This is a genomic window from Lentibacter sp. XHP0401, assembly GCF_025751535.1.
Classification (GTDB): Bacteria; Pseudomonadota; Alphaproteobacteria; order Rhodobacterales; family Rhodobacteraceae; genus Lentibacter.
Genome location: NZ_JAOWLC010000007.1, coordinates 55966 through 113636, shown reverse-complemented (window position 1 = coordinate 113636; position 57671 = coordinate 55966). Strand labels below are relative to the sequence as shown.

The 57671-nt window shown below is 58.0% G+C and carries 47 protein-coding genes (1 of these 47 running past the window's edge); 27 read left to right on the top strand and 20 right to left on the bottom strand.

The window, feature by feature from the left end; translation table 11 throughout:
* Nucleotides 1-67 precede the first annotated feature (67 nt).
* Nucleotides 68-1780 (bottom strand): SulP family inorganic anion transporter, encoded by a 1713-nt coding sequence (locus OE750_RS10585; protein WP_412176222.1) that lies wholly within the window; start codon nt 1778-1780, stop codon nt 68-70.
* 115 nt (nt 1781-1895) lie between these two features.
* On the opposite strand from OE750_RS10585, the gene OE750_RS10580 reads away from it, so the two are divergent.
* Together OE750_RS10580 and OE750_RS10575 are read left to right on the top strand one after the other, a co-directional pair.
* Nucleotides 1896-2624: a metallophosphoesterase gene (locus OE750_RS10580; RefSeq protein ID WP_263764152.1), complete on the top strand. Its 729-nt coding sequence runs from the start codon at nt 1896-1898 to the stop codon at nt 2622-2624.
* A gap of 551 nt (nt 2625-3175) precedes the next feature.
* On the top strand, nt 3176-4351 hold the full coding sequence (locus tag OE750_RS10575; protein WP_263764151.1) for an acetyl-CoA C-acyltransferase family protein: 1176 nt from the start codon (nt 3176-3178) through the stop codon (nt 4349-4351).
* Here OE750_RS10575 and pbpC read toward each other — a convergent pair.
* Both pbpC and OE750_RS10565 read right to left on the bottom strand, forming a co-directional pair.
* Nucleotides 4344-6347, bottom strand: a complete 2004-nt coding sequence (pbpC, locus tag OE750_RS10570) for a penicillin-binding protein 1C (protein WP_263764150.1) — start codon at nt 6345-6347, stop codon at nt 4344-4346. The genes OE750_RS10575 and pbpC overlap by 8 nt on opposite strands.
* Before the next feature lie 35 nt (nt 6348-6382).
* Nucleotides 6383-11809 (bottom strand): alpha-2-macroglobulin family protein, encoded by a 5427-nt coding sequence (locus OE750_RS10565; RefSeq protein ID WP_263764149.1) that lies wholly within the window; start codon nt 11807-11809, stop codon nt 6383-6385.
* Between the two features lie 147 nt (nt 11810-11956).
* Between OE750_RS10565 and OE750_RS10560 the strand changes: the two genes are divergently transcribed.
* Nucleotides 11957-14137, top strand: coding sequence for an ATP-binding protein (locus tag OE750_RS10560; protein ID WP_263764148.1), 2181 nt, complete (start codon nt 11957-11959; stop codon nt 14135-14137).
* Here the strand turns inward: OE750_RS10560 and yaaA are convergent.
* The 3 genes from yaaA to OE750_RS10545 all read right to left on the bottom strand — a co-directional run bounded on the left by yaaA (nt 14134) and on the right by OE750_RS10545 (nt 17281).
* Nucleotides 14134-14889, bottom strand: coding sequence for a peroxide stress protein YaaA (gene yaaA, locus OE750_RS10555; protein WP_263764147.1), 756 nt, complete (start codon nt 14887-14889; stop codon nt 14134-14136). The genes OE750_RS10560 and yaaA overlap by 4 nt on opposite strands.
* 3 nt (nt 14890-14892) lie before the next feature.
* Nucleotides 14893-16938 carry a DNA helicase RecQ gene (gene recQ, locus OE750_RS10550; RefSeq protein WP_263764146.1) on the bottom strand — a complete coding sequence of 682 codons (2046 nt, stop codon included), beginning with the start codon at nt 16936-16938 and terminating at the stop codon, nt 14893-14895.
* A gap of 67 nt (nt 16939-17005) precedes the next feature.
* Nucleotides 17006-17281 carry a YggT family protein gene (locus OE750_RS10545; RefSeq protein ID WP_263764145.1) on the bottom strand — a complete coding sequence of 92 codons (276 nt, stop codon included), beginning with the start codon at nt 17279-17281 and terminating at the stop codon, nt 17006-17008.
* Nucleotides 17282-17419: 138 nt separating this feature from the next.
* On the opposite strand from OE750_RS10545, the gene OE750_RS10540 reads away from it, so the two are divergent.
* The 5 genes from OE750_RS10540 (at nt 17420) to arfB (ending at nt 21986) form a co-directional block, all read left to right on the top strand.
* A complete protein-coding gene (locus OE750_RS10540; RefSeq protein WP_263764144.1) occupies nt 17420-18796 on the top strand; it encodes an MFS transporter in 1377 nt (458 codons plus the stop codon).
* Nucleotides 18796-19713 carry a penicillin-insensitive murein endopeptidase gene (gene mepA, locus OE750_RS10535; RefSeq protein WP_263764262.1) on the top strand — a complete coding sequence of 306 codons (918 nt, stop codon included), beginning with the start codon at nt 18796-18798 and terminating at the stop codon, nt 19711-19713. Before OE750_RS10540 ends, mepA begins: the two co-directional genes overlap by 1 nt.
* Nucleotides 19686-20549 carry an esterase-like activity of phytase family protein gene (locus OE750_RS10530; protein ID WP_263764143.1) on the top strand — a complete coding sequence of 288 codons (864 nt, stop codon included), beginning with the start codon at nt 19686-19688 and terminating at the stop codon, nt 20547-20549. The genes mepA and OE750_RS10530 overlap by 28 nt, the downstream gene beginning before the upstream one ends.
* A gap of 80 nt (nt 20550-20629) precedes the next feature.
* Complete coding sequence (locus OE750_RS10525) at nt 20630-21262, top strand: queuosine precursor transporter (RefSeq protein ID WP_263764142.1); 633 nt, start codon at nt 20630-20632, stop codon at nt 21260-21262.
* A gap of 298 nt (nt 21263-21560) precedes the next feature.
* The gene (gene arfB, locus OE750_RS10520) at nt 21561-21986 is read left to right on the top strand and encodes an alternative ribosome rescue aminoacyl-tRNA hydrolase ArfB (protein WP_263764141.1); all 426 of its coding nucleotides are present in this window, start codon (nt 21561-21563) and stop codon (nt 21984-21986) included.
* Between the two features lie 16 nt (nt 21987-22002).
* On the opposite strand, the gene OE750_RS10515 is transcribed toward arfB, so the two are convergent.
* The 4 genes from OE750_RS10515 to pncA form a co-directional block, all read right to left on the bottom strand.
* Entirely contained in the window at nt 22003-22935 is a 933-nt protein-coding gene (locus tag OE750_RS10515) for an SIR2 family protein (RefSeq protein ID WP_263764140.1), read from the bottom strand.
* A 129-nt stretch (nt 22936-23064) separates the two neighbouring features.
* On the bottom strand, nt 23065-24357 hold the full coding sequence (pncB, locus tag OE750_RS10510) for a nicotinate phosphoribosyltransferase (RefSeq protein WP_263764139.1): 1293 nt from the start codon (nt 24355-24357) through the stop codon (nt 23065-23067).
* A 76-nt stretch (nt 24358-24433) separates the two neighbouring features.
* Nucleotides 24434-26656 (bottom strand): ATP-binding protein, encoded by a 2223-nt coding sequence (locus OE750_RS10505; RefSeq protein ID WP_263764138.1) that lies wholly within the window; start codon nt 26654-26656, stop codon nt 24434-24436.
* A 102-nt stretch (nt 26657-26758) separates the two neighbouring features.
* Entirely contained in the window at nt 26759-27358 is a 600-nt protein-coding gene (gene pncA, locus OE750_RS10500; protein WP_263764137.1) for a bifunctional nicotinamidase/pyrazinamidase, read from the bottom strand.
* A gap of 110 nt (nt 27359-27468) precedes the next feature.
* Here pncA and OE750_RS10495 point away from each other — a divergent pair, with 110 nt between their 5' ends.
* The 3 genes from OE750_RS10495 (at nt 27469) to OE750_RS10485 (ending at nt 29517) form a co-directional block, all read left to right on the top strand.
* Complete coding sequence (locus OE750_RS10495; RefSeq protein ID WP_263764136.1) at nt 27469-28395, top strand: rhodanese-related sulfurtransferase; 927 nt, start codon at nt 27469-27471, stop codon at nt 28393-28395.
* 218 nt (nt 28396-28613) lie between these two features.
* Nucleotides 28614-29132, top strand: a complete 519-nt coding sequence (locus OE750_RS10490) for a hypothetical protein (RefSeq protein WP_263764135.1) — start codon at nt 28614-28616, stop codon at nt 29130-29132.
* 121 nt (nt 29133-29253) lie between these two features.
* Complete coding sequence (locus OE750_RS10485; protein ID WP_263764134.1) at nt 29254-29517, top strand: glycine zipper 2TM domain-containing protein; 264 nt, start codon at nt 29254-29256, stop codon at nt 29515-29517.
* Between the two features lie 89 nt (nt 29518-29606).
* On the opposite strand, the gene OE750_RS10480 is transcribed toward OE750_RS10485, so the two are convergent.
* Nucleotides 29607-30716, bottom strand: coding sequence for a polysaccharide biosynthesis/export family protein (locus OE750_RS10480; protein ID WP_263764133.1), 1110 nt, complete (start codon nt 30714-30716; stop codon nt 29607-29609).
* Between the two features lie 102 nt (nt 30717-30818).
* Between OE750_RS10480 and OE750_RS10475 the strand changes: the two genes are divergently transcribed.
* A complete protein-coding gene (locus tag OE750_RS10475; RefSeq protein WP_263764261.1) occupies nt 30819-31601 on the top strand; it encodes an NAD-dependent epimerase/dehydratase family protein in 783 nt (260 codons plus the stop codon).
* A complete protein-coding gene (locus tag OE750_RS10470; RefSeq protein ID WP_318527996.1) occupies nt 31598-32227 on the top strand; it encodes a sugar transferase in 630 nt (209 codons plus the stop codon). The genes OE750_RS10475 and OE750_RS10470 overlap by 4 nt, the downstream gene beginning before the upstream one ends.
* Here OE750_RS10470 and OE750_RS10465 read toward each other — a convergent pair.
* The 3 genes from OE750_RS10465 to OE750_RS10455 form a co-directional block, all read right to left on the bottom strand.
* Nucleotides 32202-32918 (bottom strand): NAD(P)-binding domain-containing protein, encoded by a 717-nt coding sequence (locus tag OE750_RS10465; protein ID WP_263764132.1) that lies wholly within the window; start codon nt 32916-32918, stop codon nt 32202-32204. The two genes, OE750_RS10470 and OE750_RS10465, sit on opposite strands and share 26 nt — an antisense overlap.
* Before the next feature lie 113 nt (nt 32919-33031).
* Nucleotides 33032-33631, bottom strand: a complete 600-nt coding sequence (locus OE750_RS10460; protein ID WP_263764131.1) for a GcrA family cell cycle regulator — start codon at nt 33629-33631, stop codon at nt 33032-33034.
* Between the two features lie 102 nt (nt 33632-33733).
* Nucleotides 33734-34633, bottom strand: coding sequence for a DMT family transporter (locus tag OE750_RS10455; protein ID WP_263764130.1), 900 nt, complete (start codon nt 34631-34633; stop codon nt 33734-33736).
* 242 nt (nt 34634-34875) lie between these two features.
* On the opposite strand from OE750_RS10455, the gene OE750_RS10450 reads away from it, so the two are divergent.
* From OE750_RS10450 to gndA, 3 genes are all read left to right on the top strand, one after another.
* Nucleotides 34876-36072 carry an aspartate aminotransferase family protein gene (locus tag OE750_RS10450; protein ID WP_263764129.1) on the top strand — a complete coding sequence of 399 codons (1197 nt, stop codon included), beginning with the start codon at nt 34876-34878 and terminating at the stop codon, nt 36070-36072.
* Nucleotides 36069-36995 (top strand): ornithine carbamoyltransferase, encoded by a 927-nt coding sequence (argF, locus tag OE750_RS10445; protein ID WP_263764128.1) that lies wholly within the window; start codon nt 36069-36071, stop codon nt 36993-36995. The genes OE750_RS10450 and argF overlap by 4 nt, the downstream gene beginning before the upstream one ends.
* 168 nt (nt 36996-37163) lie before the next feature.
* Nucleotides 37164-38567 (top strand): NADP-dependent phosphogluconate dehydrogenase, encoded by a 1404-nt coding sequence (gene gndA / locus OE750_RS10440; RefSeq protein ID WP_263764127.1) that lies wholly within the window; start codon nt 37164-37166, stop codon nt 38565-38567.
* On the opposite strand, the gene OE750_RS10435 is transcribed toward gndA, so the two are convergent.
* From OE750_RS10435 to hrpB, 3 genes are all read right to left on the bottom strand, one after another.
* On the bottom strand, nt 38564-40051 hold the full coding sequence (locus tag OE750_RS10435; RefSeq protein WP_263764126.1) for an inorganic phosphate transporter: 1488 nt from the start codon (nt 40049-40051) through the stop codon (nt 38564-38566). The two genes, gndA and OE750_RS10435, sit on opposite strands and share 4 nt — an antisense overlap.
* Before the next feature lie 84 nt (nt 40052-40135).
* The gene (locus OE750_RS10430) at nt 40136-40600 is read right to left on the bottom strand and encodes an NUDIX hydrolase (RefSeq protein WP_263764125.1); all 465 of its coding nucleotides are present in this window, start codon (nt 40598-40600) and stop codon (nt 40136-40138) included.
* 95 nt (nt 40601-40695) lie between these two features.
* The gene (hrpB, locus tag OE750_RS10425; protein WP_263764124.1) at nt 40696-43119 is read right to left on the bottom strand and encodes an ATP-dependent helicase HrpB; all 2424 of its coding nucleotides are present in this window, start codon (nt 43117-43119) and stop codon (nt 40696-40698) included.
* A 61-nt stretch (nt 43120-43180) separates the two neighbouring features.
* Here hrpB and meaB point away from each other — a divergent pair, with 61 nt between their 5' ends.
* Both meaB and hisD read left to right on the top strand, forming a co-directional pair.
* Nucleotides 43181-44155 carry a methylmalonyl Co-A mutase-associated GTPase MeaB gene (gene meaB, locus OE750_RS10420; protein WP_263764259.1) on the top strand — a complete coding sequence of 325 codons (975 nt, stop codon included), beginning with the start codon at nt 43181-43183 and terminating at the stop codon, nt 44153-44155.
* 138 nt (nt 44156-44293) lie between these two features.
* Nucleotides 44294-45595 (top strand): histidinol dehydrogenase, encoded by a 1302-nt coding sequence (hisD, locus tag OE750_RS10415; RefSeq protein WP_263764122.1) that lies wholly within the window; start codon nt 44294-44296, stop codon nt 45593-45595.
* Nucleotide 45596: 1 nt separating this feature from the next.
* Here hisD and OE750_RS10410 read toward each other — a convergent pair whose 3' ends face one another.
* Nucleotides 45597-45947 (bottom strand): arginine transporter, encoded by a 351-nt coding sequence (locus OE750_RS10410; protein WP_263764121.1) that lies wholly within the window; start codon nt 45945-45947, stop codon nt 45597-45599.
* Nucleotides 45948-46238: 291 nt separating this feature from the next.
* Here OE750_RS10410 and lepA point away from each other — a divergent pair, with 291 nt between their 5' ends.
* From lepA to OE750_RS10375, 7 genes are all read left to right on the top strand, one after another.
* Entirely contained in the window at nt 46239-48038 is a 1800-nt protein-coding gene (gene lepA, locus OE750_RS10405; RefSeq protein ID WP_263764120.1) for a translation elongation factor 4, read from the top strand.
* Nucleotides 48039-48173: 135 nt separating this feature from the next.
* A complete protein-coding gene (locus tag OE750_RS10400; RefSeq protein ID WP_263764119.1) occupies nt 48174-48785 on the top strand; it encodes a hypothetical protein in 612 nt (203 codons plus the stop codon).
* A gap of 181 nt (nt 48786-48966) precedes the next feature.
* A complete protein-coding gene (locus tag OE750_RS10395) occupies nt 48967-49281 on the top strand; it encodes a TraR/DksA family transcriptional regulator (protein WP_263764118.1) in 315 nt (104 codons plus the stop codon).
* A gap of 85 nt (nt 49282-49366) precedes the next feature.
* The gene (locus tag OE750_RS10390) at nt 49367-49552 is read left to right on the top strand and encodes a CTP synthetase (protein WP_263764117.1); all 186 of its coding nucleotides are present in this window, start codon (nt 49367-49369) and stop codon (nt 49550-49552) included.
* 55 nt (nt 49553-49607) lie between these two features.
* Nucleotides 49608-50117: an alkylphosphonate utilization protein gene (locus OE750_RS10385; RefSeq protein ID WP_263764116.1), complete on the top strand. Its 510-nt coding sequence runs from the start codon at nt 49608-49610 to the stop codon at nt 50115-50117.
* 57 nt (nt 50118-50174) lie between these two features.
* Complete coding sequence (locus tag OE750_RS10380; protein ID WP_263764115.1) at nt 50175-50873, top strand: fumarylacetoacetate hydrolase family protein; 699 nt, start codon at nt 50175-50177, stop codon at nt 50871-50873.
* A gap of 3 nt (nt 50874-50876) precedes the next feature.
* On the top strand, nt 50877-52646 hold the full coding sequence (locus tag OE750_RS10375; RefSeq protein WP_263764114.1) for an AMP-binding protein: 1770 nt from the start codon (nt 50877-50879) through the stop codon (nt 52644-52646).
* A gap of 57 nt (nt 52647-52703) precedes the next feature.
* On the opposite strand, the gene katG is transcribed toward OE750_RS10375, so the two are convergent.
* The gene (gene katG / locus OE750_RS10370) at nt 52704-54869 is read right to left on the bottom strand and encodes a catalase/peroxidase HPI (RefSeq protein WP_263764112.1); all 2166 of its coding nucleotides are present in this window, start codon (nt 54867-54869) and stop codon (nt 52704-52706) included.
* A gap of 130 nt (nt 54870-54999) precedes the next feature.
* Between katG and OE750_RS10365 the strand changes: the two genes are divergently transcribed.
* A complete protein-coding gene (locus OE750_RS10365; RefSeq protein ID WP_263764111.1) occupies nt 55000-55893 on the top strand; it encodes a LysR substrate-binding domain-containing protein in 894 nt (297 codons plus the stop codon).
* Here OE750_RS10365 and OE750_RS10360 read toward each other — a convergent pair.
* Entirely contained in the window at nt 55890-56687 is a 798-nt protein-coding gene (locus OE750_RS10360) for a response regulator transcription factor (RefSeq protein WP_263764110.1), read from the bottom strand. The genes OE750_RS10365 and OE750_RS10360 overlap by 4 nt on opposite strands.
* A 139-nt stretch (nt 56688-56826) precedes the next feature.
* On the opposite strand from OE750_RS10360, the gene OE750_RS10355 reads away from it, so the two are divergent.
* Nucleotides 56827-57671, top strand: the 5' portion of a protein-coding gene (locus OE750_RS10355; protein WP_263764109.1) for an ABC transporter ATP-binding protein. The gene runs 250 nt beyond the window's last position; only the first 845 of its 1095 coding nucleotides appear in the window; it begins with the start codon at nt 56827-56829; the stop codon falls past the right edge of the window.

Below are 57671 nucleotides of genomic sequence, written 5' to 3'. Positions count from 1 at the left end.
GATTTTAGCGAAACGCCCCGCGCAGCAAGTGCGCACAGTGCTCAGTGAGCGAAAATTCGAAACAGGCTTACCCTTTCAAAGCCATCCAGGCATCATACTGCGACAGATACACATGCCCTGTGAGGTCTTCCAGGAAATGGCACCGCTTCAAGCGGTCCATAACCGGCCCCTTAACTTCACTCAGATGCAAGCGGATGCTCATGTCCTTGAGCTTATGGTTCAGCGCCTCCAAGCTTTCGAGTGCCGAGAGGTCGACCTCGTTCACCGCCGAGAACATCAGGATCACGTCACTCAACGGCTCGTCACAGACCACGCGTGCGCTCACATAATCCTCCAGAAAACGGGCGTTGGCAAAGTAGAGGCTTTCGTCGACGCGTAGCGTGACCACATGGGGCAGGGTTTGCACATCATGGCGGTGAATGTTGCGAAAGTGCTGGGTGTTCGGCACAAGGCCCACTTCGGCGACATGCGGGCGCGATGTGGCGTAAAGATGCAGTGCAATCGAGATCAACACACCGGCGGAAACGCCAATTTCAACTCCAAGTCCAAGTGTAAGCAAAATGGTCGCCGCAACGGCGGCGAAATCCACTTTGGAATAGCCCCAGGCACGCTGCAGAATACTGAAATCCACAAGGCTCAGCACAGCGACAATAATCGTTGCGGCCAGCGTTGCTTTGGGGAGGAAAAACAAAAGCGGCGTTAGCAAAAGTGCCGCCAGCAAAATGCCAATGGCGGTAAAGGCCCCCGCTGCGGGCGTTTCGGCCCCCGCATCAAAGTTCACAACCGACCGTGCGAAGCCGCCGGTCACCGGATAGCCGCCCGTCACGGCGGCGGCGATATTGGATGTCCCCAGCCCGATCAACTCCTGATCCGGCACAATCCGCTGGCGCTTCTTTGCCGCCAGGGTCTGCGCCACCGAGACAGATTCCACAAACCCGATCACCGAGATCAAAACAGCCGAGAGAAACAGGTCGTTCCACAGAGACGGGCTGAACGAGGGCATCGTCAAAGGCGGCAATCCTTGCGGAACCGCTCCGACAATTTTCACGCCCATGTCTTGAAGCCCCAATGCCCAGACAGCCAATGTTGTCACCGCAACAGCCGCCACAGGCCCGGCCTTGGCGCCAAGCTCGGCCAGCCGTGGCTTCAACCCGAGGCGCAGCAAAAGCGGCTTAAGCCCCTTGCGCACCCAAAACAAAAATGCGGTCGCACTCACGCCAATCACCAGCGTCGCAAAGCTCATATCTCCCAGATGCGAGATCAATGACCCAAGGATTTGCGGCAGCGTATGCCCTTCGGCCTCAATCCCGAAAATATGTTTGAGCTGGCTTGTTGCAATCAGTAAACCAGAGGCTGTGATAAATCCGGCAATCACTGGGTGGCTCAGGAAGTTCGCCAGAAAGCCCAGCCGCAAAACACCCATGACCGTCAGCAACACGCCCGAGATAAACGCCAACGTCCCCGCCGCGAGCGCCACAGAGGCTGCATCTGTCAAGCCGAGGTTGCCGATCGCTGCTGCTGTCATAAGTGAAACAACCGCCACAGGCCCCACAGCCAGCGCCCGCGATGTGCCAAAGATCGCATAGGCGACCAGTGGCAGGATTGAAGCATAAAGCCCCATCTCTGCCGGCAAACCTGCAAGCAAGGCATAAGCCAAAGACTGAGGGATCAGCATGATCGTCACAATCACAGCCGCCACAGAGTCGCTCACAAAAGCGTCGCGGTTGTAGTCTTTCGACCAAGTCAAAATAGGCAGATAGCGCAGCAGCGCTTTGGGCATCGGTGTCATGTTCGCGTCCTTTTCTTACCTCATATATATTCCGTAATCGGAATATGTAAAGGTGAATTCTTCCCGCACCATTGCCATTGGCCGCGCAGAGGCATAGCTAAACCATATGACTGAAACGATTTACGCCATAGGCGACATTCATGGCCAATACGAGCTTCTGCTCGACGCCCTCACGCTGATCGAGCTTGACGGCGGCAAAGACGCGCGCGTCATCTCGCTGGGTGATCTTGTGGATCGCGGCCCCGACAGCCGCGCGGTTATCGAAACATTGATGAACGGCATGGCGCAGGGCCGCAACTGGTCTGTGGTTATGGGCAATCACGACCGCCTGTTCGAGCAGTTCCTGCGCACGGGGGTCGCGAGCCACCCCAAAATGCGCCCCAGCTATACGTGGTTCAGCAAGCCGCTGGGCGGGCTTGAGACATTGGCCTCCTACGGCGTTGATCTTGCGCTGCCCGAGGCCAAGCTGCACGCCGCCGCGCTTGAGGCCGTGCCCGAAGAGCACCGCGCCTTTCTGGAGGGGCTGCCGCTCTTTGCCGAGGCGGGCGACTGTCTCTTCGTGCACGCAGGCATTCAGCCGGGGCTGCCGCTGGGATGGCAAACAGAAGATGATCTCATCTGGATCCGCGACGCCTTCCTCAACCATCAAGATCCGTTTGATAAGCTGGTTATTCACGGCCACACCGCCGTCGAGGCCCCCGAGCACATGGGCAACCGCGTCAACATCGACAGCGGCGCAGGTTTCGGGCGCGCTTTAACAGCCGTGGCGATAGAAGGCCGCGAAGTGTTCGTGCTGGAAGAAGACGGGCGAAGGCCGCTCACTCCTGCCGGATAATCCCCGTAGTCGCCGCTGCGCCTACAGCGGTGACGATCCAGAAGACCCATCGCAGCGACCAAGCATGCCAGCCCCATGGCCCCCGTGTGGTTGAGGGTGTCCATGCCTCTTTCTGACTAAGCGAGATAATCGGAACAACAATAAGTCACCTTGCCGTTCTCTTCGGCCTTCACCCAATCGGCCCAAGTGCGGATGTTGCGGTTTTCGCCAATCTTGCTCGTCATAAAATCTCTCGTCTCAATACGCTTTGAACTATGGCGGCTCCCGATCAAAGCTCAACAAGAGGTTGGTTTGACGGACGGTCGTGTAACGGACGAGGCGGGCTGGAACCTGCCCTAAACCTGTCCATACTGTTGTATGCACTGATGTATATACAGCCTGCCCCACAGCGTTTTCGGGCGGAGTTTGGCGGGCGTGGCAAAGGTTAATGTGGTGAAAAATCATGAAAATAAAGGCTTTGGCGCATCCGAAATGACGCTCCGTTCGCCTTTTCATTGCCGTGCCGCTCGGCATATAGTGCGGCAAGTCTTCAAACATCCTAGGGGAAAATCATGAGCGATATCGTTATATTAGACGGCGCACGCACCGCCATCGGAACCTTCGGCGGAGCGCTTGCGGGAACGACCCCGGCCGAGCTTGGCGCAACTGTGACGAAGGCCGCACTTGAGCGCTCGGGTGTCGACGGCGGGCAGATCGGCCATGCAGTTTATGGCCATGTCATCAACACCGAGCCCCGCGACATGTATGTGAGCCGAATCGCCGCCATGGACGCGGGTATCCCCGAAACCACCCCCGCTATGAACGTGAACCGCCTCTGCGGATCTGGCGCGCAAGCCATTGTTTCTGCTGTGCAATCCCTGATGCTTGAGGACGCTGACTTTGCGGTCGCAGGCGGGATCGAATGCATGAGCCGCTCGCCCTATATCGTCCCCGCACAGCGTTGGGGTCAGAAAATGGGCGATATCAAGGCCTTAGACATGATGCTCGGCGCTCTGAGCTGCCCGTTTGGCACAGGCCACATGGGGGTCACCGCCGAGAATGTTGCCGCCGAATATGGCATCACCCGCGAGGCGCAAGACGCCTTCGCGATGGAAAGCCAGACCCGCGCGGCCAAAGCAATCGAGGAAGGCTATTTCACCAGCCAGATCGTGCCCATCGAGGTTAAGGTCAAGCGCGATATGGTTCCCTTCGAGGTTGATGAACATCCGAAAGCAAGCACGCTGGAAGCCCTCGCAGGCTTGCGCACAGTGTTCCAGAAAGACGGCACAGTCACGGCGGGCAATGCCTCTGGTATCAACGACGGCGCGGCTGCTCTTGTGCTGGCGCGCAGTGACGCTGCCGAGAAAGCGGGCCTCAAGCCGCGCGCCCGTGTTCTGGGCTATGCCCATGCCGGTGTGCGGCCCGAGGTGATGGGGATTGGCCCCGTGCCCGCGGTGCAAAACCTGCTCGCGCGCACGGGCCTCAGCATCGCCGATTTTGATGTGATCGAAAGCAACGAAGCCTTTGCGGCACAGGCGTTAGCGGTCAATAACGAGCTTGGCCTCGACGCCGCCAAGGTAAACCCGAACGGCGGTGCGATTGCCCTTGGTCACCCTGTCGGCGCGACAGGTGCGATTATTACGCTCAAGGCGCTTTACGAGCTTGAGCGCATTGGCGGCAACCGTGCTTTGATCACCATGTGCATCGGTGGCGGGCAGGGCATTGCCCTTGCGATTGAGGCTATCTGATTTCGATCGCGGAGGTGACTGACCGCCCCGCCGCATCAATTACGCTGAGCTCGAAAAACCCTTGGGTCATTGGCCCGAGGGAGACTTCTGCGCTGCGCAAGCCGAGTTTCTTCACCTCACCATTTGCAAAAACGGCGTAGGGCGGTGTGCCGCCGCGCAGTTTGAGCATGAGGGGCATATCAGGGCTGACAGCAAGCCGCGCGCCTGCGGGCGGAAAGACGATATCGGGCTTGTTCGCCTCGGCCCGCTTCAGTGCGTCACGCGCCTCGAACCTTTGGAGAGGTTGTGGTAGTTGCGGATTGCTGACAATCAGCGTTTCGGGCGGGGGTGGCCCTAGGGGGGCGACCTGTGGCGCGACATATTGAAAGACCTGCGCCAGTAGCGGTGCTGCGGTTGTTCGGGCAAAGGCTTTCTGCATTGGCGTGCCATCGGCACGGCCCACCCAGACACCTACAACATAGCGCCCGTCATAGCCCACGGCCCAGTTATCACGGTAGCCATAGGACGTGCCTGTCTTAAAGGCGATGCCGTGGCTGAGACGGGCATTTCCCAGCGGGGCAGAGGAGAGGATTTCACCGATTTGCCAAGCCGCTGCGGGTGAGGTGAAACGCTGGGGTTCACTCGTTCCACTACCATATTCACTCAGCTTCACGGCCTTCCCGCCCTGCGCAAACCCCGCATAGAGCGTGACCAGATCATGTAGCGAAAGCCCCATCCCGCCGAGCGCCACGGCCAGCCCTGCTTTGCCGCCTAATAGCTCGGGTCTGGCGCCTGATTGGCGCAAACGTTGCATGAAGCGCTCGGGGCCGACACGTTCCAGAAGTGTGATAACCGGGATGTTGAGCGAAAGCTGCAAAGCTTCGCGCAGCTTTAATTCACCTCTGAACTGGCCGTCAAAGTTGCTTGGACTGTAGTTGCCAAAACGCACAGGTGCGTCATTGATCAGCGTTTCGGGGTGCGCCAAGCCAAGGTCAAACGCCATCGCGTAGACCAGCGGTTTGAGGGCTGACCCGGGTGAGCGGATTGCACGGGTCATATCCACATAGGCTTTGCGTGCGGTATCTGCGGTGCTGGCGGCGGAGCCGATAGAGGCGAGGGTTTCGCCGGTTGTATGGTCGGCCACGATGAGCGCGATGGTGGCGTTTGGCTCTAGAGCCGCCAGCTTTGAGGCGGCGAGACTTTCGAGCCGCGCTTGTAGGCCAGCGTCTAGCGTGAGCGTTATTTGGTCCGTGGTTGTGTGCTCTAGCTTCGCGCGGGCGCTGCTGTGAAACGCAAGCGCAGGGAAGGGCTTGAGGGCGGAGGAGACGGGCTGCCGCAGTGCTGCATTTGCGGCTTCTTGTGAGAACACGCCGGCTTCATGAAGCCTCGCAAGTGCTGCATCACGAGCACCTTGGGCCACTTTGGCAGCCCGGTCGGGGCGGCGGTTCTCGGGCGCTTGGGGCAGAGTGACGAGTAGGGCAACTTGAGCAGGTGTCAGGCGTTTGGGCTCTTTGCCAAAGTAAGCATAGCTGGCTGCGCGCACCCCTTCGATATTGCCACCAAAAGGCGCGTGGGTGAGATAAAGTGAAAGGATTTCATCTTTGCCAAGCTTGCGCTCCAGCGCCAGTGCAAGCTGCATTTGCCTGAGCTTGCCCGCCCAACTGCCTGTGCGTCCGTTCTCCAAAAGCCGCGCAACTTGCATGGTGAGGGTCGAGCCGCCTGAAACAATCCGCCAGTTCCAGAGCGCTTGCCATGTGGCGCGGGTGAGTGCGAGGCCATCGACGCCAGCGTGTCTAAAGAAGCGTTTGTCTTCGTAGGCCAGCAGGGCTTTGAGGTAGGTCGGGTCTACATCGGCAGTGCGTGTGGCAAGCCGCCAGCGTCCGTCTTCTACGGGGAAGGCGCGGAGAAGCTCACCGCCACGGGCGCGCACTTCGACAGAGCTTTCGTGCAACAGCGGCGGCAGCTCGGCGCGCGCAACCCAACGGTTAAGCCTGTCATGCGCGGCAGCAAAAAGCACCGCCGCGCAGGTGAGGCCGAGGGCGGTATGGCGGATCAGTCGGCCGATACCGTCACCTCGCCTGCGCCCGTGTTGGCGCGGTAGATCGGGCGATACATGTCTTCCACCGTGGCGGGGGCATGATGATAGCGGCCCGGTGTCACGGCCCGGACGATATAGGCCAGCTCAACGTATTGGCCTTCACTCGCATTCACCGCCGCAAGGAAACGCTCGGAGCGGAACTCGGTGCTTTCCGCATGTGAAGGTTTCATCCAGCCAAGTGCGCCGATATCACCGCTTTGCAAGAGGTTAGGATTGTCTATCTCAAAGCCTGCTGGCAGCGGATCATTGATCATGAGTCGCGCGGCAGCCTTCTCGAACGGGATGACTTTGAGGTGGGTTACAAGCCGATCACCTGCCTTGACATTGAGATCGGTGAAAGGCGTGCCATCAAGCGTGAAATAGGTCCGCTCGATGGCGTAGCCATAGCCCCCTGCCTCGGGCGCAACGCTTGGCACACCGAAAGTTGTGAGGGTTATGTCTGTCTCCTCATTGCCTGTGTTGGTAAGGGTTTGGCCTGCAGTAAGTTGCACATCATTCATGTGCAAAACGGGCAGATCAAGCTCCGCGCCGTTGAGCGCCATGCTGGGCGCTGTGCCGAGAAGCTTGTCGACTGCGAGCAATGTCCAGACCATCTCTTGTGTCGAGCGGCGGTTTGCACCTCCTGCGATTTCATTAGCGAGGGCCGCGAGGTTGACTGCCTTGCTGCCTGCCTCCTGGCCAAGGGCAATCACGGCGGCGGTGTCGCGGCGGTGCGTGCCGTAATCGTCGCGCCATGTGTATTTCTGATCGCCCGCTGTTTTGGCCAGTTCTCCAACGGCGCTGGTGAACATCGCATCTGCGCGCAGCTGATCGCCGTGATAGGCCAGCGCCGCGCCAAGTTGGGCTTTGCCGATGGGCGTGTCAAAGGCGGCGGCTTTTACATCGGCGTAATAGCGCAGGTCAGAAACCGAGGTTTGCCCCTCGCGTGCCAGCACGTAGAGCGCATAGGCGAGTCCGCCGCCACCTTCGTCAAAGTCGGGGTAGCTGTTCACACGGTTGGTCAGGTTACCCAAAGCGTTCTTGAACGCCAGATCCGGCACATCTATTCCTTCCGCACGCGCACGGCTGAGAAAATCGGTGACATAGGCATCGAGCCAGAGATCGCCCGAGCTCGGATACCACATGCCGAAGCTGCCAGAGGATGACTGCCGCGTGAGAATACGCGCGACTGCCTTTTCGACCCGTTCGGACACGTTGCCACGGCTGGTCAGGCCCAGCCCTTCGGTGACGGAAGAGAAGTAGAGTAGGGGCATCGCAGCAGAGGTGAGCTGCTCGGTGCAGCCATATGGGTAGCGGTCAAGCTCTGAGAGAAGACTCGCGACATCAAACTTCGCAATCGGCCCTGCCGAAACAAGCGCACGAGCGCTTTGGCCTCGATAGGCTTCAGTGAGGTTGGCGTCCAGCGCAAGGCTTTGTCCCGCGCCAAGCGTAAGGCGGCGGGTTGTGGAAACCTCAGGGTCAAGCCTGCGCACGGGAAGGGTGAGAGACTTGGCCAGAGTGTCGCCAGGGGGTGTTGTGAGGGTGATTGTGATCTCGTGATCGCCCTCATCTGTTGCGGTCATTGGCACAAGGAAAGCCACGCGTTCGCCTTCGCCAAGGGTGAAGCTCTCAGGCAGGTTTGTTTTGTCAAAACGTGCACCGTTTGAGGCGAGCTCGAGGCTCACTTCACCTGTCGGCCCGTCAGCATGGGTGATTTCAAGACGGAGCTGGCTGCTGTCGTCTGGTGAAAGGTGGTTGGGGAGGCTTGCGCTCAGCACAACAGGATCGCGGATGATCACATCTTTGCTGGCCGCGCCAACGCCCGTGGGCGACCAGACAACCGCCATAAGCCTGAGCGTGCCGTTGAACTCGGGCACATCAAAAGTCACATCGGCTGTTCCGTCAGCGCCGATGGTGACGGGGCCTTGGAAGAAGGTCACAAGCTCGTCTGTAGGCGGCGGACCTTCAAGGCCCGCACTTGCGCCAGCGTCGCCGCCGGAGCGGAGGCGCCCGAGGTTGCCCTTGGAAGCATCAATCAATCGCCCGTAAATATCGCGCAGTTCAACGCCGAGTTTGCGTTTGCCAAAGTAGTGCTCTTTGGGTGCTGGGGGCTCAAACCCTGTCAGGTTTAGGATACCCGCGTCGACGGCGGCGAGGGTCATATAGGCTGTTTCGCCAGCTTTGATATTGCCAGCTTTGATGCTCACATTCAGCGGCTGGCGGGGTTTGGTTTGCTCAAGTGAAAGCAGCTCGACGCTTAGCGCTTTGTCGGCAGGATCAACGCTTGCATAGGCAAGGCCGATAGCGCGTGTGGGCAGGAAGCTTTCGCCCGTGTTCATCGGGCTGATGTGCGTGACGGTTACGTAAGCGCCTGCGCCCCAAGCCTCGGTGACTTGCAGGGGGATAAGGTTTTCACCCTCCGCGAGTTCAACCATTTCTGTCGAGATCAGGCTGTCTGACATCACCTGAACCATCGCCGTGCCGGCGCTGCGCGGGAGTACGCGAAGCTGCGCCTCGTTGCCGATTGTGTAGCTTTCGGCGTTGAGTGAAAGTTCCAGCGTGTCGGGCGTGCTGACTGCACCTGCATCGCCATACCAGCCAGCATCAAACTCTTCGGAAGCGGCAACATATGTGTCTCCTTCAAGCTCGATAACAAGCTCGTAGCCGCCCCATTCAACGGGGGCTGTTACGCTGCCTTTGCCACCGTCCAATGCAACCTGACCTGTGGCAACCTTGGAGCGTGTGATAATCGGCTCCCAGTTCCAGTTGCCGTTTTGCTCATACCATTGGTAGCGGCGGTTCAGGCGGTTCAGGGTCCAGCGTGCATTGCCTGTCATCAGGCTGCGGTCAGAGGCGAGCACGACGATATCATAGCCCGCTTCTGTACCTTCTGAGACAACTCCGTCAAAGAGTGGCTTCAAGCCAATGAGCGGCGTTGCGCTGTGCACAGGGCGTGTTGCGTTGCGCTCGACAGGGCGGCCGGAACCTTCGGAAATTTGCACAGAAATGCTGGCTTCAAGAGGTAGGCCTGCGGCCTCGGCTTCGGGCAGGTTCAGGGGCAGATTTGCCATGCCTGCGGCATCTGTTTTTACAGAGGGTAGCGTATCGGAGACGGACCGGAAGCCCGCATTATGCGGCCCGAAGCGAAAGCCCGGATAAGCCTTGATCGTGCGGTTGGCCGAAAGACGGATGCGCCCTTCAACCGAGAGATCGGCGGCAGGTGCACCAAAGAGATAACGCGCTTCAATCGTTGCTTCTGTCGGCTGCGCAAAGCTGAGTTCTGTCGCCGCGATGCCGATGTCAAAGTCGATCCGCTCGGGCAAGAAATCCTCGACAAGGAAGGTTGTGCTGGTGAGTGCGTCACCATCGGCCTCGCTACGCATTTCGAGAGTCCAGCTTCCGCGCGGTGCGGTTGTGGCGATGGGCATTGAAAAGACATGCCCGCCTGCTTGGCCATCGGTTGACAGCTGGCGGCTGTATTCGACGCCATCAGGGCGCAAGAGAACGGCCGTAATCGGCAGGCCTTCGAGCGCTTTGGCCTTGGTATCGCGCACCAGAGTTGTGGCGAAAACGGTTTCGCCCGCGCGGTAAGCGCCTCTGTCTGTTGTGAGGAAAAGATCAAGAGCTTTGGGCGCATTGCGGCCTGAAACGCCTCTGTCGGAAAGGTCGAAAGCGGGGTCTGTGAGCGATAGGAAAGCCATGTCTTCCTCGCCGCTATGCGCCAGGACCATTGCAGGGGCTGCGCCGCTTTTACCTGCTATAAGTTCGGAGGGGAAATGCGCCGCGCCTGTCGCGTCGGTCACAGCCTCCGCCAATACGCGGTTGGCGCGCGAGACAAGCTGCACCTTTGCGCCGCTCATCGGCTTGGCCGTTTGCAAGCTTTTGGTGAAGATGTTAAGGCCGTCATTGCCTGATGCCGTGCTGAGGCCTATGTCGGAGAGCACAAACCACTGCTGCGCGACTGAGCCGTATCTGTCGGTTTCGTCTTTCACGGCAGCGCTGAGCACATAGATGCCTGCTGGCTGACCTATGATTGCTTCACCAATGGGCAAGCGGGTTGTCACGTCCTGATTGAGCGCGCCGTCTGTAAGGCCCGTACCACTCCAGATTTCCTCACCAATTTCGCCGCCGAGCTGCTCTTCCTGATAGCGGTAAAGCGGTTGTGCAAAGAGCCCGTCCTGCATGGCGCGCAAAAGGTTGCGATCACTCACGCGGCGCAGGGTCAGGTCAAGCTCGGTTGCATTGACAGTCTCAACGGGCAGGCTCGCCTCGCCACCCAGCGGCAGCACATATCCACGCCCCGGGAAGCTCGCGCTTGGTGAGCGGTCGCGCACATAAAAGTTCTGCTTTGTGTCCTTGATTAGCCCCTCACCGCTGTCGGCGGGCAGGCCCGCGCGGAACGTGATGTTGTAGCGCGCCCCAAACTCGACGCCCGAAACACAGAGCTTCCGGCCTTCGGCTTGCACTGCAAATCGCGGATCGGGAAGCGCAAGATAGCGCGCGAAGTCAGCTTCGGATTTGGAAAGCTCTTCGTTGAACTCGGCGCAAATGCGGGGGCTGGCTGTTTTATTATCGACTTCGGTGTTGATGATGCGGAAACCGTATTTCGCGCGCGCATTGGCGAGCAAATCGGTGATCTCGGGTGCATTGGAAAGGGATTGTGCCAGCTTGAGCGCGGGGATCATATCGCTGCCGCGGCCAATCTGTTCCAGTGTTTTGGCCATGGTCAGAAGTGCTGCACTGCGTGTCCCGGCCGACTCTGCGCGCAAATGGGCGTTGATCGCTGCCATAAATGCATCGTTTGTGTAGCGCCGTTTGTCGCTCTGTTTGGCCGGCTCGTAGAGATCGAGCATACGGGCATACTCGGCCCAGTCTTCCGCGGCATCGGTGCGTGCCGTCGCTGCTCCCATCCAGCGCCACGCAGACAGTAGATCGCCCGCTGCCTCGCGATCATAGGCCGCTTCGCGCATGGCGTCCGCGCTCCATTGCGCGCTCGGGTGTTTGGCGGGCAATTTTTCTGCATAGTTTTTGGCGTTGGAAAGATCATAGCGCTGGAGAAAACCAAGTTCGTCTGAACGCGTCTCGGCCCGGGCGATTTGAGCAGACTCAAAGCTGCGCATTTCAACCGATTTGGCCCCCTCGAACGGGATATGCTCGCGCACGCTTGATTTGGGGAAGCAGGCGTTGGATTTGGTGTTGTAGGTATATCCGATGCAGGCCTTAAGCGCGATACAGGCACGCTGGCAGGAGGGTTCATCGGTGTCAAAAAGCTGCTGAAGATCATTGCCTGCAAAATCAGTATCGGCAAAGACGGTCATGTGCCTGTCGGGTAAATTGCTTTGTGCCGCTGCGAATGTTGCCGAAAACAGAGTGATAATGAGTGCTGTGATTAAATTCTGCATGAAACCCTCCATGAGTCGCTCCCATGGTGGCATGGGGCACCCGATTTGCGCAATGTTTTGCGCGATAATTGTGGCGGTATTAAACTAATCTTCACCATGTTTGTGCGAGTTTTGGCTGGCAATACATGCGGCATGGCGGAGGACAGAATGAGCCTGGCAAACAAGCTCACGCAAGAAAGGCGCGCACGCCTTGCGGCAGAACGCTTGCTTGAGCAAAAACAGGCCGAGCTTTTTGCCGCAAATCAGAAGCTTGGCGCGCATGCCAAGAAGCTCTCTGCCGAGATTGTCGAAACCCGTGCCGAAGTGCAAAACGTGCGCGATGAAAACCAGCGCGTTAAATCAGACCTGTCTATCGCGCACAAAAAGATCGAGATCGCCGAGCGCAGGCTCTGGCTCTCGATTGAATCGATTAATGACGGCTTTGCTTTTTTCAATGCTGACAGCCAGATGATTATTGCCAACAAAGCCTATCTCTGGGCCTTTGACGGCCTTGAAGATGTGGCGCCCGGCGTGAGCTACATCACCTTGCTGCAGCTGCTCACCGATGAAGGTATCGTTGATCTTGAAGGGCAGGCGCCTGCCGCGTGGCGGGCGCGGATGCTTGAGCGCTGGCAAAGCACGGACCCCGAGCCAGAGACAATCCGCCTTTGGAACGGTGAATTTGTGAAGCTGATTGACCAGCGGGGCCATGGCGGCGATGTGGTGAGCCTTGCACTCAATATTACCGAAACGGTCCACTACCAACGCGAGCTGAGAAAAGCGCGTGACAGCGCCGAGAGTGCTGCGCGTGCCAAGTCGGCTTTCCTCGCGAACATGAGCCATGAAATCCGCACGCCTATGAACGGGGTTGTCGGAATGGCCGAGCTGTTGATGGAGACGGAGCTTGACGAAGAACAGGAACTCTTCGCCAAAACCATCAAGAATTCGGGTGAAGCGCTATTGGTGATCATTAATGATGTGCTTGATTTCTCCAAGCTTGATGCCGACAAAATGGTGCTTCAGCATGCGCCCTTTGATTTTGACAACGCGATCCACGAAGTTGTCATGCTGTTGCAGCCGGCATTGCAAGGCAAGGACATCCAGATCATCGTGGATTATGATCTCTTCTTGCCGACACAGTTTATCGGAGATGTCGGGCGGCTCCGTCAGGTGCTGACCAACCTTATCGGCAATGCTGTGAAGTTCACCAGCGAGGGCCATGTGCTTGTCCGTGTTGTGGGTGTTTATGATGCTGTGGCGCGCAAGACCCGTCTGCACGTGACGGTGGAAGATACGGGTATCGGCATTCCCGAGGACAAGCTCGCCCATGTTTTTGGCGAGTTCAATCAGGTCGATGATGCACAGAGTCGTGCGTATGAAGGCACGGGGCTTGGTCTTGCCATCAGCAAAAAACTCATTGGCATGATGGGCGGTGAAATCTGGGTGGATTCCGAGATGGGCGTTGGTGCGAGCTTCGGCTTCAAGGTGGAGCTGACGACGGAGGGACAACCCGAGGCAAACACGTTTAGCGCTGTTGGCGGCAAGGTGTTGTTGCTTGAGCCGTCCGATGCGCTGGCCGAGCTGACTGAAAAACAGCTGACCAAGCTTGGTTTTGAAGTGCGGCGCTATGCGACCGTGCCAGAGGCGCTTGGCGCATTGAAGCCAGAGGTGTCTGTTGTCATGGCCGATAGCGAGTTTGTCGGATATGATCTTTTGCCTGCTTTGGCAGATGCCGGCTTTGCGGGGCGTGTGATAATCCTCAGTGCGCAACTGGGTGGGTATCAGCCGCAAGGCGATAGCGTGCTTGATGTGCATCAGGTGCAAAAGCCTGTCACCCGTCGTGCGCTATTGGATAAGTTCACTAAGCAGGTTACTCAGCCGGAAGTGCAGGAAGCCGTTGCCGAGCCCAATCACGCGGCTTTGGAAGAGCCTATGTTGCGCAAGATGCGTGTGCTCGCTGCCGAGGACAACAAGACCAATCAGCTCGTGTTTCGCAAAATGGTGAAAGCGCTCGACATCGAGCTGACTTTTGCAGCCAATGGGCGGGAGGCGGTGGAGCTTTACCAATCCCTTGAACCAGACCTTGTGTTTATGGACATTTCAATGCCCGAGATGGACGGCAAGGACGCAACCCGCGCGATCAGGGCTTTAGAGGCTGAAAGCGGTGCACATACACCCATCATCGCGCTGACGGCGCATGCCATGGGCAGTGACAAGGAAGAGATAATGGCCGCTGGTATGGACCAGTTTCTCACCAAGCCTTTGCGCAAAGCCGAAATTTATGCGGCAATAGGCGGGCATCAACCTGATGATACCGTGCCGGTGATTGCAGATGAAGCGGCGGCCTAACCCGCACGCAGAAAGGCGGGCTTGTCTGGTTCCGAGAGGTCAGGCGCGTAGGCATAGCCGCCTGTATCAAACTCTTTCAGGCTGTCCGCATCTTCCAGGCGGTGCTGAATGATATAACGCGCCATCGCGCCACGCGCTTTCTTGGCATAAAAACTGACAATCTTTGGCCCCTGCGGTTTGTCTTCATAAAACATCGGGGTAACGACGCGCAGTTTCAGAGCCTTTGTATCGACTGCGCCGAAATATTCCTGACTGGCACAGTTCACCAGAATTTCCGCACCGGTTTCTGCGGCTTCGGAGTTGATCTGCTCGGCGATCGCGCTGCCCCAGAATTCATAGAGGTTCTTTCCCTTTGGCGTCTTGATGCGCGAGCCCATCTCCAGGCGGTAAGGCTTGATCGCGTCAAGCGGGCGTAAAAGGCCGTAAAGCCCCGACAGGATGCGCAGGTGATCAGTCGCCCAAAGCATTTCCTCTTCCTCAAGGCTCGATGCCTCAAGGCCGGAATAGGTATCGCCGTTGAACATGAGCGCCGCGGGTGTCGGCTTCATTTCTGCCCAATTCTGGAAGCGGTCATAGTTGAGCTTGGCGAGGCTGTCGCTCAGGTGCATGAGCTTGGCGAGGTCACCGGCTGTCAGCTTGGCGGCTTCTTTGGCCAATTCTTCGGCGCGTTGCGCAAAAACAGGTTCGCTTACGGGCAGTTCCGTGCTGGACTCTTCGTTCAGTTTTTTCGCAGGAGATATCACCACCAACATGTATCAAGCACTCCCATGCATCAGTTCCATAAATGTGTTTCCAAACCGCTCGGTTCGTTTGTCGCCGATCAGCCGTTCGAGTGCATTTAAGGACTGTGGTTTAGTCTGCGCAACCTTTGCGAGCTGGGAATTTGTCAGACTGAGCGGTTTTTGTGTGCCACACGCGCCGCGTTGCAGTTGAAGCTGGGCTTCTGCAAGCTGGTCAAACAGGCTGCCAGCAGGCTTGCCGGCAAGCTTGCGGCGCATCGGGTGCGTTTTAGGCGCATCTTCTGCCAGAACAGAGAGAAATTCGCGCCCGTATTTTTCAAGTTTCTTTTGCCCGACACCGGCGATCATTGCGAATTCGTCCAGCGTTTGGGGGCGGCGCTTGACCATTTCAACAAGCGTGCGGTCGTTGAAAACAATATAGGCGGGTAATGCCGCAGCCTCTGCGAGTGCGCGGCGTTTGGCCTTGAGGGCAGAAAAGAGTGGCGCGTCTTCCTCGGATACGAGCATCTTGATTTTCGGCCCCGTGTTGGCTGCTGCCTTTGTGATAAGATCCTTGCGCAGCGTCAGTGTTTCCTCCCCCTTGAGGAGAGGATGAGCCTTGCGGGTGACCTTGAGTGCTCCATGTGCGCGCGCATCGGGGCGTATGAGATCGTGGCCCATAAGTTGCCGTAAAATGGCCTGCCATTGCACAGGGCTGTAGGCTTTGCCCACGCCGAATGTGGGCAGGGCATCATGACCGAACTGGGCTACCTTGTCGGTCATCTTCCCGAGCAGAATATCGATGATCTGACCCGCGCCAAAGCGCTCTTCGCTGCGCAGGATGGCCGAAAGCGCCATGCGGGCGGCTTCGGTTGCGTCAAATGTTTCTGGTGGTTTGTCGCAAAGATCGCAGTTGCCGCAAGGCTCGGAAGCCTCGTCAAAATAAGCCAGCAGTAGCTGACGGCGGCAGCTTGTTGCTTCGGCAAGGCCAAGAAGTGCGTTGAGGCGGCCATGGTCGGCCTCCTGCCTGTCGGCGGGGGCGAGGCTTTCATCAATTTGCGCGCGGCGCAGGCGGATGTCTTCGGGGCCGTAAAGCGTGAGCGTTTCCGCGCGCGCGCCATCGCGGCCTGCGCGGCCGATTTCCTGATAGTAGCCTTCGACCGATTTGGGCAGGTCCGCGTGGGCGACCCAGCGGATGTCGGGCTTGTCCACGCCCATCCCAAAGGCGATTGTGGCCACGACGATCAGTTCGTCTTCGGTGTTGAAGCGGTGCTCGACACAGCGGCGTTCGTCCGGGTCCATCGCGCCATGATAGTGGCAGGCGTTGTGGCCTTCATCACGCAGGGCAGAGGCCAGCGCTTCGGTTTTGGCTCGGGTGGCGCAATACACAATCCCGCATTGTCCACGGCGTGCAGCAACATAGGCAAGGATTTGTTGGCGCGGCTTGTTTTTGGGTTCGAAAGCGAGGCTGATATTGGGCCTGTCAAACCCGCGCAGAAAGCTGCGGGGCGGTGTGCCGCCAAACAGGCGCGTGGTGATTTCTTCTTGGGTTTCTTTGTCGGCAGTCGCAGTGAAGGCTGCCAACGGCACCCCCAAGTAGCGCTGCAATTCGCCGATGCGCAGATAATCGGGGCGAAAGTCATGGCCCCACTGGCTGACGCAATGGGCCTCGTCGACGGCGATCCGTGCGACATTTGCATCGCGCAGAATGCTGCGTGTGACCGTTGATGAAAGCCGCTCTGGCGCGAGATAAAGCAAGCTTAATTTACCGGCCCGCGCGGCGCGTGTCACGGCATCGTTTTCTTCTTCGCTGGCAGCAGAGGTGAGCGCGCCGGCGGCGACCCCTGCGTTTTGCAAGGCCGCAACCTGATCGCGCATGAGGGCAATGAGCGGTGAGATGACAAGGGTGAGGCCCTCGCCCATGAGTGCGGGCAGTTGATAGCACAGCGATTTGCCGCCGCCTGTGGGCATGATGGCAAGAACATTTTCACCCGCAGCAACGGCGCGCACGATCTCTTCCTGCCCGGGGCGGAAAGCATCAAAGCCGAAAACGGACTTTAGAAGCGCATTTGCCGAAGCCATTTACCTGTTATCTCTTGCTGCTCTTTGCCCCTGTTTCCCATACGGGCGCAGGGCTGGCAAGGCGTGCTCAGTAAAGGCTGGGCAGGAAATAGTCACGCAGAGCGATGATGATGATAAACACCACAAGCGGAGCAAGATCGAGCGGGTGTGTGTTGGGCAAAATATTGCGAACAGGCCGGAAGACCGGCTCAAACAGCCGGTTCAGTCCTTGCCATATTTGTGCGACAAGAGGTTGCCCCAAATTAAGCACTTGAAAGTTGATCAGCCAACTCATGATCACATGAACCAGCAGCAGCGTGAACGCCACGTTTAGAATGAGTTGAAGCGTTTGAATAAGTGCCATGTAGCGCGCCTTTCCGGATATGCCCCTGTTACCTAGGGGGGCGACTCGAAAAGGGCAAGGCTTGGGCCAAATTGCTCACAATTTCTTGCGTCAGCGCGGCTTTCCATGTCTAGTCACCTCAAAAGGGTTGGGGGCAGCATGACAACTGGTAAAGTGATTTCAGCGCGCAAGCGTATTTGGGGTTGGTATTTCTTTGATTGGGCCAGTCAGCCCTATCATACCCTGTTGGTGACGTTCATCTTCGGCCCGTTTTTTGCCAGTGTGGCTGCGCAGCACTTTTTGGGCACAGGGATGAGCGAACAAGCCGCAGATGCACAGGCGCAGAGCATGTGGTCTTTCGGACTTGGGATCATCGGGTTGTTCATCGGGCTCGGCGCGCCATTTCTTGGTGCATTGGCCGATAGCTCGGGACGGCGCGTGCCTTGGGTTTTTGCCTTCTCGGTTCTTTATGTCATCGGGGCTTTCGGACTTTGGTATATGCTGCCTGATGGCTCCAATCTCTGGTGGGGATTGGTTGCATTCGGCATCGGTTTTATAGGCGCCGAATGGGCGCTGATTTTTATCAATTCACAGCTTCCCTCGCTGGTCAGCGACAAAGGCACAGGCGAGATTTCCGGCTCTGGCTTCGCGTTTGGTTACATTGGCGGGCTTGTTGCTCTGGCGATTATGCTCTTGCTCTTTGTTGAGCAATCCAACGGCAAAACGCTTATCGGCTTGGACCCAGCTTTCGGATTTGATGCCGAGGCGCGCGAAGGAACGCGGTTTGTTGGGCCGCTCACCGCCATTTGGTTTGCAGTGTTCATGATCCCTTATTTTCTCTGGGTGCGGGATGCTCCAGTTGCGGGAAAGTCGCGTGCAAGTGTGTCTGCTGCGCTGGCATCTCTCGGGCGCTCGCTGCGCGGGTTGAAGCACAATACCTCGCTGGCGGCTTATCTCGGCTCTTCGATGTTTTACCGCGATGCCCTGAACGGGCTTTACAGCTTTGGTGGGGTTTATGCCGCGCTTGTTCTCAACTGGGAGGTCACGCAGATTGGCGTATTCGGGATTATCGGGGCTCTTTCGGCTGCACTGTTCAGCTGGCTTGGCGGAAAATTTGACCGCCGTTTTGGGCCGAAACCTGTAATTATCACGGCGATCTGGCTTTTGATTGGAGTTTGCGTCATCATCGTGTCGATGTCACGTGAGATGTTTTTTGGCCTGCCTTTGGCCGAGGGGTCAAACATGCCTGACATCATTTTCCTGATCTGCGGGGTCTTTATCGGAGGGCTTGGCGGTACGCTTCAGGCGGCCTCGCGGACCTTGATGGTACGGCATGCCAAACCAGAAGCGCCAACGGAAAGTTTTGGCCTCTACGGCCTTACGGGCCGGGCTACAGCTTTTCTCGCGCCAACCCTAATCGGACTGGCAACAATGCTAAGCGGAAGTGCGCGCCTGGGGGTATCGCCCGTGATTGGGCTCTTTCTTATTGGTCTGATTTTGTTACGATGGGTCAAGCCCGAAGGAGACAGAAGTTGATCGTAAAAAAGGTATTTTTTGTATGTGCCCTCGCCGCCTTGGCGGCATGTGGAGACGGAAAGTCTGAAGAAACCGTAAGCACAAAAAGTGCGGCGGTTGTTCCTGCGAGCATGCAGGGGAAGCTCGCCAAACAACTCTTTGGTGCCATGCCGGGCGCATCGAGCCAATCTTCGGCGGCCTATGGCAGCTATGCCAAAGGCTGCCTGGCGGGCGGTGTGCAGTTGGCCGAAACGGGGCCGACATGGCAGGCGATGCGTCTCTCACGCAACCGCAATTGGGGGCACCCCGAGCTCGTCGATTTTGTGCAAAACCTCTCGCGCTTTGCCGCAACCCAACCTGGTTGGGAGGGGCTTTATGTGGGTGATATGAGCCAGCCGCGTGGCGGGCCAATGCTTTCTGGCCACCGCAGCCACCAGATCGGGCTTGATGCTGACATTTGGATGCTTGCACCCAAGCGGTTGAATCTGAGCGCAAAGGAGCGCGAAAACCTCTCCTCAATTTCGCTGCGCCGATCCAATGGAGCTTATACAAACGACAACTACACGCGCCAGCACATGGAGATTATGAAGGCCGCCGCAAAAGACCCGCGCGTTTCGCGTATCTTTGTGTTTCCGGGGGCGAAAGTGCGCATGTGCAACGAGGAGAAGGGCGATAAAAGCTGGCTTCGCAAAGTGCGGCCATGGTGGGGACATCACTATCATTTCCATGTGCGCCTGAACTGCCCGCAAGGCACGCGCGGCTGCGTTAACCAAGCGGCTCCGCCCGCAGGAGACGGTTGTGGTGATGCGCAAACCTGGGTGAACAATATCCTTAATCCGCCGCCCCCAGACCCCAATGCCAAGCCTGCTGCACCGCGTCGCGAATATACTCTCGCTGATTTGCCCAATCAATGCGTTGGCGTTTTGCAGTCGCGCTAGGCGCGATATTTACCGCAGTTGGCGGTTGGTATTGGCAATCGGGAAGTTCTAACGGAGTAGATTTTGTTAGAGCAACTGCGGCTTTTGAAGCATTTGATGATGAGAATTTCGGCGGGCTTTCGGGGTATGATACCGATGGTCAGGCGCGTTATTTGCTCACTGACCGCGGGTATCTCTATACCGCAAGCGACGGGGTGATTTCGGGTGTGGTTTTGCGGGGTCAAAACGGCAAGCCTCTGGCCCCCAAATATCGCGATTCCGAAGGGCTCGCGGTGCTGGGAAACGGTGCGGTGGCCATTTCTTTTGAGGGTAAGCATCGCGTCGCTTTGTATGACAGTTTGTCCGGCGTAATGCTGGACGACGTGCCGCCATTGGCGGAAAGCTTTGCACGCCTCGGAAGCAACTCTGGCCTTGAGGCGCTGGCCGTAGGCCCTACGGGCGAGTTGGTGGCTATTTCCGAGCGCTCGGGAGCCAGTACGCGGCCATATCCTGTGTTTGTTTTTGAGGGAGCAGCTTGGCGGAGAACCAGCATTCCCCGCCATGGAGCCTTTCTGCCTGTGGGGGCGGATTTCGGGCCAGACGGGAGGCTATATGTGCTGGAGCGCGACTATCTTCTGAGCGGGTTCCGCTCGCGGATCAGGCGATTTGACTGGCGGGGAGGTGAGCCTGTGGGTGAGGAAATATTGCTGCAAACGCGGTTCGGGAGGCACGGGAACCTGGAGGGGATTGCGGTGTTTGAGGAAGGGGGCGAGCGCTTTATCGAGATGGTCAGTGACAATAATTTCCTGCCGATCCAAGCCAGCGAAATTGTTCGATACCGCCTAAAAACCCCTTGAAATAAAGGGCTTTGGGGGGTAGGTGCGGGGTGTCTGGTTTCAGGCCAAGTCTCCGCAACCTTGTGAAAACGGAATAACACATGACCCGCACTTATCTTCCTGGCGTTCTCGCCATGGCTGCCATCGTAGTGGCCTCCAATATTCTTGTTCAGTTTCTCTTCGGGCAATGGCTCACTTGGGGGGCGTTTACCTATCCTCTGGCGTTCCTTGTGACCGATGTGACCAACCGCATCTACGGCCCTGTAATTGCTCGTAAAATCGTGCTTGCGGGCTTTGTTGTGGGCGTCATTTGCTCGTTCATCGGCACGCAGATCATGGGCGAGTTCGGCCCGCTGGTGACACTGCGGATTGCCCTTGGTTCGGGCCTTGCTTTCCTTGTGGCGCAGCTGCTTGATGTCGCAGCGTTCGATGCGTTAAGGGCTGGAAAATGGTGGCGCGCGCCGCTTGTTTCGACGTTTTTGGGCGCGAGTGTCGACAGCGCGATTTTCTTTACAATCGCTTTCTCGGGCGCTCTCGGCTTTATCGAACCGTCAAATGATGTATCCTGGGCGGGAGAGATTTTGCCGCTTCTGGGCGTGGGCCCGCAAGCGCCGCTCTGGGTTTCGCTCGCTGTTGCCGACTGGTGCGTAAAAATCGGGCTTGCGCTGCTTGCACTTGTGCCATTTCGCATCATCGTGGGGCGCGTTACAAAAAATACACAACATTTTGTTTGACATATGCGCTCTCTGTGCCAGTCTGAAGCTATCTTAAATAGCTGAAAGGAGGTGCTCTAGTGTCTAATGGGAAACCGGAGAATGGTCTTGGGACAGTTCGGGAGACGCGAATTTAGGGCAGCCCCTAGTTTCGAATAACCACGAATTGGTGCGCCCTAACCAGCCCACCTCCTAAAATCTCGGGGGCCGTTTGACAGGATCGAACGGCCCTTTAACTTGTCGACTCAAATCCCGAAAACAGGGGGGGTGATATGCGTGCACAACCCGTGCACAAAGCGTGCACCGCCAAAATGAAAAAATGCCGTTAACCATTTCAGATGACATTCAGATCGAAGACTGGGAGATTTCCGAGGTTTTTGTGCGTTCCAGCGGCCCCGGCGGACAAAATGTAAATAAAGTTTCGACGGCTGTCGAACTGCGGTTCGAGGCCGAACGCTCGCCCAACCTGCCCGCGCCCGTGAAGACGCGGCTGAGGAAGCTCGCGGGCCGACGCTGGACAAAAGAGGGCGCGCTTGTGCTTCAGGTGGAAGACACCCGCTCGCAGGCAAGGAACCGCGAGATTGCGCGGGAGCGATTGATTGAGCTGATACGGGCCGCGCTTGTGAAACCCAAACGACGGATCGCGACGAAGCCGACCTATGGGAGCAAGCAACGGCGGATCAAGGCGAAGAAAGTGCGCGGCGATGTGAAGGCGCTGCGGGGGAAGGTGACGGGAGAGGAGTGAGGGCTGCTATACGAAACTACCAATTTCTAAAAGATAGTATGTCGTCCATTGGAATAACTTCGGCGTTCGCTCCCAATCGTGTGCTCCAGTAATTCGCACGGTCCTCGTCGTGACGGCGTTCAATAACTTTTAGGGGAGTTTCCTTGCGGTGCTCTTTAACCAGCTTGTTCAAGTGTTCATCGGCGCCAGAGTAGCCAAAAACAATGATCTCTTCCGCTTCTTCAAGCGCAAGCGGGAGTTTATCCCAGTACATCCGTAAAACGGGCGAGCTAGCAATAACTGTAGGCTTCATTTGGCCATGAGTTAAAACAATATGACTTCGACTATCTCCCCCATTTATCTCTAATTCGTGTCTGGTTAATTTCCTAGCTTGGCCATTGTTTCCATCTACGAAAAGAGGAGAGCCATGGAGGTGCATATAGAACGCTTTGTTGGCGATGTTGTGTCGGAGAAGGTTTTCCTTGTCGAAGCCAAGCCCATTTGTATAGCCATCAAGTAGTACACCGTTAAACCCACTGCAAAGGCGTTTAGTTACGCCATCAACTACGACGCCGTCGTTAAAGGGCCCATACAACAAAGTGTCGTAGTTGAGAGTGGCTATGTGACTCTTTGTTTCCCAGACAAATTCCACAAAGCTTTCGATAAAGTCGCGCCACCTTTCACAGTTAGTGACCGCTTCTGGAACAGTATGGAAGTACTTAGCGATTTCATAAGTATATCTCTGCAGGGCCCGCGGGTAACCCATAGCGTCCTCAGTCAGCCAATGCTCCAAACTTTCGTCGTTTACGGCATGTTGTAGTATCTCACAGGCCATTAGCGCTAGCTGCGCACCAAGAAGTTCATCCTCTGTATTGGGTCCATTGGCTTCTTCTACCCCTTCCATCGAAGAGGCAATTAGCTTTTTTTCAGCAATAGTCAGTGTCTCTTCGTTATTCCACGTCGCAGACATTGCGTTCGAGAGTTGAAAAAAATCGTTGTCTAGAGAGCGGCCTAAGCCATTTCCAAAAATTACAAGCTTTCGCAATATTATACCACCTCAGAAAAACACCTTAGGTTGTAAATAATATTGAAAGCAGAGTTAAACCACAACCTCCATCACATCCTGCTCTCCAACCCCGAATACCCGTTTATACCGTTCAATCTCTGCAGCTGGCCCCATGGCTTTGCGGGGGTTGTCGGACAACTTAACCGTGGGGGAGCCGTTGGCCGAGACGGCTTTGCAGACCATGCTGAACGGCGCGAGGGCGTCGCCTTTGGTGAGGCCTCGGAAGTCGTTTGTCATCAGGGTGCCCCAGCCGAAGGACGGGCGGACGCGGCCTGAGAACTGGTTGTGGAGTTCGATGATTTTCTCGACGTCCAGACCATCGGAGAAGATGACCAGTTTTTGGGTCGGGTCTTCGCCGCGGGATTTCCACCAGTTGATGGCGGTTTCGGCGGCTGTTGCCGGGTCACCGCTATCGATCCGGATGCCTGTCCATCCAGCGAGCCAGTCGGGGGCGTTGTCAAGGAAGCCTTGGGTTCCGTAGGTGTCGGGCAGGATGATGCGCAGGTTGCCGTCGTGTTCCTCGTGCCAGTCGGACAGCACATCGTAGGGGGCCTGGCGCAGCTCTTCATCGGATTGCGCCAAGGCGGAGTAGACCATGGGCAGCTCGTGGGCGTTTGTGCCTATCGCCTCGATATCGCGGCGCATGGCGATGTGGACATTGGATGTGCCGACGAATGTGTCTTCGCCGAGGCCTTCGAGCATGGCTTGCACGCACCAGTCCTGCCAGAGGTAGGAGTGGCGGCGGCGGGTGCCGAAATCGGCCAGTTTGAGGCCGGGGGCCGTGCGCAGGCGCTCGATCTTTTCCCAGAGTTTGGTGGTGGCGCGGGCGTAGAGGACTTGCAGCTCGAATTTGCCCATTTCGGCGAGGACGGCACGGGAGCGCAGTTCCATCAGCACGGCGAGCGCGGGGATTTCCCAGAGCATGACTTCGGGCCATTTGCCCTCGAAGGTGAGTTCGTATTGGTCGCCCACGCGGGTGAGTTCGTAGGGCGGGAGGCGCAGGTTTTCGAACCATTCCATGAAGTCGGGGCGGAACATCTGGCGTTTGCCGTAGAAGGTGTTGCCGCGAAGGTAAGTGCTTTCGCCGCGGGTGAGGGAGAGGGAGCGGATATGGTCGAGTTGTTCGCGCAACTCGCCTTCGTCGATGAGCTTTGCGAGGGGGACATCTTTTGCGCGGTTGATGAGCGAGAAGCGCACTGTCGCGTCGGGTTTGTTGCGGAAGACCGACTGGCACATGAGCAGTTTGTAAAAGTCGTTGTCGATCAGCGAGCGGACGATCGGGTCGATCTTCCATTTGTGATTCCAGACGCGTGTGGCGATGTCCATGGGCAAGCCCCCTTGCAAAAAAGTTGCGGCCACAATGCGGCGCGGGGCGCGGGGGTTCAAGCCCTGAAAGATGTGCTCAGATCTGGTTGAGCCAGCCCATGAGCTCGGCGCGTTTGAGGGGTTTGGAGAGGAAGCCGTCCATTCCTGCGGAGAGGCAGGCGGCCTTGTCGGAGGCGTAGACATTGGCTGTGAGCGCGACGATTGTCGGCTGGGTGATGGATGTGTCGGCGCGGATTTTGCGGGTGGCGCTTAGGCCGTCCATCCCGGGCATGGACATATCCATGAAGATCACGCGGGGGGCGTGACGGCGGGCGAGGCGGACGGCCTCGTGGCCGTTGCCGGCGAAGAGCACGTTCATTTCGGTGTCTTTGAGATAGGATTTCATCAGGAGCTGGTTGGTCATGTTGTCTTCGGCGACGAGGGCTTTCACGCCCGGCAGCTTGACGGCTTTGACGGCATCCGTTTTGGGGCTTTTTGAAGGAGATTGCGCGGCATCTGCAAGAGCATGATCGAGCATGAGAGTTATGGTGAAAGTCGACCCCTCGCCGAGGCGGGAGCGGATTGTGATATCGCCGTTCATTTCATGGGCGAGGATGCGCGAGATGGTGAGGCCTAAGCCTGTGCCGCCGTATTGGCGGGTGATCTCGCCGTCGGCCTGACTGAACTGATCGAAGATTTGGTCGATCCTGTCGGCGGGGATTCCGATGCCTGTGTCGGTGACTGCGAGGGTGACGGTGTGACCTGCGGCTGTTGTGGTGCAGGAAAGATCAATCGTCACGCCACCCGCACGGGTGAATTTGATGGCGTTGCCGACAATGTTGATGATGATCTGGCGGATGCGCCCGTCATCGCCGTGCAGGAGGGCCGGCAGCGGCGTGTGGCAGTTGAGATCAACGAAAATTTCCTTCTCAAGCGCTTTGGGGCGCAGGATGGAAAGAGCACTCTCGACGCAGCCGAGCAGATCGAAATCAACCGGGCAAATGATGGATTTGCCTGCATCGAGTTTGGAGAAATCGAGGATGTCATTGATGATCCGCATGAGCGCTTCGGCAGAATAGCGGATTGTCTCGACATAGCTGCGCTGTTCTTTGGACAGGCCCGCATCGCGCAACAGATCGGCCATGCCGATGATGCCGTTCATGGGCGTGCGGATTTCATGACTCATGGTGGCCAGAAACTGTGCCTTGGTGCGTTCGCCCTCTTCGGCTGAGCGCTTCGCTGCTGCGAGCTCTTTGGCGTGTTTCTTTCTGGCCGAAACATCGCGCTCGATCGCGATAAACATTTCGACAGAGCCGTCAGCAGCGAGCACGGGAACCTGATTTGTATCGACCCAGATCGTGGAGCCGTCTTTACAGGTATTAAGAATTTCGGTGCGCAGGGGTTTTCCTGCCTTGATTGCCGAGATGATGGCATTGTTTGTTGCTGCATCGGTTGCGGGGCCGTTGAGCAAAGCGGCCGGAAAGGCGCCTATGGCCTCGCGAGCGCTATAGCCTGTGAGCCGCGTGAAAGCGTTGTTGACCCAAAGGATACGGCCTGAAGAGTCGGAGACAAAGACACTGTCGTTGGCGTGCTGGGCGACAAGCGCGAGGCGGCGCACTTCGCTTTCCTGTTCATGCAACACCTTGTTGGCCAAGGCGAGCTTGCGGCTTTGCTCAAGCAGGCGGCGCGCGCTTTTGGTTTTGTGGGCAAAGCCGCGGCGTGAATATTGCAGGAACGTGTAGATGAGGAAGAGGATCATGAAAAAGGCGAAAAAGCTGTAAAGCTGGGCTTCGTGGCTGATGTGACGCTGCCAGACAACATAGGCAAGTATGCCGATACCGCTGGCGAACAGCGTTGCTAACCTGACAATGGTTGCGGCGGGGTGGAAGCTGAGCAGATAGCTAGCATTAACGCCCGCGCCAGCGATGAAAGCCATCGTGAAAGCGAGAGTTGCCGATGGGCTGCCAAGGGCCGTTGGCAAGATGATAAGTGCCAGTGATGTGAGGGACTGGATAAGTGCTGTGAGGGTTGTGAGCCAGTAGAGCTGTTTGTGAGGCACGCCTTTTGCAAGCTTGCGTGGCACTGTCGAGAGGAAAGCACAATCAACCAGATCACCGAAGACCAATGTGCCGAGAGCAAGCAACCCTGCTTGCGGATGCCCTGTAAGGAACAAGACCGCCGCGCCGCCAAGGGCGAAGACCTGGCGGAACCAGAAGTAGGCGGGCCTTTGACGCGCGTAGCGCTCAAGCAGGCCTTCGGGGCTGTGCCGCGCTTCAAACTCCGTTAACATTTGTTCAAACTCGAGATCGTCTGCCGGCATTGCCGCTTGCACCCTTGCTCACCCGTATGAGGCAAGAGCTAGTCTTTTACGTTTAAAGAACAGGTAACGGCGCCGCCTATTTGCACAGAATTTTAGGCGTATTCAGGCTATTGTGACGCCAGCCTCAAGCATTCCGGCTTTGGCGGCTTTGAGCGAGCCGTCAAGATCAATCGCGCGGCAGAGGCTTTCGCGCAGTTCGACTTTGTAGCCAAGGCGGGCGGCATCAAGAGCGGAATAAGCAACGCAGAAGTCTGTTGCGAGGCCTGTGAGCACGAGGTTTTTAACGCCGCGCTCTTGCAGGTATCCGTGCAAGCCTGTGGCTGTTGTCTGATCGTTTTCAAAGAAGGCCGAATAGCTATCTATCTCTGTGCGGAAGCCTTTGCGCACGATCATTTGAGCCGCGTCTGTGCGAAGATCAGGGTGAAAGGCGGCTCCTTTGGACCCCATGACGCAGTGATCGGGCCAGAGAACCTGCGGGCCGTAGGGCATTTCGACGAGCTCATAGGGTGATTTGCCTGCGTGAGAAGATGCGAAAGAGGAGTGGCCTGCCGTGTGCCAGTCTTGCGTGAGAACGATGCAGTTGTGTTCATCCATCAGTGCGTTGATGCCTTCGATGATTTCATCGCCACCCTGAACGGCGAGTGCGCCGTTCGGGCAGAAATCGTTCTGCATATCAATGACGAGGAGGGCTGTATCGGCCATGGGGCGACTCCTTTGCAAAAAATGCTCTGCGACAATGGGTAGGGGTGCGTCGGGGCGAACTCAAGTGTAAAAGCTTTTTCGAAACCGCGATTCCCAACTAGGCCGAGACCATGTTTATACTTGCTGCACTCTATCATTTTACTCCGTTTGAAGACCCCGCCGCGATGCAGGGGCCGCTGCAAGACGTTTGCCGCAAGAACGGTATTTCGGGCTCGCTTCTGATTGCGCGAGAGGGGATTAACGGGACGATTGCGGGCCACCGCGCGGGGCTTGACACGGTGCTGGCCTATATCCGTGCACTGCCCGGATGTGCCACGCTGGAGTGGAAAGAAAGCACGGCGGCGCACCAGCCGTTTGCGCGGATGAAGGTGAAGCTCAAGAAAGAGATTGTCACCATGGGGCAGCCCGATGTGGACCCGCGCGCACATGTGGGCAACTATGTGGAGCCCGAGGACTGGAACGATTTGATTTTGGCCGAGGATGTGGCCGTGATTGACACGCGCAACGACTATGAGGTTGCGATTGGCACGTTTGAGGGCGCGGTTGACCCTGAGACAGCAAGCTTCCGCGAGTTTCCTGCCTGGTGGGAAGCAAACAAAGAGCGCTTTCACAACAAGCGGATTGCGATGTTTTGCACGGGCGGTATCCGCTGTGAGAAATCAACGAACTATCTGCTCGGGCAGGGGATCGAGGATGTGTATCACCTGAAGGGCGGCATTCTGAAGTATCTTGAGAAGGTGCCTGAGGCAGAGAGCACGTGGAACGGGGAGTGCTTTGTTTTTGACGGGCGCGTCTCTGTCGGCCATGGCTTGCGCGAGGGGCCACACGAGCTTTGCCATGCCTGCCGCCGCCCTGTTTTGCCTGAAGACAAACTGCGCCCCGAGTGGGAGCAGGGGGTGTCTTGCCACCAGTGCATTGGCGAGACGACGGAGGAGGATAAGGGCCGCTTTCGCGAGCGTCAGAAGCAGATACGGCTGGCAGCGGAACGTGGCGTGCAGCACATCAAGGTTGATGTGCCGATCGAACCTGCGGGATGACGCCTGTTTTGGCGATGTCTGAAGCGGCAGTGCCGAACGGAACGCGGGCCGGGTAGCGGCTGCTCCTGATTGGCAGGTTTTCCCCGTGCGACGGAGCTTCAATTCAAATCATCGGAACCAATTCTCGGCGGCTGAGTTTCTATTCTGTAACTGCTGCATTCATTCATGAGCGCTTTGCTGCCTCAGGGATTCGGCAGAATAGAAACGAGGAGAACGAGATGAATATCCTTAAATCAACCGTTTGCGCTTTTGCCTTGTCGGCTGTCGCGACCATGGGTTTTGCTGAAATGCCCAAAGTTTCGGACGTTGAAGTGAAGGCCAATCTGGCCGCCATCGCGGAATCGGATGCGCTGACCTACTGGCCGGATATCAACGAAGACCTACGGGCCGCTATTGCCAGCAGGGTGGAAGCGAGTGAAGACGACGATGCCTACCGGGTCGACGTGTCTTTGGATGAAGTGAAGCTGGACGGCCTTTATGTTTTGCCGAACAACGGCGAATTCAACCAGATGGAAGGTGTTGTGCAGGTCTATGGTATGAAGCCGGGTGGAGCGAGTGAAAGCACGGGTGAGACAGGCGAGCTTCTAACGAGCTATCCTGTCAAGCTTGAGGCGTTCAGTGAAGAAGCGCCCGCACGAGAAGGTGTTGTCCGTATTCCGCCGAGTGAGGGCGATTTCTACAACGCCCTGATCAACGCTTTTGCCGACCAAGTCGTTGAAAACCTGAACAACATGTAACGACTGCGGATGGGCCAAACGGCGCTCATTTGGAGTGGCTGGCACTTATCAGCTATTACCCTCGGACGATAATGTGCCAGCCTGTATTCACGATTATCCACCACCAGAAGGGGATTCGAAAATGTACAAACTATTTCTGACCATACCGCTTGTTGCTGCTCTTGGGGCTTGTGAAACAACCGACCAGAGCACAGCCGCAGGCGCTTTGACCGGAGCTGTGATCGGCACGGCTGTGTCGAGTTCTGATGACAGGGCCAAAGGGGCTATCATCGGCGGTGTTGCCGGTGCGGTTGCCGGAAACATGATCGGCAGGGCCAACACGCCCGGCGACTGTGTTTACCAATACCCTAACGGCCAACGCTATGTTGCTGCTTGCCCGTCTTGATCGGGTCCGGCTTGATCTGAGAACATAATTATGAATGTAAAACACCGCAGCTTGTTCGCTGCGGTGTTTTACATTTGGAAAGGTGTTGCCTAGTCGCTCACAGATGTGGCCAGACCAAAGGCCGAACCGATCAGGCCGAAGAGCGCGCGGACGGCGTTGACGGCGGATTCTGTGGCGAGGATTGTGTCACCGGGCTGGATCTGGAAGTTGCGTGCGGCGAAGAGGCCATCGGCATTGCGCAGATCAAAGGTGAAGACAACATAGGGCAGGTCGGGAGTAGCCGGGCTAGTGCTGGTCTGCTTGGCGGAATACTCGCGCAGCACCAGAACAGCCTTGAGGTTGGCGCGGGAATCCGAGAGACCACCGAGCATCGACAAGGCTTCGATCGCGGTGATGTTTTCCTTATCGAAATAGACGATCTCTTCGGTGCCCGTTGCGCCGAGAGCGGTGAAGTAACGGTCGTCCTCGCGGACCATAACCTTATCACCGCCATGCATGACGATATTATGCGACTGCTCGGTGAAGAGCTTGTCGGCGCGGATATTGTACATTTTGGAGCCGCGAATAAGGCGCACAAGCGGGTTCCGTAGTGAACTGTCGATGCCGCCACCCTGCGAGATCAGGCTGAGGATTGAATAATTGCGGTTTGGCAGCGGGTAGGTGCCCGGTGAGGGAACGCCTGTGACAAGGTCCACAGAGTTTTGCGTTCCGGCGGTGAGCATGAGCTGCACCTGTGCGGAAGGCGAAATTTCGGTGAGGAGAGTCTGGATATTACGGCGGGCGTCGTTGGGTGTCATACCGCTGACAACGACTTCGTCGAGGTAGGGCACAAAGATCGCACCAGAGGGGGAAACGGTGAGGCCGCGCATCTCGGTTGACTTTTGGCCCGGACCCGCGAGCAGCGAGTTTTCGTTGTTGTCCCAGATGATAAGGTCGACGATGTCGCCCGCGTTGATTGTGTTGCTGTTCGGGCCCCTTGTCTTGGTGGGCCAGTGGTAATGCGTGCTTTTGCTGGTGCCTGGCCATTGGGCCAGATTTGGAAGCTGGGCGCGTGTGACTTCAACCACTTGAAAGCTGGGCGTGTCTGTCTTTTTTTCATGCACGACTTCCTGCATCAGGGCAGCGCCGCGTGGCAACGAGCAAGCGGCGAGAGACAAAGCAAGAATGGCCGCAAGGCAGCAGCGAATAAATAGGCGCACGAGTATCCCCCCAGAGACAAATTTAGGTGCTCGGGTCTGTTTACACGCTATATGGAGTGCTAGAAAGGCCTAATAACCAAAGGAGGGTATTTTTTGAAGACTGTGCTGATCCTTGGAAAAAATGGCAAGCTTGGCAGTGCTTTACAGCGGTTTTGGAGTGCGTGTCCGGCTGATGGGCTGGAGTGTATCTGGCTTGGACGGGAGGATTTGGACAGGCCTGTTCCCGAGGCGGCGGCCGTTGTTGCGCTTTGGGGGGTGACACATGGCGATTCGGACGCATTGGCGCGCAATGTGGCTTTGGCCGAGGCGGCGCGTGTATTGGCAAAGGCGGCCGGAGCGGCGCGTGTTCTGCATCTGTCGAGCGCGGCTGTGTATGGCGCGGGTGAAGGTGTTTTGAATGAGACTGCGCCGATGCAACCAATGGGGGCATACGGGCAAGCGAAGGCAGATATGGAAGCGCGGATTGCGCTGTTCGGGGATAGGCCACGCAACTGTGTTTTGCGGCTGGCCAATGTGGCGGGGTGCGACAGTATTTTCCGCACCCTTGCGGAGGGGCGAGTGCCCGAGATTGACCGTTTTGATGACGGGCAGGGACCGCTCCGAAGCTATATCGGTGTGCCCGAGTTTGCACGGGTTCTGGAGGCATTGTTGACGCTGCCTTTGGCCGATTTGCCCGCTGTGCTGAATGTGGCGCAGCCGAGTGTGGCTGCCATGAACGAGATTTGCGAGGCTGCAGGTACGACTGTGCGCTGGATCCCGCAGCGGGCGGGGGCTGTGCAGAAGGTGGAACTGGACGTGAGTGCTTTGAGCGGGATCGTGGCGCTGCCGGAAGTCAGCGCTGTGGCGCTTGTTGAAAGCTGGCGGCGGTTCGGGGGCTGGGCATGAGCGTGAGCAAGCGGGGGATGGACCTTGTTCTGGCGCTGCTGCTGGCGTTTTTCTTGTGGCCTCTGGCGCTGGTGATTGCTGCGCTGATCAAGCTGGGTGACGGGGGCGGCGTGTTCTATGTGGCCGAGCGGATGCGCGGTGTGAATGAGCCGTTCCAGCTTTGGAAGTTTCGCACCATGAGCGCGGCTGTGGCAAACGAAGGCGTTTCGGGGGGGGACAAGGCGGGGCGGATTACGGGTATAGGGCGGTTTTTGCGGCGCACGCGGCTGGATGAATTGCCCCAACTCTGGAACATATTGCGCGGGGATATCAGCTTTGTCGGCCCGCGCCCGCCGCTGCGGCGCTATGTCGAGATGTTTCCGGCGCTTTACGGCGAGGTGCTGAAGGCGCGGCCCGGGGTGACGGGGCTGGCAACGCTGGCGTTTCACCGCCGTGAGGAGGCTCTTTTGGCCGGATGCGGGACGCCTGAGGAAACAGAGGCCGTTTATGTGCGCCGTTGTGTGCCCGTGAAGGCGCGGATTGACATGATTTATGCCCGGGAGCGGAGTTTGTGTTACGATTTGCAGCTGATGGTTGCGACTGTGTTCAGGCGCGTTCCACTCAGAGCGCGGAAAGCCCGCGACTGAGGGCGGTGAAGCTGCCTGCCTCGCTCATATGGCTGTGCAGGCGGGCATTGTAGCCGCCTGTCGTGCCGAGAGATTGCAACAAGGGCGTGAGCTGGCTTGCCGAGAGATTGGACGCGATGAGGCTGCGTAGAAAATCTTGAGTTTTGGTGGCATCAGCGCCTTGGGTTGCGGCCCAATCGGACGCTGTGAGCAACATTTGCACCACGGGAGAGAGCACAGCTTGGGCGGCGAGTATGGCATTGAACTCGGCCTCGCTTTCCATCGCAAAGACATCATGCGCGGCGAAGATTTCGGTGACGAGATCAGAGTGCGGGAAGGCTACGAGCGGCGAGCGGGTATGCTCTATGGCGGGGAAGGGGAGCACGAGGCTGACCGCTTGAGCGGGCGCGACGAGCGCCTGAACGTCGGTAAGCGGCAGGTCGGCGATGAAAGAAATGATGCGCTGACCTTTGCGGAATGGGAGTGCGGGGAGCGCTTCGCGTGCGGTATCGGGCATGAGGCCGAGGAAGAGCACATCGGCGACGGCTGTGACACCTGCGTTATCGGCCACAGAGACGTTTGAATAGGCTGCATTGAGGGCTGTGGCGTTACTGGCGGAACGTTCTGACACTGCGATTTTGTGGCCCAAAGGGGCGAGGGCGTGGACCACGGCTGTTGCAATGGTTCCTGTGCCGATAAATCCGAGGTTCATGAGGCTCTCCTTTGAAGCTTTTGTGCCTGTGGCGGGGGGCGTGCGGAAATGCAAAAGCCCGCGCAGGTTAAGGGCGCGGGCTTTGGATGCTTACAGAAAGAACAATGAGCGGATCAGCGTTTGCGATCGCGGCGCGAAGACATGGGCTGGAAGGCCACGCCAACATGTGCTTCGCAATAGGGTTTGCCTGACTGTGTGGGCAGGCCGCAGAACCAGAAATCATCGGTGGCAGGGTCGCCCACGGGCCATTTGCAGGTGCGCTCGGTGAGCTCCATGAGGGTGAGGCGCTTGGCCTTCTTCTCGACTTCGCTGACTTTTGCGAGCGCTTCGGCGCTGATCTCGTTGTTGGAGGGTTGCGGTGGAAGCGGCTGCCCTGCAGGAATGATCGCGCGGCGCGCGGCGCTTTTGGGAATGGGCTTGGGTTCGACTTCGGGCTCGCTGCTGGCCTCGACCGGCGCAGTTTCGGCTACTTTGGGCTTTTTCGCAGCGGGCGCGGCCTTGGGCTTTGACGGCTTTTTCGGCGCGGCTGTGCTTGGTTTTGCATCGGTTTTGGCCGCGCCGGTTGTGGTGCGGTTGGACAGGCCGAGGCGATGAACCTTGCCGATCACCGCGTTGCGGGTGACGCCGCCAAGCTCTTTGGCGATCTGGCTGGCTGACTGGCCTTCGCCCCACATCTTTTTCAATACTTCTACGCGGTCGTCTGTCCAGGACATGCGGTTTCCTTGAGGTTGGGAGGGGCTTGCGCACGCGTGCGGGCCAAAAATCTGATCAGTTCCCTATTCTAAGCATCGTGAGCGCGGATACAAGGTGCAGAATCACTCCGGAGATGATGCTGCGGGTTTGAGTTGGCTTTCGCGCCACGCAAGGAGGCCTGCGCCAGACAGAATAACCAATGCGCCGAGGGCCGTGACGGCATCGGGCCATGCGTTGAACAGGGCTGCATCATAGGCGGCTGCGAAGATGAGCGTAGTGAAGGCAAAGGGCGCGATATAGCTTGCTTCGGCCCGTGCCATGGCGCTGACGTAGAAGAATTGCGCGCAGGCCATGGCCGAGCCGACCCCCGCGAGGACGAGCCATTGCGCCGCCGTTGGCATATGCCAGACCGGAAGCACCGCGAGGCTGGCTATGGCGAGGCCCATTGTATTGTTGACGAAGAGGATTTGCATGGGCTGCTCGGCGCTGGCGAGGCGTTTGATGAAAATAACTTCAAGCCCCATGAATATGGCTGCGGCAAGGGCGAAGAGCGCGCCGAATTCGAAGCTGGCAGGCGAAGGGCGCAGGAGGATAAGCGCGCCGCAAAATGCGATGGCGGCGGCGCTCCAGCGAATGGGGCCGACTTTTTCACCGAGCAGGGGAATGGCGAAAACCATGGCGAAAACAGGGTTGAGAAAGCTGATCGCTGTGGCATCGGCCATTGGGATAAAGGCGATGGCGGTGAACATCAGCGTGATGCCGCTCCAGCCGACAAAGGAGCGCGCGGCATGGAGCTTTAGGTTTGGCTGCACGATGCGCTGGCGGGTGGCAAGGACCAGGGAGGAAATGAGCAGAAAGGCAAAGACAAAGCGGCCATGGCTGATTTGTAGGGGGTGTAGGGGCGGGCCGAAACGCGGATCGGAGGCAAGTTTTGCCATCAGCGTGGAGGACGCAATGAAGAACGTCGCGGTGAGCATGAGGATGACGGCGCGGCGCGCGTTGGGGAGGGCGAGAGCTTTCATGATGCCAAGCGATAGAGAACTGTGGCACGGGGGCAAGCTGTTTTTGCTTTCCTTGGGTGCGGAGCGCTGCTAACGATACGGCATGTGCAACGCTGTGATCTCTTTCTTCTCACGACGCCGACGAGCTTAAGCTCGGCGATAGCACGGCTATGGGCGCGGCCTTGAGGCGCTCTTTTCTCACATAATGTTGACTATGCCCGCCTGCTTCGGCACTTATCGGGCTTCTTATAAAGGACAGGACTATGACCTCTTCCGCGATCCCTTCTATTTTGCCAACCTATAACCGTGCGCCTTTGAGCTTTGTTAAGGGCGAGGGGAGCTGGCTCACGGAAGCGGACGGGCGACGCTTTCTGGACCTTGGGGCGGGCATTGCTGTGAATGCACTGGGCCATGCGAACCCTCAGCTGGTTGAGGCTCTCACCGAGCAGGCGGGCAAGATCTGGCACCTCTCCAATCTCTACGAAATTCCGCAACAGCAAGCCTTGGCGGACAAGCTGGTGGAAGAGACCTTTGCGGACACGGTTTTCTTTACCAATTCGGGCACGGAAGCTTGCGAGCTGGCTGTGAAAATGGTGCGGAAGTATTGGTACGAGAAGGGCCAGCCCGAGCGCGTTGAAATCATCACGTTTAGCGGCTCGTTTCACGGGCGTTCCTCGGCAGCTATGGCCGCGGCGGGCAGCGAGAAAATGACCAAGGGTTTTGGCCCTTTGCTGGGCGGATTTACCCACCTTGAGTGGGGCGATATTGACGCGCTGCGTGAGGCGGTGAGCGACAGCACTGCCGCTGTGATGCTTGAGCCTGTTCAGGGTGAAGGTGGCATCCGGGTTTTGCCAGATGCCGACCTTAGGGCCATTCGCGAGATTTGCGATGACGTCGGCGCGCTGCTTGTTCTGGACGAAGTTCAGTGCGGTGTTGGCCGGACGGGCAAGCTTTTTGCGCATGAATGGGCGGGAATTACGCCTGACATTATGATGGTGGCCAAGGGTATTGGCGGGGGCTTTCCGCTTGGGTGTGTTCTGGCCAAGGCCGAGGCTGCGAGCGGTATGGTGGCGGGCACGCATGGCAGCACCTACGGGGGCAACCCTTTGGGCTGTGCCGTCGGGCTCAGGGTGATGGAGATTGTTTCTGATCCTGACTTTCTGGCAAGTGTGAATGCCCGTGCAGGCGGGATGCGGCAGAAGCTCGAAGGGCTGGTTGCAGCGCATCCCGATGTGTTTGAAGAGGTGCGCGGAACGGGACTTATTCTTGGGCTCAAGTGCAAGGTCGCGCCAGCAGACTTTGTGAAAGCGGGCTATGACGCAGGTGTGCTTTCTGTGCCTGCGGCGGATAATGTTGTGCGGATTTTGCCGGCGCTCACCATTTCGGAAGAGGACATTGCAGAGGCGGTTGACCGCTTGGACACGGCAGCAGGCGCCATCAGCGAAGGACTGAAATCATGAACCATTTTCTCGATATTCATAAGACGAGCAAGGATGACTTGCGCGGGATGATTGACCAGGCAGCGGCTATGAAAGTGGCGCGTGCAGGGCGGCCCAAGGGCGAGCTTGACGACGAGCGCCCTCTGGAAGGCCATATGGTTGCGCTGATCTTTGAAAAGCCGAGCACGCGGACGCGGGTGAGTTTTGATGTGGGTGTGCGCCAGATGGGCGGGCAGACCATGCTTCTGACGGGCAGCGAGATGCAGCTTGGACACGGCGAGACGATTGCCGACACTGCCAAGGTTTTGAGCCGTTATGTCGACCTGATCATGATCCGCACGTTTGACGAAAGCGTGCTTCTGGAGATGGCGGAACATGCCACTGTGCCGGTGATCAACGGGCTGACGGACCGCACTCATCCCTGCCAGATCATGGCGGATGTGCTGACCTATGAGGAGCATCGCGGCTCTATAAAGGGCAAGAAGGTTGTTTGGTGTGGCGACGGAAACAATGTCTGCGCGAGCTTTTTACACGCGGCGGGGCAGTTTGGTTTCGACATGGTTTTTGCAGGTCCGAGCCAGCTTGACCCCGAGGACGAGTTTATCGGGCTTGCGCGCAAAGCGGGTGTGAGCGTGAGCATCGAACGGGACGCGAAAAAGGCCGTTGAAGGAGCCGATCTTGTGGTGACGGACACTTGGGTGAGTATGCATGACGGGCAGAGCACAAAAGAGCGGCGGCACAATATGCTGCGGCCCTATCAGGTGAACGAGGAGCTGATGCGCGCGGCCAAGCCGGATGCACTGTTTATGCATTGCCTGCCTGCGCACCGCGAGGACGAGGCAACGAGCGCTGTGATGGACGGACCCAATTCGGTTATCTTTGACGAGGCCGAGAACCGTTTGCACGCGCAGAAGGCTGTCGTGCGCTGGTGTTTGGGCGTCTGATCTGAAGGAGCGCCTGACGGCGCGCAGGCTTGTTAGATTGCCGGGGGACTGGTCCCCCGGACCCCCTAGGATATTTTCGGCAATAAGAAAGGGTAGAGGGCATTTGACTACTCTGCTTGCGCTTGGGTCCGGGTGTTCTACTGTGTTTGCGCAAACGGGAGAGCTGACATGGTGCGCGCAGATATCGGGATTTACGGGCTTGGCACGATGGGAAGCGCATTGGCGCTGAACCTGGCCGAAAAGGGCTTTGATGTTGCGGTAACAAACCGCGATGCAGACGAGATTTTTGATATTATGCGCGAAGCTGATGCGCTTGCAGGGAAGCTGCATGGGCATGAGGCGCTGGCGGATTTTATCGTTGGGCTGAAGACGCCCCGGGTGATTTTGTTTATGATCCCGTCGGGCACGCCTATGGATGCGATGATCGAAATGGTGGCGCCTTTGCTTCAAGCCGGTGACACGATCATTGACGGGGGCAATGCCAACTTTCACGACACGCGGCGGCGGGCGGCGGCTTTGGCCGAGGTCGATCTGCATTTTGTCGGCATGGGTGTTTCGGGCGGCGAGAAGGGGGCACGGCACGGGCCTTCCATGATGGTGGGAGGCACTGCGCATTCGTGGGAGCAGCTTGAGCCTATGTTGCGGGCGATTGCGGCGCGCTATGAGGGCGACCCTTGTGTGGCGCATCTGGGGCCTGACGGGGCCGGACATTTTGTTAAAACCGTGCACAACGGGATTGAATATGCCGATATGCAGATGATTGCGGAAGCCTATGCGATCATGCGCTTTGGGCTGGGAATGCGGGCAGGCGATATCGGTGCGCAGTTTGAGGCTTGGAACAAGGGGCCGTTGCGTTCGTATCTTATGGAAATCACCGGGGAAATCCTGAGCTACGAGGACGGTGATGTGTTATTTGTGGACCTCATTCGCGATACGGCGGGGCAGAAAGGCACAGGGCGCTGGACTGTGATTGAGGCGCTTCAGATGGGGCAGAGCGCGAGCATGATTGAAGCAGCGGTTGCTGCGCGGAGCTGGTCATCGGAGAAGGATTTGCGAGAGCGGTTGGCGGCGCAATATGGCGCGCAGCGCGAGGCCGTTTCCGTGAGCCTTGAGCAGGTTGAACAGGCGCTGATGGCGGGGCGGATACTGGGATATGCTCAGGGATTTCGCATTTTGCAGCAGGCGGCAGAGGCGTATGACTGGCCGTTGGATTTTGCGAGAATTGCGCAGATATGGCGCGCGGGGTGTATTATCCGCTCGGCGCTGTTGGACGATATAGCTGAAGCTTATACCGCGCATAGCGGCGTGAGGCAGTTGCTTGAAGCGCCGAAGATTGCGGGTAAGTTGAAAGGCGCGATGCCTGGTTTGCGCGCGGTTGCGGGGGCGGCTCTCAGTGGCGGGCACGCGGCACCAGCTTTGACGGGTGCTGTCGGGTTTTATGACAGTATGCGGCAGGGCAGTGGCACGGCAAATATCATTCAGGCGCAGCGGGATTTCTTTGGTCAGCACGGCTTTGAGCGACTTGACCAAGAGGGTAGGCATCATGGGCCTTGGTGGGAGAGTGAGGCTTAACTCACAACTGCGCTCAGGATGTAGAAGATCAGCCCCGACATGACCGCTGCAGCGGGAACTGTGATGACCCATGCCGCGATGATTGTCATGAAGTGCGAACGGCGCACCAGTTTACGGCGGCGGCGCTCTTCGGGGGCGATGCGAAGCTCTTCCGGGAGGGCTTGGGAACTTGTGCGCATACGGTGGGCCGCGTCCCATTCGCGGTAAAAGCCAACACCGAAGACTGCACCCACAGCGATGTGCGTGGAAGACACAGGCAGGCCGAGCCAGCTTGCCACGATGACGGTGATGGCTGCCGACAGCGAGACGCAATAGGCGCGCATCGGGTTGAGCTTGGTGATCTGGCTTCCGACCATGCGGATAAGTTTCGGACCGAAGAGGAAGAGGCCGAAGCTGATGCCGAAGGCGCCGATGATCATGACCCACATCGGGATGGCGACTTTGTCGGCGAAGCTGCCGAACTCGGCGGCGTGGACGATGGCGGCGAGGGGGCCGACGGCATTGGCGACATCGTTGGCGCCATGAGCAAAGCTGAGGAGGGCTGCCGATATCACCAGCGGGATACCGAACAGGGTTTTGAGCGATTTGTTGCGGTTCTCGAGGCCCTCGGCCTGACGGCGGATGAGCGGAATTGTTGTGACCCAGGCGATAACGCCGAGGACGAGCCCGATGAGCAGGGCCATGGGCAAAGTGATATCCATCACATGTTTGAGGCCCTTGAGCGAGAGATAGGAGGCAAAAGCACCTGCCATGATGCCCACGAGAATTGGAACCCAAACGCGGGCGGCGGCGATTTTGTCATCCTGATAGATGACCCGTGACTTGATGAGCGCGAGAAAGGCGGCGGCGATGGCTCCGCCGAGTACAGGGGAGATGACCCAGCTGGCAGCGATTGCGCTCATGGTAGGCCAGTTGACGGCGGCAAAGCCTGCGGCGGCGATGCCTGCACCCATAACACCACCGACGACTGAGTGGGTTGTAGAGACGGGCGCGCCGATCCATGTGGCGAGATTGACCCAGAGCGCGGCCGAGATGAGCGCGGCCATCATGGCCCAGATGAACACATCGCTGGAAGCCATGGTGGAAGGGGCAATGATGCCTTTGGAGATGGTTGAAACCACATCGCCGCCCGCGAGCAGCGCGCCTGCGCTTTCAAACACCACGGCGATGGCGATGGCGCCGCCAAGGGTGAGGGCGTTGGCGCCGACGGCGGGGCCCATATTGTTGGCGACGTCGTTTGCGCCGATGTTGAGCGCCATATACGCACCGAAGACAGCCGCGAGGATAACCACGTAGTTTTGCGGCTCGAAGCCGAAGAAGATTGCTGCGGAGAGACCTGCGAGCACCATGAAGGCCAGCGCAATGCCCGGCCCGACCATGGGACGGGAGACATATTGGGTTGCGTTTTCGAGGTAGGACAGGCGGTGCAGGTCGCGGTCGAGTGTTTCGAGGTGATCTGCGTCGTGCTTGTTGAAATCTGTCATCATGCCCCCCTTGGCGTCGCCTGCTCGGTTAGCCAAGGTTGGGGGGTAATTCAATCAATTTGTCATAAAACTGATGTAAAACCGTTACAAAGCGAGGAGCATATCTTGAAGTTGTGGCTCTCGCACCATGTTTGCCGCTTCCGCAGGGCTGACCCATTTGCGGGTGCGCTGGGAGGCTTCGGGGTATTCATCGCGCATTTCGGTGACTTGCACGGGGAAGACCAGTGTTTCAACGGCGACGGGCAGGCCACCTTTCAGCTCTTTGTCGTAGTTGTAGAGGCCCAGAGCTTTGCCTGTGACCTTGCCTTTGCGCACGCCAGCCTCTTCCCAAGCTTCCTGCAAGGCGGCTTCGGGGGCGTTTTTGCCATCAATCGGCCAACCTTTGGGGATGATCCAGCGGCCAGTGTCACGCGAGGTGACGAGGAGGATTTCCTTGTCATCGCTGTTTTCAAGCGGTTTGTAGCATAGGGCGGCAACTTGCAGCCGCTTCGGGCGGCGCAGGAAGGGGCTTAGGATCTCTTCCCAAGCTTTTTTGAAAGGCTGGTTCATAGGTTTACTGACTATCTGCCACATTTTTTTATATATTATTAAAGTATATATAGTGGTTTTCTTTGTGATTGCAAAGGACTGGCGCGAAAGAACGCTTATGAGCGGCGCTTTGTGCGTAAAGTCGGATCGGCTTTGCGCGGGTCTTCCGGCCAGGGGTGGCGGGGATAGCGGCCGCGCATGTCTTTGCGGACGTCGGAGTAGGATGTGTCCCAGAAGGCGGGGATATCCATTGTGGTTTGCACGGGGCGCTGGGCGGGCGAGAGGAGCGTGACGCGCAAGGGCTTGCCTGCGACAGTCGGGTGCGTTTTCTGGCCGAACATTTCCTGGATACGCAGCGAGATTTCGGGGTCTTCGCCAGAATAATCAATCGGAATCTGGCGGCCCAGAGGTGTGGTGAAATGCGCGGGGGCGTGCTGTGCGAGAAGCTGCGTTTGCTCATAGGTGAGCAGGGCTTGCAGCGGCGCGTGGATATCAAATGCCTTCCATTGTGTATCGGTTTTGATGCCTGTGATGTAGGGGGCAAGCCATGTTTCAAGTGTGCCGAGAAGGGCATCATCGGACATGTCGGGCATGTCATGGCCAGCTTGAGACATGAGCGCAACACGGGCGCGCAGGCGCTCGGCGGCAGGGGAGGGCTTGAGGCCAAGCTCGCGGACGCCCTCGCACATAGCGGTAGAGATGGCCTCTTCGGGGGCATCATTCCATTTACGGGATTGCAGGGCGATCTGGCCGAAGCGCTCTTCCTCGGCCGCCAGCACGCGGCGCTCGCGGCGGGACCAGTGGCAGGATGTTTGCCACGTGATGTCATCCGCGAAGACCTCGCGCAGCTCGGATTCAGATATTTGCAGCGCGGCACGGATACGGGCTTCGCGTGGGTGGCCATCGGTATCGGTGACAACGAGGAGGCGGGCGCTTGCCAGCGGGTCTTCATCGGAAATGTATGTGCCTTTGCCGCCCGAGGTGAGGAAGCGGGGCGCGTCACCTGCCCGACGAAGTGCTATGCGGTCGGGATATGCCTGCGCGGCCATTTGGGCGGGGGTGAGCCGGCTTGCGGTATCAGGCGCGGTGCGGGCGAGGCGCTTGGCCTCTTGGCGCACTTGGGCGAGGGCGGCGTGATTGATTTGGTGCGGAACGGCGTGCGGGTTTTCCAGCGCTTTGAGACGAAGGGAAAGGTCGGCTGGGGCGGCTTTGAGGATGTCGCGCTCGCTTAGGAGCGCAGCAATATTGGCGGCATTTTTACCTGCGAGTGCGAGCATATGGCCAAGCCGTGGGTGCACGGGCAGGGCAGCAAGCACACGCCCATGGGGGGTGATGCGATGCTCTTGATCAAGCGCGCCGAGAGCGAGCAGGAGGCTGCGGGCCTCGGCCAATGTGCCTTCGGGCGGAGCGGTGAGCAGGGGAAGGTCGGCGCTGCCCCAGAGGGCAAGTTCCAGCGCGAAAGGGGCCAGATCGGCGACTTCTATTTCGGCGGGAGCGAAGGCGGGCAGCGCGCCTTCCTCGCCGCGTGTCCAGAGGCGATAGCAGGTTCCTTTCGCCACACGGCCTGCGCGGCCTTGGCGCTGTGTGGCCTCGGCGCGGGAGACCTTTTCCGTGACCAGCCGCGAGAGGCCCGAGCCTGCATCATAGCGCGCGCGGCGGGCGAGGCCGGCATCGAGAACCACACGGACATCCTCAATCGTGAGGGATGTTTCGGCGATGGAAGTTGCCAGCACGATTTTGCGGCCCGACTTGGCCGGGCGGATGGCGGCTTGTTGATCTTTGAAGGGGAGCGCGCCGAAGAGCATGTGCACTGCGGTGCCTTCGGGCACACCCTTTTCCAGGAGGGCGGCGGCGCGACGGATTTCGCCTTCGCCGGGGAGGAAGGCGAGCACCCCCCCCTCCGTCTCGGGCAGCACTGCAAGAATTTGCGCGGCCATGGCCTCGGCAATGCGCGCGCCTTTGGAGAGGGGCTTCTCAAGCCAGCGGGTTTCAACGGGAAAGCTGCGGCCTTCGGATGTGACCACGGGTGCTGCGCCCATGAGCTCGGCCACGGGGGCGGCATCAAGCGTGGCGGACATGACGAGTAGTTTGAGATCGTCGCGCAGGGCATCGGAAATTTCGAGGCAGAGGGCGAGGCCCAGATCGGCGTTGAGGGAGCGCTCGTGGAACTCATCAAAGATCACCATGCCGATGCCTGACAACTCGGGATCGGACTGCAACATGCGGGTGAGGATGCCTTCTGTCACCACTTCGACGCGGGTTTGCTTACTTGTTTTGCTTTCACCACGGATGCGGTAGCCGACGGTTTGGCCGACATTCTCGCCCAGCGTGCCGGCCATATATTCGGCGGCGGAGCGCGCGGCGAGGCGGCGGGGCTCGAGCATGAGGATGCGGCCTGTAACGTTGCCGGATTGCAGGAGCGCGAGAGGCACAACTGTTGTTTTGCCTGCTCCCGGGGGGGCTTGGAGCACGGCACGTGTGCCGCTGTTGAACGCGGCGAGCAGGGCGGGGAGCGCCTCGTGGATGGGCAGTGTTTGCATGAGCCTATGGAGCATGGCGCGGGCTGGACAATCAAGCGGCAAAGAGGGCATATCTTGCACCATGGATATTGAGGCGATCGCAGAAAAGATTATCGGCGGAGATAGGCGGGCTTTGGCGCGGGCGATTACGCTTGTGGAGAGTGGCCGCGAAGACCACCGAGAGCAGGCGCGTGACTTATTGGAGCGGCTGAAAGGGGCGGGGCGGCAGGCCTTGCGCATCGGGCTGTCGGGCACGCCCGGTGTGGGCAAGTCGACGTTTATCGAGAGTTTTGGCCTCATGCTTGTGAAGGCGGGGCTGCGTGTGGCTGTGCTGGCGGTTGATCCGAGTTCGGCGCGCTCGGGCGGCTCTATTCTGGGCGATAAGACGCGGATGGAGCATCTGAGCCGTGAGCGGAACGCCTTTATCCGCCCCTCTCCGAGCCAGACGCAGCTTGGTGGTGTGGCACGGCGCACACGGGAAGCTGTGGCGCTCTGCGAGGCGGCGGGATTTGATGTGGTTTTGATCGAAACTGTGGGTGTGGGCCAGTCGGAGACAGTTGTTGCCGAGATGTCGGATTTGTTTGTGCTTCTGCTTGCTCCGGCGGGGGGCGACGAGCTTCAAGGGGTGAAGCGGGGCATTATGGAAATGGCCGATCTGATACTTGTGAATAAGGCGGATGGCGACCTCAAGGCCGCGGCAACGCGGACCTGTGCGGATTATTCGGGGGCTTTGCGGCTCTTGCGCAAGCGGGCGCAAGACCCTGAGGGTTACCCCAAGGCGATGACTGTTTCGGCGGTTGAGGAGCACGGGCTGGCAGAGGCTTGGGCTGCGATGCAGGAGCTTTCCGGCTGGCGGCAGGCGAACGGGCATTTTGACGCCACCCGCGCGCGACAGGCGCGGCACTGGTTTGCGGAAGATGTGCGCCAAGGGCTTCTGGCGCGGTTACAGACGGGTGACATGCGCGCAGTTATGGATGCGCTGGCTGCACAGGTTGAGACGGGAGAGATCACGCCCTCCGCTGCCGCTGCCGAGGCGTTGGAAAAGTTGGGCGGTTAACCCCGGGTTTTCAGAAAGCATGAACACGGGTTTTTGCGGTACGAAAAAAGGCGGCGGCTTTGGCTGCTTGCGCCGTGTGACACTTGATTTGTGAGGTCGGGACGAGCTGAAATGTCGCTCTGTGACAGGAGCGAAGCTATGACCATCCGTTATCTCAAATCATCCAACAAAGCTGCCGGGGCCGAGGCCGGAGCTGATGTGGCCGATACGGTTTCGGTGATGCTGGCGCGGATCAAGGCCGGTGGCGAGGGTGCTGCGCGCGACTATGCCCAGCGGCTTGATGGCTGGGACGGTGACGTTGTTGTGAGTGAAGGGGCCGTTGCAGAGGCGGTGCGCTCGGTTCCGCAGGGCCTGAAGGATGATATAGCTTGGGCGCATGAGAATATCTGCCGTTTTGCCGAGGCGCAGCTTGCGACTGTGAGTGAAATGGAAGTGGAACTGCGGCCAGGGCTTTTTGCGGGGCAGAAGCTTATTCCTTTGAGAGCAGCCGGGGCTTATGTGCCCGGTGGGCGCTATGCGCATATTGCCAGTGCTTTGATGACGATCACCACAGCGAAGGTTGCGGGTGTGGCGCATATCACGGCCTGTTCGCCGCCCAAGCCTACGCAAGGGATACACCCCGCGATTTTGTATGCGATGCAGCTTGCAGGTGCGGACCGTATCCTTGCTATGGGTGGTGTGCAGGGCATTGCCGCTATGGCGGGCGGGCTGTTTGGCGCCGTGCCTGCCGATATTTTGATCGGGCCGGGAAACGCTTATGTGGCCGAGGCCAAGCGGCAGATGTTCGGACCTGTCGGGATTGATATGTTTGCGGGGCCGACTGACAGTATGGTGATCGCGGATGCAAGCGCTGATGCTTATACGGTGGCTTGGGATCTTGTTTCGCAGGCAGAGCATGGAGACAATTCGCCAGTGTGGCTTGTGACAGACTGCGAGGCTTTGGCGCGGGATGTTATGAGGCTCGTGCCTGAGTTGATTGCAGAGTTGCCGCCTGTAAACAGCGCGGCGGCAAGTGCGGCCTGGCGTGATTTGGGCGAGGTGATTTTGTGCGGATCGCGCGGCGAAATGGCCGGGGTTTCAAACCGCTATGGGCCAGAGCATTTGCATGTGCAGGCCGCTGATCTGGACTGGTGGGCGGGGGCGCTGACCTGCTATGGCTCGCTGTTTTTGGGGGCAGAGACGACTGTGAGCTTTGGTGACAAGGCGGCAGGGCCGAACCACACGCTGCCCACCTCGGGGGCTGCACGCTACACGGGGGGGCTGTCTGTCCATAAGTTTTTGAAAACCGTGACGTGGCAACGTGTGGACGGCGAAGCGTTGCCCGAGCTGGCGCGGGTGACAGCGCGTATTTCGCGCCACGAAGGCATGGAAGGACACGCCCGGGCGGCAGAGCTGAGGCTTGACGGCTTGGTGCCAAAGAAGCGGCTGGCGGTGGGGTAGCCTAGCCGCAGATTTGTTCGGAGGTGTCCGCATATTCGCGGTATTTTTTCCAGAAACGCTCATTGTTTGGATTGTCGGACTGGCGGATGTCCTGCGCTTTTTGCGGATCACGATAGAATGACGCTGCGAGGGACTGGTCACGGCTTGAAAGGCTCATGTTGGCTACCGCTTGAATGCAGCCGCAAAGTTGTGAAGAGCGGGCCTTGCGATCGGAGGCCATGCACGCGCGGGAAATGGGGCCGGACGCTGTGCTCGGGGCTGAGACGCGGGCATAGCGGTCGGCGGATTTGTAGCCACCGCCGCCACAGGCAACGAGGAAGACAAGGGAGGCCAGGGCGAAAAATTTGGTCATGGTTACTGCTCTCATTTGGGCTATGCTGCCCGTTTTGCCCTGTTATGGCCGAAGTTGCGCCGATTTTCAATGACAAGCGCGTGAGGTCTTGCGCTTTGGTTGTGGCTTTCGCGGGGCGCTCCGCTGGAGAGGGCTGGTTTGTGGGTGTGCTGTCGGATTTGGATATTTTTGGAAAGAGGAAGGGGGTTTATCAGGGAAAGCAAACGAAGAGAGGATTTTGCTGCCAAACAGGCGCACAAGCCTTGGTAACTTAGCTTGACGGGGCTTGAATTCCACATCATATCCCAATCCATGACAGACCTAGCTCACATACGCAATTTCTCGATCGTGGCGCATATTGACCACGGGAAATCCACGCTTGCCGACCGGCTTATTCAGGAGACGAATACAGTCGCTGCTCGGGATATGAAGGAGCAGATGCTGGATGCGATGGACATCGAGCGCGAGCGTGGGATTACCATTAAGGCCAACACCGTGCGTATTGAGTATACGGCGCAGAACGGTGAGGAATATGTTCTCAATCTGATCGACACGCCCGGCCACGTGGACTTTGCCTATGAAGTCTCGCGCTCGATGCGGGCGGTTGAGGGCTCTTTGCTTGTTGTTGACTCCACCCAAGGTGTTGAGGCGCAGACGCTGGCCAACGTGTATCAGGCGATTGATGCGGACCACGAGATTGTGCCTGTGCTCAACAAGATCGACCTGCCCGCGAGCGAATGTGACCGTGTGGCCGAGCAGATCGAAGATGTGATCGGGATTGACGCTTCCGGCGCTATTCAGGTTTCGGCGAAGACGGGCGTTGGCATCAAGGAGACGCTTGAGGCTGTGGTGCATCGTTTGCCCGCGCCCAAGGGCGACCGTGCGGCGCCGCTCAAGGCCATGTTGGTGGACAGTTGGTATGACAGTTACCTTGGCGTGATTGTTCTGGTGCGGATCATGGACGGGGTGCTCAAAAAGGGCGATACCATCACCATGATGCAGAACGGCTCCAAGCATCATGTGGACCGCATCGGCGTGTTCCGCCCGGCGATGCAGCCTGTGGACGAGCTTGGACCGGGGGAAATCGGCTTTCTCACCGCGAGCATCAAGCAGGTGCGCGACACCAAGGTGGGCGACACGATTACCCATGACAAGCGGCCAACCGAAAAGGCGCTGCCGGGCTTCAAGCCGTCTGTGCCTGTTGTTTTCTGTGGCTTGTTCCCTGTGGACAGTGCCGAATTTGAAGACCTGCGCGACGCGATCGAGAAGCTGGCTCTGAATGATGCGAGCTTCAGCTACGAGATGGAAACATCTGCCGCGCTGGGCTTTGGCTTTCGCTGTGGCTTCCTCGGGCTGTTGCACCTTGAGGTGATCCGCGACCGTATCGAGCGCGAGTATGACATCGAGCTGATCACCACCGCGCCGAGCGTTATTTACCATGTTTACATGAAAGACGGCAGCATGGCCGAGCTGCACAACCCTGCTGACATGCCCGACCTGTCTGTGGTGGACCACTTGGAAGAGCCGCGCATCAAGGCGACCATTCTGGTGCCTGATGAATACTTGGGTGACGTGCTGAAACTTTGCCAGGACCGCCGTGGTATCCAGATGGACCTGACCTATGCGGGCAGCCGTGCCATGGTTGTGTATGACCTGCCGCTCAACGAGGTTGTGTTTGATTTTTACGACCGCTTGAAGAGCGTGACCAAGGGCTATGCCTCGTTTGACTATCAGATGATGGGCTACCGTCAGGACCACTTGGTGAAGATGTCTATTCTGGTGAACGACGAGCCTGTGGACGCCTTGAGCACCATGGTGCACCGCGACCGCGCCGATATGCGCGGGCGGGCTATGGTGGAGAAGCTCAAAGACCTGATCCCGCGGCACATGTTCAAAATCCCGATTCAGGCGGCGATTGGGGGCAAGGTGATTGCCCGCGAAACGCTGTCGGCGATGCGCAAGGACGTGACGGCCAAGTGCTACGGCGGGGACGCCTCACGCAAGCGCAAGCTGCTCGACAAGCAGAAAGCCGGTAAGAAGAAAATGCGCCAGTTCGGGAAAGTGGATATCCCGCAAGAAGCGTTTATTTCGGCGCTGAAGATGGACAGCTAAGCTTTTTGTTTTGAGTGACGGTGGGAGGCAGCGTATAGCCATGCGGTGCGCGTGACCGCTCGGCGCTGGTGGAGCGCAGTGGGTTTGGTGTTGAAGACGGATGGCCAACTAGTCTGAAAAAGGTTCAAGGGTAGTATGTTGAAAAGGGCAAAATTATTCATTGTTAGAGGGGGGGTGCTTCTTCTTCTTGGCATCACGACCTATTGTGTGCTGCCAATCATTTGGGACGTGTTCTCAGAAGCAACTGACACAGTGAAAGCTGCAGCGATTGCTGCGTTTGTTGGTGTGTTTACGTTGCTTGTTGGGCGAATTTTTGAACAAGAGCGCGAACGAAAATCTAGAATTAACATAGAGAAAATTAAAGTCTATGAGCGGTTCTTTGATTTCTACTTTTCTGCAATGGGTAACTCAGTTGTAATTGATAAGCCGAACGAACCTAGATGGATGGCTAAAGAAATTTACACTTTCCAAAAAGAACTGGTTTTATGGGGGTCTGACGCTGTTATAGATGCCTACGCAAGATTTCGGCGCATTCTCAATGATTTTTCTGCAACAACTATTGAGGATGAAGAACTGGCAGTAAAACTGGCACCGGCCATTGCGGCAGCAGCCTTAGTGTTAAAGCGAATGAGGCAGGATATCGGTTATAGTTTCACTTCTTTTTCTGCCGAGGATTTGGGCCTATTCCAGTTGAAGCAAGATGATCCGCACTACGATAAGTTGATGGAAGAACTTGGTAAACTTTAACCGCTAAATGCCAAATCTCTGATTTGGCAGCGCCCGAACCGCCCCCACGGGGCGGGCGCTTCGCTTCCTGCCCCTCGGTTCGGGTGCGCTGCTCTGCAAACTCTCCTCCTTGACCCAAATCAAAGCGCGTGGCTTCATTCTGGCACACCCTGTTTGCTGAAACCCGATGGGAGGCCTTCTGATGGACATTGAACAAGCAAAACAAACTCTTCTGGCGCGGCGGGCGGAGCTTACGGCCCATTTGGAAGAGGTTGAGGATGCGCTTGACGAGCCGCCCTCGAAAGACTGGGAAGACCGTTCTGCCGAGCGGCAGGGCGACGAGGTGCTTGAAGCTCTCGGCGCGCAGGAGTTGGCCGAGGTGCGCCGGATTGATGCGGCTCTGGACCGTGTGAAAGCCGGCACATATGGCGAGTGCCAGAAATGCGGTGGCGAGATTGCCGAGGCGCGGCTTGCGCTTTTGCCTGCGACGCCGCTCTGTGCCGCTTGCGCCAAGTAGCGCGGATATCTGACCCAGATCAAAGACCGCGCGTCGGGCTGCGCCTAGAGTCACGTTAATTGCTATGCCACGGAAAGGGACAGCTATGCTTCGTATCGCGCTAATATTTCATTTGTTCATCGGCACAACGCTTGCTGGCGTTGCAATGGTTGCGGCCCTGACAATGGGCTATGATACGCTCCAGCCTGTTCTGCTTTCGGCGCTTCTGGGCTTTGTCGTGTCAATTCCGGTGACATGGTATGTGGCCAAAGCGGTTTATGAGAACAGCTGAAGACATTGCCCGCGAGAGCCTGTAAGGCGGGGCAAACCAACTTAAGGATTGCCCCATGACTTGCCCGCTATGCTCTGCCGATGTTGATTTGATTGCCGTTGATGTCGAGGGCGGGCCGCATGGCGCGCAGGCGATGGTCTGTGCTGTTTGTGCCGAGCAGATCGCCGGCGAGCCGGAGGCCAACCACTGGCGCGGGCTGGCTTCGGCGATGTGGAGCGAGGAGCCTGCGGTGCAAGTGATTGCTGCGCGGATGCTCAAGCGGCTGAGTGCCGAGGGCTGGGCGCAGGATTTGGCAGAGCAGCTTTACCTTGATGAAGAGACGCAGGCCTGGGCGGATAATGTCGCTGCCGAGAGCGCGCACAAGGACTCCAACGGTGTGTCGCTTTCGCAGGGTGATACTGTCGTTCTGATCAAGGATTTGCCCGTTAAAGGCGGGGGGTTCACCGCCAAGCGCGGCACGGCCGTGCGCGGTATCAGCCTTGTGGCTGACAACCCCGAGCACATCGAAGGCCGCGTTGAGGGCCAGCGCATTGTTATTCTCACGCAGTATGTAAAGAAGAAGTAAGCGGCTTTTCCCTCGGTGCGACCTTCGTTAAAGCTGGGTCAGAAGAGGGAGAATGCCATGAGCGACTACATATTTGATGCGCCAGAGGTCTTTGCGCTTGAGGTGCAGGGCGAGGCCAGGCTTTATCCTGTGCGGCGGATATTTTGTGTGGGGCGCAACTATGTTGCCCATGCCGCCGAGATGGGCGGTGAAGTTGACCGCGAGGCGCCTTGGTATTTCACGAAGCAGGTGGCCCATGCGGTGAAAAGCGGGGCGGTGTTGCCTTACCCGCCCGGAACAGAGAATTATCATCACGAAATGGAACTTGCTTTTGTGCTGGGCGGACCTGTGTTTCGCGCCAGTGAAGCCGAAGCGCAGGCGGCAATCTACGCTTACGGTTCAGCGCTTGATATGACGCGGCGCGACCGCCAGCAAGACGGGAAAGACAACCGCAGGCCATGGTCGCTCGGCAAGGATGTGGAGGGCTCTGCTGTGCTCGGCCCGCTTACGAAAGCTTCGGAGTTTGATGCGTTGGCTGACCGGCGCATTCATCTTGAGGTGAATGGCGCGGTGAAGCAGGATGCGAGTCTTGGCGATATGGTTTGGAGCTGTGCCGAGATCGTTTCTCATCTTTCGCAGTATTATCATCTGGGCGCGGGAGACATCATTCTGACGGGCACGCCTGCGGGCGTTGGGCCAGTTGTGGCCGGTGACAAGATCAGCGGCAAGATTGACGGGCTTGAGGGTGTGATGTTTGAGCTGACGGCCGCGGAATAGGCTGTGACGCGTTATTTGCCTCATCGGGTGCGTGTTGGCCGCGACGTGGACGGGACATTGCATTTACGCTCCGGGCATCCGCTTGGGCCTGTGGCCGAAAAGACGGGTATTTGGCTGCATCATTGGGCCGAGGCCGCACCTGAACGGGTGTTCCTTGCCGAGCGACAAGGTGCGGGGTGGTATACACTGGGCTACGCTGAGGTTCTGGACAAAGTTCAGGGGATTGCGAGCGCGCTTTTGCAACGTGGACTAACGGCCGATACGCCCATTCTTGTTTTGTCGGGTAATTCTGTGCGCCATGGGTTGTTGGCGCTGGCGGCGCAGTATGTCGGTGTGCCGCTTGTGCCGTTGACGGAACAATATGCACTGATCCCCGAGGCGCGTGGGCGGGTTTCCGAGGTTGCGCGGGATGTAAAACCGGCCCTTGTTTATGCGGAAGACCTTGAGCGTTTTGGCGCGGCCCTTGAGCTTGTGAAGGCCGAGCGGGTGAGCGCCGCTGATCTTGACTTGATGTGTGCGACACCTGTGAGCGGTGCGCTTGAGGTGGCTTATGGACAAGTCGGACCCAAAACGCTGGCGAAGATATTGATGACCAGCGGATCGAACTCACGACCCAAGGGCGTTTTGACCACGCAGGAGATGATGTGTGTGAACCAAGCGCAGCTGCGTGGGGCGCTGCCGTTTTTGGGTGATGCGCCACCGTGCATTGTGGATTGGCTGCCGTGGAGCCATGTGTTTGGTGGCTCGCATAACTTTAACCTGATGTTGGCCAATGGCGGGAGCCTTTACATCGACGATGGTAAGCCAGTTCAGGGGCGTTTTGAGCGCACTTTGGAAAACCTTGCAATGGTGCAGCCGAGCCTGATGTTTAACGTACCTGTGGGCTATGGGATGCTGCTTGCGGCTCTGGAAAAAGACAGCGCGCTGGCGGCGCATGTTTTTGGCCGGCTGGATATGCTGTTCTATGCGGGCGCTGTCTTGCCACAGGATATTTGGCAGGGGCTTGAACGGGTGGCACGTGCAGCAGGTTCAACGCCGTTGATGACAACCTCCTGGGGTATGACCGAGACTGCGCCATGTTGTATTTTACCGCATGAGCCGGGCGGTCAGGCGGGCGGGCTGGGTGTGCCCGTGAGCGGTGTTGATGTGAAGCTGTGCCCGCTTGAAGAAGGACGCTATGAGCTGCGCGTGAAGGGACCGAGTATTTTTAAGGGCTATCACGGTGCGCCCGAAAAAACGGCTGAAGCTTTTGACGGGGAGGGCTATTTGCGCACGGAAGACGCGGTTTCGTTTGTCGACCCAGAAGATGCCAACAAGGGGCTGCGCTTTGAGGGGCGGCTTTCGGAAGAGTTCAAGCTTTCGAGCGGAACATGGGTGCGTGTGGCCGAGCTGCGCGAGGCATTGCTGGACTGGTTGCAACCTCTGGCGCTCGACCTTGTGATTGTGGGGGAGGGGCAGGAGCAGATCGGGGTGATGCTTGTGCCTGACCGTGAGGTGTTTGTCGCGAACGGGATGAGCCTTGACGAAGCGGGGGATATGATGATTTGCGCCCGTGCTTTGGCGGCTCTGAGGGAACGGCTGACGGATTGGAATGCGGCACATTCGGGGGCGAGCCGCAGGGTTGGCGCTGCGCTGTTTCTGGCCGAGCCACCGCAGCTTGGCGCGGGTGAAGTGACGGCCAAGGGCAATCTGAACAGCCGTAAGATCACGGGGCGGCGCATGGAGCTTGTTGGCAGGCTTTGTGAGGGTGGCGCAGGTGTTCTGATGCTGTGAGGAACGAAAAAGGCGCAGCCCGAAAGCTGCGCCTTTTCCTCTGGTTTGCGGTGAAGCTTATGCCAGATCGAAGCGATCGGCGTTCATCATTTTTGTCCATGCGGCAACGAAATCGGACACGAATTTCTCCGCGTTGTCATCTTGGGCATAAACTTCGGCATAGGCACGCAAGATCGAGTTCGATCCGAAGACCAGATCAACGCGTGTTGCTGTCCATTTGACGGCCCCCGAGGCCCGATCGCGCAGCTCGTAGAGGCCGCTATCAACCGGATTCCAGGTGTTGCTCATATCCGTCAGATTGACGAAGAAGTCAGTGGTCAGGGCACCTTCCTTGTCGGTGAAGACGCCGTGTTTGGTGCCTCCGTAGTTGGTTCCCATGACGCGCATACCGCCGATCAGCACGGTCATTTCGGGTGCTGTGAGACCCATCAGTTGCGTGCGGTCGAGCAGCATTTCTTCGGGAGAGACCACATAGTCTTCCTTCTGCCAGTTGCGATAACCGTCGGCCAGTGGCTCCAGATAATCAAAGCTGTCAGCGTCGGTCATCTCGTCGGTGGCATCGCCACGACCCGGAGCAAACGGAACTTCAATGTCAAAGCCTGCGGCCTTGGCAGCTTGCTCGACACCAAGGTTGCCTGCCAGCACGATGACATCGGCAAGGCTTGCGCCGGTGTCGGCTGCGATGCCTTCGAGCACACCGAGCACACGGGCAAGGCGGGCAGGCTCGTTGCCCTTCCAGTCTTTTTGTGGAGCCAGACGGATGCGTGCACCGTTTGCGCCGCCGCGCATATCAGAGCCGCGGAAGGTGCGGGCGCTGTCCCATGCGGTGCTCACCATTTCTGAAAGGGTCAGATCGCTTGCAGCGATCTTGGCTTTGACGGCGGAGACATCATAGTCTGTAGACCCAGCGGGGACAGGATCTTGCCAGACCAGATCTTCCTGTGGGACTTCGGGGCCGAAGTAGTTTGATTTCGGGCCCAGGTCGCGGTGGGTCAGTTTGAACCATGCACGGGCGAAGGCTGCGTCAAATTCCTTGGGGTTGTTGTAGAACCGCTCGGAGATTGCGCGATACTTCGGGTCCATTTTCATGGCCATGTCGGCATCTGTCATGATGGGGTTGTAGCGGATTGACGGGTCTTCTACGTCAACGGGCTTGTCTTCCTCTTTCATGTTGACGGGTTCCCACTGCCAAGCGCCAGCCGGACTTTTCTTGAGTTCCCAGTCATGGTTGAGCAGCAGCTCGAAATAGCCGTTGTCCCATTGTGTCGGATGCGTTGTCCATGCGCCTTCGATGCCGCTTGTGACAGTGTTGCGCCCTACGCCGCGAGAGGTGTGGTTGTTCCAGCCAAGGCCTTGCTCCTGGACATCGGCAGCTTCGGGTTCTGCTCCGAGCAGGCCGGCATCGCCATTGCCGTGGCATTTGCCGACGGTGTGACCGCCTGCTGTGAGCGCAACGGTTTCTTCATCATCCATTGCCATACGGGCGAACGTTTCACGGACCTGCTCTGCGGTTTTGAGCGGATCGGGTGTGCCGTTTACGCCTTCGGGGTTTACATAGATCAGGCCCATCTGCACAGCAGCGAGGGGATTTTCCATGGTGGCGGGGTTTTCGACATCACCGTAGCGCTCGTCTGACGGTGCGAGCCATTCTTTTTCTGCGCCCCAGTATGTATCGAGCTCGGGGTGCCAAATGTCTTCACGGCCGAAGGAGAAGCCGAAGGTTTTGAAGCCCATGGATTCATAGGCGACATTGCCCGCGAGCAAGATCAGATCGGCCCAGCTGAGCTTGTTGCCGTATTTCTTTTTGATGGGCCAGAGAAGGCGGCGTGCCTTGTCGAGGTTGGCGTTGTCGGGCCAGCTGTTGAGAGGCGCGAAGCGTTGGTTGCCTGTGCCACCACCACCGCGGCCATCGGCGAGACGGTAAGAGCCAGCCGCGTGCCACGCCATGCGCACCATCAGGCCACCATAATGGCCCCAATCGGCGGGCCACCAATCCTGACTGTCGGTCATCAGGGCTGTGAGGTCTTTTTTCAATGCGCCAACGTCTAGCTTTTTCAGCTCTTCACGGTAATTGAAGTCTGGGCCCATCGGGTTGGTCTTGGAGTCGTGCTGGTGCAGGATTTCCAGATTGAGGGCATTTGGCCACCACTCCATGTTGTCGTTGCCAGAGGCCGTGTTGCCCCCGTGCATGACCGGGCATTTGCCTATGTTGTTTCCGTCCATCTTGAATATCTCCCTAACAGTATGAGTGATGCAGGGGTCTGCACCGAATCTTGCATTTCCTGCGACAGTCTAACCGAGAGCTTCGATAGGAATAAGTTGCATTTTCTAATCATCTTGATAGGAAATGCTTATGGCGAATATCACCTTGAGACAGTTGCGTTATTTTGAAGCTTTGGCGAGCCAAGGGCATTTCGGGCGTGCTGCGGAAGTGTGCTCTGTTTCGCAGCCCGCGCTTTCAATGCAGATCAAGGAGCTTGAAGGGCAGCTTGGCATGGCCTTGTTCGAGCGCGCCGCGCGGCAGGTGCGGCTGACGGCCTTTGGCGAGGATTTTGCCGGCCATGCACGACAAGTGTTGCGTGGGGCGGAAGAGCTTGGGGAAATGGCCCGTAAGGCGCAGGAGGAATTCAGCGGCCGTTTGCGCCTCGGGGTTATTCCGACGATTGCGCCCTACCTTTTGCCACGGGTCTTTAAGGCGCTGGCAGCGACATACCCCCGGCTTGATATTCAGGTACGAGAGACGGTGACGTCAAAGCTTTTGGCGGAGCTTGATGAGGGCCGGCTGGATACAGCTATTGTGGCTTTGCCTATTTCGGAGCCGAGCTTTGAGGAAGTCCGGCTTTTTGAGGAGAGCTTTGTTTTGGTGCGCCCTGAAGGGGATTCTGATTTGCCTATACCGAGTGCCGATAGCCTCAGCAGGATGCGGCTTTTGCTTTTGGAGGAAGGGCACTGCTTTCGCGATCAGGCGCTTTCGGTTTGCTCGCTGCCGCAGGTTCGCCCGCGTGACGGGTTTGACGCGAGTTCGTTGTCGACATTGGTGCAGATGGTAGGCGCGGGAATGGGTGTCACGCTTATTCCGGAGATGGCTGTGCCTGTCGAGACGCGCTCGGCGGCTGTTGCTTTGGCGCGGTTTGCGGCCCCCGAACCTACGCGCACTGTCGGGATGGTCTGGCGCAAGAGTAGCCCGTTGATTGCGCAGTTGCGGGATGTGGCGGCTGTTGTGCGTTCGGCTGCTGCGGAAGCCTAGATGACATCTTTGAACAGCGAGAAAAGTTCGCCCTGTGAAGAAATGCCAAGCTTGCGATAGATGTTGCGCCGGTGAACCTTCGCTGTTTCATAGGCCATGCCGAGCTTGAGCGCCGCGGAAGGGTTGGAATGCCCTTGAAGCACCAGTTCAGCGACCTGTGTTTCACGTTTGGTGAGCTTGACGCCGAGCGTTTCGGCGGCCTCGGTGCGGATAATTTGCGAGAGCGGGCGGGAAGGCGTTTCGGCGTTTTGGTCCATGTGCTGTGCGCGAAAGTTACAATGGGATCGGAGCATCTCTAGCAGTAGGGGGCTGTAATGCCTGAGGCATTGAAGTTCTTTGCGTTTGAAGGGGCCGGCTTGTGCGCGGCGGCTAAGGGAAAGATGAGCGATACTGCCGTTTTCGAGCGGGCAGAGCAGTCCGATTTCATCGCAAAGTTGGGTTTTACGATAGTAGCGCAGATAGTATTCGCTGGTAAAAAAGCGGTCGGGGGCGATCTCGGAGAGGCGATACATCGCGCCGTCCTGCGGAGGCGCCGGATACTGATAGAAGGGATCGAGCCGGTATGCGCCTGCCAGATATTGTCGCATTGCGCCTTCTAAAGCGGCAGTGCGCCGCAACCAGCCGTTATGCAAGCGGGGTGTGCCACTTTTTTGAAACTGCATAATCAACAGAGTGTCAAAGTGAAGCTTGGCGCGTAGGAGATTGCGCAGATGATAGAAAAAGGAATCGCTCTGTGTGCTCGTCATTGCTTTACGCAGGCGGATCACGTCGCGGCGGGATAGATTTTCGGCCATTTATACCCCTAATATGATCATATTTTTTCAAAAACTACCCCAATCGGGGTATTACGTGAAGGGGTAATCTGCGTAGTCTTGAAAGAATAAACAAAGGGTCAAAAGAGCCCTTAGTGACAGATAGCGCCGGTATGGCGCGATGGGGAGAAGCGATTTGAGTTCTGCAATCAGCGTGAGAAATCTACGAAAGGTTTATCAGGGGAGCCCCCCCGTTGTGGCGTTGGCGGATGCGAGCCTTGAAATTGCCGATAATGAATTTTTCACCCTTCTGGGGCCATCGGGTTGCGGCAAAACCACGCTTTTGCGCATGATTGCGGGTTTTGAAAGCCCGACCTCAGGCACGCTCGAGATGTTTGGTGAAAATATCGTTGATCTGCCGCCGCACAAGCGGCCTGTGAATACGGTTTTTCAAAGCTATGCGCTTTTTCCACATCTTACTGTGGCGCAGAACATCAGCTTCGGGCTTGAGATGCTGGGCAAACCGAAAGACGAAATTAAAGCGACGGTCGATGAGATGATGGAGCTTGTCCAGATGACCGCCATGGCGGACCGCCAGACCAGCCAGATTTCGGGCGGACAACAACAGCGGGTGGCATTGGCACGTGCACTTGCGCCCAAGCCGAAAGTCTTGCTGTTGGACGAGCCATTGAGCGCGCTCGACTTCAAGCTGCGCAAAGAAATGCAACTTGAGCTGAAGCGGCTTCAGACCGAGACGGGAATTACCTTTATCTTTGTGACGCATGATCAGGAAGAAGCGCTGACCATGTCGGACCGTATTGCTGTGATGAGTGCGGGTTCGATCCGCCAGATTGGCGGTCCACGTGACATTTACGACCATCCTGCCGAGAGGTTTGTTGCGGACTTTATTGGCGATACAAACTTTCTGGAAGCCGAACTGGTTTCGGCGACGGGGCAGACAGCAGAGGTGCGGTTGTCGTCGGGGAAAACCACGATGGCGCGCGCGCAGGAAGGCACTGAGGGCAA

Bases quoted from the DNA above. Each gene is read 5' to 3' on its own strand.
- OE750_RS10460 (WP_263764131.1), bottom strand. From the start codon at position 33,631: ATGTCCTGGACAGACGACCGCGTAGAAGTATTGAAAAAGATGTGGGGC.
- OE750_RS10505 (WP_263764138.1), bottom strand. From the start codon at position 26,656: ATGCCGGCAGACGATCTCGAGTTTGAACAAATGTTAACGGAGTTTGAA.
- OE750_RS10490 (WP_263764135.1), top strand. From the start codon at position 28,614: ATGAATATCCTTAAATCAACCGTTTGCGCTTTTGCCTTGTCGGCTGTC.
- OE750_RS10575 (WP_263764151.1), top strand. From the start codon at position 3,176: ATGAGCGATATCGTTATATTAGACGGCGCACGCACCGCCATCGGAACC.
- OE750_RS10410 (WP_263764121.1), bottom strand. From the start codon at position 45,947: ATGACCAAATTTTTCGCCCTGGCCTCCCTTGTCTTCCTCGTTGCCTGT.
- OE750_RS10400 (WP_263764119.1), top strand. From the start codon at position 48,174: ATGTTGAAAAGGGCAAAATTATTCATTGTTAGAGGGGGGGTGCTTCTT.
- argF (WP_263764128.1), top strand. From the start codon at position 36,069: ATGAACCATTTTCTCGATATTCATAAGACGAGCAAGGATGACTTGCGC.
- OE750_RS10580 (WP_263764152.1), top strand. From the start codon at position 1,896: ATGACTGAAACGATTTACGCCATAGGCGACATTCATGGCCAATACGAG.
- gndA (WP_263764127.1), top strand. From the start codon at position 37,164: ATGGTGCGCGCAGATATCGGGATTTACGGGCTTGGCACGATGGGAAGC.
- OE750_RS10450 (WP_263764129.1), top strand. From the start codon at position 34,876: ATGACCTCTTCCGCGATCCCTTCTATTTTGCCAACCTATAACCGTGCG.
- OE750_RS10585 (WP_412176222.1), bottom strand. From the start codon at position 1,780: ATGCCCAAAGCGCTGCTGCGCTATCTGCCTATTTTGACTTGGTCGAAA.
- OE750_RS10465 (WP_263764132.1), bottom strand. From the start codon at position 32,918: ATGAACCTCGGATTTATCGGCACAGGAACCATTGCAACAGCCGTGGTC.
- OE750_RS10360 (WP_263764110.1), bottom strand. From the start codon at position 56,687: ATGGCCGAAAATCTATCCCGCCGCGACGTGATCCGCCTGCGTAAAGCA.
- OE750_RS10455 (WP_263764130.1), bottom strand. From the start codon at position 34,633: ATGAAAGCTCTCGCCCTCCCCAACGCGCGCCGCGCCGTCATCCTCATG.
- OE750_RS10545 (WP_263764145.1), bottom strand. From the start codon at position 17,281: ATGGCACTTATTCAAACGCTTCAACTCATTCTAAACGTGGCGTTCACG.
- OE750_RS10380 (WP_263764115.1), top strand. From the start codon at position 50,175: ATGAGCGACTACATATTTGATGCGCCAGAGGTCTTTGCGCTTGAGGTG.
- hisD (WP_263764122.1), top strand. From the start codon at position 44,294: ATGACCATCCGTTATCTCAAATCATCCAACAAAGCTGCCGGGGCCGAG.
- pncB (WP_263764139.1), bottom strand. From the start codon at position 24,357: ATGGACATCGCCACACGCGTCTGGAATCACAAATGGAAGATCGACCCG.
- pncA (WP_263764137.1), bottom strand. From the start codon at position 27,358: ATGGCCGATACAGCCCTCCTCGTCATTGATATGCAGAACGATTTCTGC.
- arfB (WP_263764141.1), top strand. From the start codon at position 21,561: ATGCCGTTAACCATTTCAGATGACATTCAGATCGAAGACTGGGAGATT.
- OE750_RS10515 (WP_263764140.1), bottom strand. From the start codon at position 22,935: ATGTCTGCGACGTGGAATAACGAAGAGACACTGACTATTGCTGAAAAA.
- OE750_RS10530 (WP_263764143.1), top strand. From the start codon at position 19,686: ATGCGTTGGCGTTTTGCAGTCGCGCTAGGCGCGATATTTACCGCAGTT.
- OE750_RS10525 (WP_263764142.1), top strand. From the start codon at position 20,630: ATGACCCGCACTTATCTTCCTGGCGTTCTCGCCATGGCTGCCATCGTA.
- OE750_RS10385 (WP_263764116.1), top strand. From the start codon at position 49,608: ATGACTTGCCCGCTATGCTCTGCCGATGTTGATTTGATTGCCGTTGAT.
- OE750_RS10485 (WP_263764134.1), top strand. From the start codon at position 29,254: ATGTACAAACTATTTCTGACCATACCGCTTGTTGCTGCTCTTGGGGCT.
- OE750_RS10365 (WP_263764111.1), top strand. From the start codon at position 55,000: ATGGCGAATATCACCTTGAGACAGTTGCGTTATTTTGAAGCTTTGGCG.
- OE750_RS10565 (WP_263764149.1), bottom strand. From the start codon at position 11,809: ATGCAGAATTTAATCACAGCACTCATTATCACTCTGTTTTCGGCAACA.
- yaaA (WP_263764147.1), bottom strand. From the start codon at position 14,889: ATGTTGGTGGTGATATCTCCTGCGAAAAAACTGAACGAAGAGTCCAGC.
- OE750_RS10390 (WP_263764117.1), top strand. From the start codon at position 49,367: ATGCTTCGTATCGCGCTAATATTTCATTTGTTCATCGGCACAACGCTT.
- OE750_RS10560 (WP_263764148.1), top strand. From the start codon at position 11,957: ATGAGCCTGGCAAACAAGCTCACGCAAGAAAGGCGCGCACGCCTTGCG.
- katG (WP_263764112.1), bottom strand. From the start codon at position 54,869: ATGGACGGAAACAACATAGGCAAATGCCCGGTCATGCACGGGGGCAAC.
- lepA (WP_263764120.1), top strand. From the start codon at position 46,239: ATGACAGACCTAGCTCACATACGCAATTTCTCGATCGTGGCGCATATT.
- OE750_RS10395 (WP_263764118.1), top strand. From the start codon at position 48,967: ATGGACATTGAACAAGCAAAACAAACTCTTCTGGCGCGGCGGGCGGAG.
- hrpB (WP_263764124.1), bottom strand. From the start codon at position 43,119: ATGCAAACACTGCCCATCCACGAGGCGCTCCCCGCCCTGCTCGCCGCG.
- OE750_RS10540 (WP_263764144.1), top strand. From the start codon at position 17,420: ATGACAACTGGTAAAGTGATTTCAGCGCGCAAGCGTATTTGGGGTTGG.
- OE750_RS10435 (WP_263764126.1), bottom strand. From the start codon at position 40,051: ATGACAGATTTCAACAAGCACGACGCAGATCACCTCGAAACACTCGAC.
- OE750_RS10495 (WP_263764136.1), top strand. From the start codon at position 27,469: ATGTTTATACTTGCTGCACTCTATCATTTTACTCCGTTTGAAGACCCC.
- recQ (WP_263764146.1), bottom strand. From the start codon at position 16,938: ATGGCTTCGGCAAATGCGCTTCTAAAGTCCGTTTTCGGCTTTGATGCT.
- OE750_RS10470 (WP_318527996.1), top strand. From the start codon at position 31,598: ATGAGCGTGAGCAAGCGGGGGATGGACCTTGTTCTGGCGCTGCTGCTG.
- OE750_RS10430 (WP_263764125.1), bottom strand. From the start codon at position 40,600: ATGAACCAGCCTTTCAAAAAAGCTTGGGAAGAGATCCTAAGCCCCTTC.
- meaB (WP_263764259.1), top strand. From the start codon at position 43,181: ATGGATATTGAGGCGATCGCAGAAAAGATTATCGGCGGAGATAGGCGG.